At 43.1% G+C, this 56,268-nt stretch carries 60 protein-coding genes and 1 pseudogene (2 of these 61 running past the window's edge); 33 read left to right on the top strand and 28 right to left on the bottom strand.

The window, feature by feature from the left end:
* Positions 1–700: the 3' portion of a 6-phosphofructokinase gene (gene pfkA, locus DUL71_RS26785; protein ID WP_114940916.1), read on the top strand. 281 nt of this gene lie to the left of the window's left edge; only the last 700 of its 981 coding nucleotides appear in the window; its start codon lies beyond the left edge, outside the window; it ends in the stop codon at positions 698–700.
* Between the two features lie 36 nt (positions 701–736).
* Here the strand turns inward: pfkA and DUL71_RS26780 are convergent, their stop codons facing one another.
* Positions 737–2,107 (bottom strand): PAS domain S-box protein, encoded by a 1,371-nt coding sequence (locus DUL71_RS26780; protein WP_114940915.1) that lies wholly within the window; start codon positions 2,105–2,107, stop codon positions 737–739.
* Positions 2,108–2,161: 54 nt separating this feature from the next.
* On the bottom strand, positions 2,162–2,698 hold the full coding sequence (locus DUL71_RS26775) for a 5' nucleotidase, NT5C type (RefSeq protein ID WP_244228844.1): 537 nt from the start codon (positions 2,696–2,698) through the stop codon (positions 2,162–2,164).
* 220 nt (positions 2,699–2,918) lie between these two features.
* On the opposite strand from DUL71_RS26775, the gene DUL71_RS26770 reads away from it, so the two are divergent.
* The 12 genes from DUL71_RS26770 to rplS all read left to right on the top strand — a co-directional run bounded on the left by DUL71_RS26770 (position 2,919) and on the right by rplS (position 9,500).
* Entirely contained in the window at positions 2,919–3,437 is a 519-nt protein-coding gene (locus DUL71_RS26770; RefSeq protein ID WP_112571405.1) for a 30S ribosomal protein S16, read from the top strand.
* Between the two features lie 121 nt (positions 3,438–3,558).
* Positions 3,559–4,086, top strand: a complete 528-nt coding sequence (gene rimM / locus DUL71_RS26765) for a ribosome maturation factor RimM (RefSeq protein ID WP_114940990.1) — start codon at positions 3,559–3,561, stop codon at positions 4,084–4,086.
* A 476-nt stretch (positions 4,087–4,562) separates the two neighbouring features.
* Complete coding sequence (locus DUL71_RS26760) at positions 4,563–5,036, top strand: hypothetical protein (RefSeq protein ID WP_112571407.1); 474 nt, start codon at positions 4,563–4,565, stop codon at positions 5,034–5,036.
* Complete coding sequence (locus tag DUL71_RS26755; protein WP_112571409.1) at positions 5,033–5,470, top strand: hypothetical protein; 438 nt, start codon at positions 5,033–5,035, stop codon at positions 5,468–5,470. The genes DUL71_RS26760 and DUL71_RS26755 overlap by 4 nt, the downstream gene beginning before the upstream one ends.
* A complete protein-coding gene (locus tag DUL71_RS26750; protein WP_114940914.1) occupies positions 5,467–5,667 on the top strand; it encodes a helix-turn-helix transcriptional regulator in 201 nt (66 codons plus the stop codon). The genes DUL71_RS26755 and DUL71_RS26750 overlap by 4 nt, the downstream gene beginning before the upstream one ends.
* Positions 5,668–5,683: 16 nt before the next feature.
* A complete protein-coding gene (locus tag DUL71_RS26745; RefSeq protein WP_114940913.1) occupies positions 5,684–6,073 on the top strand; it encodes a VOC family protein in 390 nt (129 codons plus the stop codon).
* Positions 6,074–6,231: 158 nt separating this feature from the next.
* Positions 6,232–6,603 (top strand): VOC family protein, encoded by a 372-nt coding sequence (locus DUL71_RS26740; protein WP_114940912.1) that lies wholly within the window; start codon positions 6,232–6,234, stop codon positions 6,601–6,603.
* Positions 6,604–6,710: 107 nt separating this feature from the next.
* Positions 6,711–7,394 (top strand): tRNA (guanosine(37)-N1)-methyltransferase TrmD, encoded by a 684-nt coding sequence (gene trmD / locus DUL71_RS26735; RefSeq protein ID WP_112571415.1) that lies wholly within the window; start codon positions 6,711–6,713, stop codon positions 7,392–7,394.
* 212 nt (positions 7,395–7,606) lie between these two features.
* A complete protein-coding gene (locus DUL71_RS26730) occupies positions 7,607–8,173 on the top strand; it encodes an RNA polymerase sigma factor (protein WP_114940911.1) in 567 nt (188 codons plus the stop codon).
* 74 nt (positions 8,174–8,247) lie between these two features.
* The gene (locus DUL71_RS26725; RefSeq protein WP_154402484.1) at positions 8,248–8,709 is read left to right on the top strand and encodes a hypothetical protein; all 462 of its coding nucleotides are present in this window, start codon (positions 8,248–8,250) and stop codon (positions 8,707–8,709) included.
* A gap of 5 nt (positions 8,710–8,714) precedes the next feature.
* The gene (locus DUL71_RS26720) at positions 8,715–8,960 is read left to right on the top strand and encodes a hypothetical protein (RefSeq protein ID WP_114940909.1); all 246 of its coding nucleotides are present in this window, start codon (positions 8,715–8,717) and stop codon (positions 8,958–8,960) included.
* A 192-nt stretch (positions 8,961–9,152) separates the two neighbouring features.
* Positions 9,153–9,500: a 50S ribosomal protein L19 gene (rplS, locus tag DUL71_RS26715; protein WP_090532282.1), complete on the top strand. Its 348-nt coding sequence runs from the start codon at positions 9,153–9,155 to the stop codon at positions 9,498–9,500.
* 790 nt (positions 9,501–10,290) lie between these two features.
* Here rplS and DUL71_RS26710 read toward each other — a convergent pair.
* From DUL71_RS26710 to DUL71_RS26695, 4 genes and pseudogenes are all read right to left on the bottom strand, one after another.
* A pseudogene (locus tag DUL71_RS26710) lies at positions 10,291–10,944 on the bottom strand (phosphatidylserine decarboxylase family protein); the annotation flags it as partial.
* 26 nt (positions 10,945–10,970) lie between these two features.
* Entirely contained in the window at positions 10,971–11,777 is an 807-nt protein-coding gene (locus DUL71_RS26705) for a phosphatidate cytidylyltransferase (RefSeq protein WP_114940908.1), read from the bottom strand.
* Positions 11,774–11,986: a putative signal transducing protein gene (locus DUL71_RS26700; protein ID WP_091210011.1), complete on the bottom strand. Its 213-nt coding sequence runs from the start codon at positions 11,984–11,986 to the stop codon at positions 11,774–11,776. Before DUL71_RS26700 ends, DUL71_RS26705 begins: the two co-directional genes overlap by 4 nt.
* The gene (locus tag DUL71_RS26695) at positions 11,987–12,931 is read right to left on the bottom strand and encodes a CPBP family intramembrane glutamic endopeptidase (protein WP_114940907.1); all 945 of its coding nucleotides are present in this window, start codon (positions 12,929–12,931) and stop codon (positions 11,987–11,989) included.
* 39 nt (positions 12,932–12,970) lie between these two features.
* Here DUL71_RS26695 and dusB point away from each other — a divergent pair, with 39 nt between their 5' ends.
* Complete coding sequence (dusB, locus tag DUL71_RS26690) at positions 12,971–13,963, top strand: tRNA dihydrouridine synthase DusB (RefSeq protein WP_112571426.1); 993 nt, start codon at positions 12,971–12,973, stop codon at positions 13,961–13,963.
* A 45-nt stretch (positions 13,964–14,008) separates the two neighbouring features.
* Positions 14,009–14,395, top strand: a complete 387-nt coding sequence (gene apaG, locus DUL71_RS26685) for a Co2+/Mg2+ efflux protein ApaG (protein ID WP_112571428.1) — start codon at positions 14,009–14,011, stop codon at positions 14,393–14,395.
* A 107-nt stretch (positions 14,396–14,502) separates the two neighbouring features.
* On the opposite strand, the gene DUL71_RS26680 is transcribed toward apaG, so the two are convergent.
* Positions 14,503–15,435 carry a YXWGXW repeat-containing protein gene (locus tag DUL71_RS26680; RefSeq protein WP_114940906.1) on the bottom strand — a complete coding sequence of 311 codons (933 nt, stop codon included), beginning with the start codon at positions 15,433–15,435 and terminating at the stop codon, positions 14,503–14,505.
* 444 nt (positions 15,436–15,879) lie between these two features.
* Complete coding sequence (locus DUL71_RS26675; RefSeq protein ID WP_112571432.1) at positions 15,880–16,611, bottom strand: zinc metallopeptidase; 732 nt, start codon at positions 16,609–16,611, stop codon at positions 15,880–15,882.
* Positions 16,612–16,754: 143 nt separating this feature from the next.
* Here DUL71_RS26675 and DUL71_RS26670 point away from each other — a divergent pair, with 143 nt between their 5' ends.
* Both DUL71_RS26670 and DUL71_RS26665 read left to right on the top strand, forming a co-directional pair.
* Positions 16,755–17,897, top strand: coding sequence for an NAD(P)/FAD-dependent oxidoreductase (locus tag DUL71_RS26670; RefSeq protein ID WP_114940905.1), 1,143 nt, complete (start codon positions 16,755–16,757; stop codon positions 17,895–17,897).
* Positions 17,898–18,003: 106 nt separating this feature from the next.
* Complete coding sequence (locus tag DUL71_RS26665) at positions 18,004–19,662, top strand: glutamine--tRNA ligase/YqeY domain fusion protein (protein WP_114940904.1); 1,659 nt, start codon at positions 18,004–18,006, stop codon at positions 19,660–19,662.
* Positions 19,663–19,759: 97 nt separating this feature from the next.
* On the opposite strand, the gene DUL71_RS26660 is transcribed toward DUL71_RS26665, so the two are convergent.
* The 14 genes from DUL71_RS26660 to DUL71_RS26595 all read right to left on the bottom strand — a co-directional run bounded on the left by DUL71_RS26660 (position 19,760) and on the right by DUL71_RS26595 (position 36,047).
* Positions 19,760–20,320 carry a cysteine hydrolase family protein gene (locus DUL71_RS26660; RefSeq protein WP_114940903.1) on the bottom strand — a complete coding sequence of 187 codons (561 nt, stop codon included), beginning with the start codon at positions 20,318–20,320 and terminating at the stop codon, positions 19,760–19,762.
* Between the two features lie 49 nt (positions 20,321–20,369).
* The gene (locus tag DUL71_RS26655) at positions 20,370–20,678 is read right to left on the bottom strand and encodes a hypothetical protein (protein WP_114940902.1); all 309 of its coding nucleotides are present in this window, start codon (positions 20,676–20,678) and stop codon (positions 20,370–20,372) included.
* Positions 20,679–20,750: 72 nt separating this feature from the next.
* On the bottom strand, positions 20,751–21,320 hold the full coding sequence (locus tag DUL71_RS26650) for a Crp/Fnr family transcriptional regulator (protein ID WP_114940901.1): 570 nt from the start codon (positions 21,318–21,320) through the stop codon (positions 20,751–20,753).
* 107 nt (positions 21,321–21,427) lie between these two features.
* Positions 21,428–23,245, bottom strand: coding sequence for a hypothetical protein (locus DUL71_RS26645; RefSeq protein WP_114940900.1), 1,818 nt, complete (start codon positions 23,243–23,245; stop codon positions 21,428–21,430).
* Between the two features lie 13 nt (positions 23,246–23,258).
* The gene (locus DUL71_RS26640; protein ID WP_114940899.1) at positions 23,259–23,957 is read right to left on the bottom strand and encodes a hypothetical protein; all 699 of its coding nucleotides are present in this window, start codon (positions 23,955–23,957) and stop codon (positions 23,259–23,261) included.
* Positions 23,958–24,085: 128 nt separating this feature from the next.
* Complete coding sequence (pgl, locus tag DUL71_RS26635; RefSeq protein ID WP_112571444.1) at positions 24,086–24,817, bottom strand: 6-phosphogluconolactonase; 732 nt, start codon at positions 24,815–24,817, stop codon at positions 24,086–24,088.
* 6 nt (positions 24,818–24,823) lie between these two features.
* On the bottom strand, positions 24,824–26,338 hold the full coding sequence (gene zwf / locus DUL71_RS26630; RefSeq protein WP_114940898.1) for a glucose-6-phosphate dehydrogenase: 1,515 nt from the start codon (positions 26,336–26,338) through the stop codon (positions 24,824–24,826).
* A 26-nt stretch (positions 26,339–26,364) separates the two neighbouring features.
* On the bottom strand, positions 26,365–27,789 hold the full coding sequence (gene gndA / locus DUL71_RS26625) for an NADP-dependent phosphogluconate dehydrogenase (protein ID WP_114940897.1): 1,425 nt from the start codon (positions 27,787–27,789) through the stop codon (positions 26,365–26,367).
* Positions 27,786–28,412 carry an HAD family hydrolase gene (locus DUL71_RS26620; protein WP_112571450.1) on the bottom strand — a complete coding sequence of 209 codons (627 nt, stop codon included), beginning with the start codon at positions 28,410–28,412 and terminating at the stop codon, positions 27,786–27,788. The genes gndA and DUL71_RS26620 overlap by 4 nt, the downstream gene beginning before the upstream one ends.
* 105 nt (positions 28,413–28,517) lie before the next feature.
* Positions 28,518–29,606, bottom strand: a complete 1,089-nt coding sequence (gene tal / locus DUL71_RS26615; RefSeq protein ID WP_114940896.1) for a transaldolase — start codon at positions 29,604–29,606, stop codon at positions 28,518–28,520.
* Positions 29,607–29,839: 233 nt separating this feature from the next.
* Positions 29,840–30,547 (bottom strand): ribose 5-phosphate isomerase A, encoded by a 708-nt coding sequence (rpiA, locus tag DUL71_RS26610; protein ID WP_112571454.1) that lies wholly within the window; start codon positions 30,545–30,547, stop codon positions 29,840–29,842.
* A gap of 74 nt (positions 30,548–30,621) precedes the next feature.
* On the bottom strand, positions 30,622–32,625 hold the full coding sequence (gene tkt, locus DUL71_RS26605) for a transketolase (protein WP_114940895.1): 2,004 nt from the start codon (positions 32,623–32,625) through the stop codon (positions 30,622–30,624).
* A gap of 39 nt (positions 32,626–32,664) precedes the next feature.
* Complete coding sequence (locus DUL71_RS26600) at positions 32,665–33,420, bottom strand: ROK family protein (RefSeq protein WP_114940894.1); 756 nt, start codon at positions 33,418–33,420, stop codon at positions 32,665–32,667.
* 242 nt (positions 33,421–33,662) lie between these two features.
* On the bottom strand, positions 33,663–36,047 hold the full coding sequence (locus DUL71_RS26595; RefSeq protein ID WP_114940893.1) for an alpha-L-rhamnosidase-related protein: 2,385 nt from the start codon (positions 36,045–36,047) through the stop codon (positions 33,663–33,665).
* A gap of 156 nt (positions 36,048–36,203) precedes the next feature.
* Between DUL71_RS26595 and DUL71_RS26590 the strand changes: the two genes are divergently transcribed.
* Together DUL71_RS26590 and DUL71_RS26585 are read left to right on the top strand one after the other, a co-directional pair.
* Positions 36,204–38,612 carry a DUF2339 domain-containing protein gene (locus DUL71_RS26590; protein WP_114940892.1) on the top strand — a complete coding sequence of 803 codons (2,409 nt, stop codon included), beginning with the start codon at positions 36,204–36,206 and terminating at the stop codon, positions 38,610–38,612.
* Complete coding sequence (locus DUL71_RS26585) at positions 38,590–39,822, top strand: hypothetical protein (protein ID WP_154402483.1); 1,233 nt, start codon at positions 38,590–38,592, stop codon at positions 39,820–39,822. Before DUL71_RS26590 ends, DUL71_RS26585 begins: the two co-directional genes overlap by 23 nt.
* A gap of 74 nt (positions 39,823–39,896) precedes the next feature.
* Here the strand turns inward: DUL71_RS26585 and DUL71_RS26580 are convergent, their stop codons facing one another.
* Positions 39,897–40,907: an amidohydrolase family protein gene (locus tag DUL71_RS26580; RefSeq protein WP_114940890.1), complete on the bottom strand. Its 1,011-nt coding sequence runs from the start codon at positions 40,905–40,907 to the stop codon at positions 39,897–39,899.
* 64 nt (positions 40,908–40,971) lie between these two features.
* Entirely contained in the window at positions 40,972–41,880 is a 909-nt protein-coding gene (locus DUL71_RS26575; protein ID WP_114940889.1) for a LysR substrate-binding domain-containing protein, read from the bottom strand.
* Positions 41,881–42,350: 470 nt separating this feature from the next.
* Between DUL71_RS26575 and DUL71_RS26565 the strand changes: the two genes are divergently transcribed.
* Both DUL71_RS26565 and DUL71_RS26560 read left to right on the top strand, forming a co-directional pair.
* A complete protein-coding gene (locus DUL71_RS26565) occupies positions 42,351–42,902 on the top strand; it encodes a hypothetical protein (protein ID WP_114940887.1) in 552 nt (183 codons plus the stop codon).
* Positions 42,902–43,894: an NADP-dependent oxidoreductase gene (locus DUL71_RS26560; protein ID WP_114940886.1), complete on the top strand. Its 993-nt coding sequence runs from the start codon at positions 42,902–42,904 to the stop codon at positions 43,892–43,894. Before DUL71_RS26565 ends, DUL71_RS26560 begins: the two co-directional genes overlap by 1 nt.
* A gap of 43 nt (positions 43,895–43,937) precedes the next feature.
* Here DUL71_RS26560 and DUL71_RS26555 read toward each other — a convergent pair whose 3' ends face one another.
* On the bottom strand, positions 43,938–44,867 hold the full coding sequence (locus tag DUL71_RS26555) for a TIGR01777 family oxidoreductase (protein WP_114940885.1): 930 nt from the start codon (positions 44,865–44,867) through the stop codon (positions 43,938–43,940).
* A 2-nt stretch (positions 44,868–44,869) separates the two neighbouring features.
* Entirely contained in the window at positions 44,870–45,688 is an 819-nt protein-coding gene (locus DUL71_RS26550; protein ID WP_114940884.1) for a DCC1-like thiol-disulfide oxidoreductase family protein, read from the bottom strand.
* A 140-nt stretch (positions 45,689–45,828) separates the two neighbouring features.
* Between DUL71_RS26550 and DUL71_RS26545 the strand changes: the two genes are divergently transcribed.
* The 3 genes from DUL71_RS26545 to DUL71_RS26535 all read left to right on the top strand — a co-directional run bounded on the left by DUL71_RS26545 (position 45,829) and on the right by DUL71_RS26535 (position 47,754).
* On the top strand, positions 45,829–46,446 hold the full coding sequence (locus DUL71_RS26545; protein WP_114940883.1) for a hypothetical protein: 618 nt from the start codon (positions 45,829–45,831) through the stop codon (positions 46,444–46,446).
* A complete protein-coding gene (locus tag DUL71_RS26540; protein ID WP_112571474.1) occupies positions 46,443–46,745 on the top strand; it encodes a winged helix-turn-helix domain-containing protein in 303 nt (100 codons plus the stop codon). Before DUL71_RS26545 ends, DUL71_RS26540 begins: the two co-directional genes overlap by 4 nt.
* A gap of 226 nt (positions 46,746–46,971) precedes the next feature.
* Positions 46,972–47,754: an enoyl-CoA hydratase/isomerase family protein gene (locus tag DUL71_RS26535; protein ID WP_114940882.1), complete on the top strand. Its 783-nt coding sequence runs from the start codon at positions 46,972–46,974 to the stop codon at positions 47,752–47,754.
* A gap of 355 nt (positions 47,755–48,109) precedes the next feature.
* Here the strand turns inward: DUL71_RS26535 and DUL71_RS26530 are convergent, their stop codons facing one another.
* On the bottom strand, positions 48,110–49,315 hold the full coding sequence (locus tag DUL71_RS26530) for an alkaline phosphatase family protein (protein WP_161964517.1): 1,206 nt from the start codon (positions 49,313–49,315) through the stop codon (positions 48,110–48,112).
* A 400-nt stretch (positions 49,316–49,715) separates the two neighbouring features.
* Here DUL71_RS26530 and DUL71_RS26525 point away from each other — a divergent pair, with 400 nt between their 5' ends.
* The 9 genes from DUL71_RS26525 (at position 49,716) to DUL71_RS26485 (ending at position 55,652) form a co-directional block, all read left to right on the top strand.
* Positions 49,716–50,318 (top strand): hypothetical protein, encoded by a 603-nt coding sequence (locus tag DUL71_RS26525; RefSeq protein WP_223818065.1) that lies wholly within the window; start codon positions 49,716–49,718, stop codon positions 50,316–50,318.
* Between the two features lie 172 nt (positions 50,319–50,490).
* Positions 50,491–51,936 carry a sigma-54-dependent transcriptional regulator gene (locus tag DUL71_RS26520; protein ID WP_114940879.1) on the top strand — a complete coding sequence of 482 codons (1,446 nt, stop codon included), beginning with the start codon at positions 50,491–50,493 and terminating at the stop codon, positions 51,934–51,936.
* Between the two features lie 4 nt (positions 51,937–51,940).
* Complete coding sequence (locus DUL71_RS26515) at positions 51,941–52,144, top strand: hypothetical protein (RefSeq protein ID WP_114940878.1); 204 nt, start codon at positions 51,941–51,943, stop codon at positions 52,142–52,144.
* 81 nt (positions 52,145–52,225) lie between these two features.
* Positions 52,226–53,263, top strand: coding sequence for an AI-2E family transporter (locus DUL71_RS26510; RefSeq protein ID WP_112571486.1), 1,038 nt, complete (start codon positions 52,226–52,228; stop codon positions 53,261–53,263).
* Positions 53,264–53,426: 163 nt separating this feature from the next.
* The gene (locus DUL71_RS26505) at positions 53,427–53,693 is read left to right on the top strand and encodes a YtxH domain-containing protein (RefSeq protein ID WP_090532345.1); all 267 of its coding nucleotides are present in this window, start codon (positions 53,427–53,429) and stop codon (positions 53,691–53,693) included.
* Between the two features lie 61 nt (positions 53,694–53,754).
* Entirely contained in the window at positions 53,755–54,105 is a 351-nt protein-coding gene (locus DUL71_RS26500) for a phage holin family protein (protein ID WP_112571488.1), read from the top strand.
* A gap of 3 nt (positions 54,106–54,108) precedes the next feature.
* Positions 54,109–54,555, top strand: coding sequence for a hypothetical protein (locus tag DUL71_RS26495; RefSeq protein ID WP_114940877.1), 447 nt, complete (start codon positions 54,109–54,111; stop codon positions 54,553–54,555).
* Between the two features lie 105 nt (positions 54,556–54,660).
* A complete protein-coding gene (trmB, locus tag DUL71_RS26490) occupies positions 54,661–55,320 on the top strand; it encodes a tRNA (guanosine(46)-N7)-methyltransferase TrmB (RefSeq protein WP_114940876.1) in 660 nt (219 codons plus the stop codon).
* Positions 55,320–55,652 (top strand): MGMT family protein, encoded by a 333-nt coding sequence (locus DUL71_RS26485; RefSeq protein WP_114940875.1) that lies wholly within the window; start codon positions 55,320–55,322, stop codon positions 55,650–55,652. The genes trmB and DUL71_RS26485 overlap by 1 nt, the downstream gene beginning before the upstream one ends.
* A gap of 12 nt (positions 55,653–55,664) precedes the next feature.
* On the opposite strand, the gene DUL71_RS26480 is transcribed toward DUL71_RS26485, so the two are convergent.
* Positions 55,665–56,268, bottom strand: the final stretch of a protein-coding gene (locus DUL71_RS26480) for a serine hydrolase (protein WP_114940874.1). It continues 803 nt past the right edge of the window; 604 of the gene's 1,407 nt are visible here — the last part of the coding sequence; the start codon falls outside the window, past its right edge; its stop codon occupies positions 55,665–55,667.

Here is a 56,268-nt window from a genome sequence, read left to right as displayed (position 1 = left end):
ACATAAGGTTGATGCATTGGTAGCCATTGGCGGCGACGGTACTTTTACCGGCGCTAAAGTTTTTGGCAGCGAATATGATATTCCGGTAGTTGGTTTACCAGGCACTATTGATAATGACCTTGTAGGTACCGATTTTACCATTGGTTATGATACCGCCATTAACACTGTTGTTGATGCCGTTGATAAGATCAGGGATACTGCCGAATCGCACGACCGCTTATTTATTGTTGAGGTAATGGGCCGCGACTCAGGACTGATTGCTTTACGTACCGGTATTGCTACCGGCGCCGAGGCCATCCTGATCCCCGAAAGCAAAACCGGGCTCGAAGGTTTATTTAACCGCCTTGAGTTTGGCCGCAAAGACAAAACATCACGTATTGTAATTGTAGCCGAAGGTGATGATACCGCAGGTGGCGCGTTTGAAGTTGGTCGCCTGGTTCAGGAAAAATTCCCTAATTACGATACCCGGATCTCTATTTTAGGTCACATACAACGTGGTGGTGCACCAAGCTGTATGGATAGGGTACTGGCAAGCCGTGTTGGTGCTGCTGCCGTTGAAGCTTTAAGAGACGGGCACCGCAACGAAATGATCGGCCTCATTAATGGAGAAGTAGCTTATACGCCGTTTGAACACGCTATTAAACATCACCAGGGTATTGATCCTAACATGATTAAGCTTGTTGAAATGCTTTCTATGTAATTTCAGCTAAAACGATAAATAAAACAGCCCGGGCTATTACTTAGTCCGGGCTGTTTTATTTGGCATGGTACTGTCAACAACAAGCCGGATGGCAGCATCAATTTCGGCGCTCACAGTAAACAGGTGGGCTATGATCTCTTTATTCTCGGGATTATAAAAATCTTCGTGGTCCATTAAACCTATAAGGCCCAGCATACTTGCTACCGGGCGGCGCAATTCATGCGAACTTAACGAGGCGATATTTCTTAAACGGTCGTTTTGGTCAACAAGCTCTTTTTGTATTTTGAGCCTTTCGGTAATATTATGCCCAAAGCATCCCGCGCCTATAATATCGCCGGCAGCCGTGTAGATGGGGTTAAAGCTCACTTCAAAATATAAGCTCTGTCCGTTCAGCGGGTCAACACTTTCACTGATGATTGAATAGCGTTCACCGTTTAAGGCGCGGTTATAATAAACCGTCCAGTCATCAATTATTTGCCGGCTAAAGCCCTCATGCTTATAGGAGTATTGGCCTTTATATGGTTTTACACCGGTTAAATAAGTAACCTGCTCAACATAAGCCTGGTTCATGTAGAGGTAGCGTAGCTCCTTATCAACCGACCAGATATGATCCTGTGTGTTATTGATAAGTGCTTCAAGGCTGTCTTTTATTTGCAAAGCCTCTTCCTGCATCTGCATTTGCGGGGTAATATCCCTGCCAATTCCCTGTACTTCAAATATATTCCCTTGGTTATCGGCTATGGAAACAAACTCCCATTCGGTATCATGAAGTGTGCCGTCCTTAGCAGGCTTTTTATGAACAAGCCTGACAATCTTACCGGGATTGTTAATACAATTAGAAAAAGCGTCCTCGCACAGATGAGCTTCCTCAGGAATGGTTGTTTTTGAAAAGTGATGCCCGATGATCTCATCTACGGCATATCCAAAGGTTTTCAAAAACTGACGGTTAACAAAGCTGAACTTACCATCGATACCTATCCTGACTAAAAAATTGGTTTGCGAATTAATAAGCGAATCTAAAAATCGCTCACGCAGGCCAGCTTTGCCAAAAGGCGCCGGGGTTGAAACCACAGCCAGGGCACTTGTGATATTACTTAATATTACCCTATGGCCGGTAAGCCCGTCAACAGTAAGTGTTCGTTTTTCGGTTAGTCGTTTTTGATCTGCATCCAGGTGATAAGTCATCTGGATCGACTCGCCGGGGGGCAAGTCAGCGGTAAGCCGTTCAATATCGGCCAGCACCTTAGGCTTTACCAACCCATTCAAAAAATTGGTATTTTGATGAAGATGCTCAACTCCTACACCAAAAAGCTCATAAAAGTTTTCGCTTGCAAACAGGTATTTCTGTTCGTCAAGATCAAAAACAATGGTACAATTTCCTTTTGTAGCAGGGTTTGGGTTAAACATGGAAACAAGCCGTAATTATTTAAAGGTATAGCTATTTATATGATAAACAAACAACTACAATAATTTTTCGGCAACCTCTTTCCAGGTATTTACCCTTTCATAATCGGTAAGCAACATATTATGCGGCGAGGTATAAAGTATTTTACGGCCGTTAAATGTGGCGAAGTTCTTAATCCGGTCATCAATCATGATATCTACGTCCAAAATCTTGTGCCCGCAAAAAATAATGTTTGTCCACGAGATAAAAGGGAAATGCTCTTCAAGCCAGGCCTGCTTATCCTCCAGAGAATATTTAAACTCCATAGCTGCGGACGCTATATATACATCATATTTATCATGCAGGGCTTTCACCACTTCCTGCGCATCGGGCATTACCGGAATATCCCTGAAAAAGCCACGCTCATTAATATATACGCGCAAAGTTTCACTTAGGTGAGGCGGCAGGATCTCCCTGAACTCCTTACCTTCCATATTGCCAAGGTTTATTTCTTCATTATGCCTCTCTTTATACATGCTGATGAATTTGCCAATGGTATCGGCAATAACTTCATCCATATCAATTGCTATACGTGTTTTCCGGGTGATGCTCATGGCGGGTAAGTTCCGATTTTTTTGATTTACTGCAATGTTAAGTTTGAAAAAACGACAATTGATCAGCAAAAAACTACCACTCATCAGCCAACCGAATCACACATCTACCTAAAACATAAATAATTAATTATCAACCATTTTTAATTATGATAAAAATTAATACCTTTGCATCCCCGCAGAAAGAACTCCGGGGATAATGTTGAATACATAAAAATTTACAATGGCAACTAAGATCAGACTACAAAGACACGGTAAAAAAGGTAAACCTTTTTATTACATCGTGGTAGCAGACGCACGCGCTCCACGTGATGGACGCTTCATTGAGCGTTTAGGTTCATACAACCCAAACACTAACCCAGCAACTATCGACATCAACTTTGACAAAACTTTAGATTGGGTTAACAACGGTGCCCAGCCTACTGACACTTGTCGTGCTATCCTTTCATACAAAGGTGTGCTTTACAAAAAACACTTACAAGGTGGTGTTAAAAAAGGTGCTTTAACAGAAGAGCAACTTGAAACTAAATTTGCTGAATGGCTTGACCAGAAAGACGGCAAAATCACCGGTAAAAAAACCAGCCTTAACGTTGCTAAAGACGAAGCCCGCAAAGCTGCTTTAGCTGCTGAAGCTAAAAAGAGCGAAGAAAAAGCTGCTGCTATCGCTGCTAAAAACGCTCCTGTTGCTGAAGAAGAAGCTCCTGCAGAAGATGCAGCAGCAGAAGCTGAAAGCGCAGAATAATTATTTGATTAAGCGTACAGAACGCAGGAATAACATTTATCTTGAATCTTTACGTTTGATTTCTTAAATCCGGATAATGGCGAGGCAAACAGCTTCGCCATTATTGTTTAACTCATTTTATATGAAAGCTGAAGATCATTTCAGGATAGGTACAGTTTTAAAAACCAAAGGCCTGAAAGGCGAATTGCAGATCTACGTTGATTTTGATGGTATTGAAGATATTAAGTTCAATGCTGTATTTATTGATATTGCCGGGAAGATGATCCCTTACTTTGTATCATCAATAAAGTATCTGCAAAAAAACAATGCCTACCTTAACCTGGAAGACGTTGACACCATAGAAAAAGCCTCGACACTGGTTAAGCGGGATATTTATCTGCCCAGCAAACTGAAGCCCAAGAAAAAGAAAAGCGAATTTACACTGAATGATGTTGAAGGTTTTATCGCCATCGATGAAACCCATGGCGAACTGGGTGAAATCATAGCCGTACAGGAATATCCTCAGCAATTAATAGCTACCGTTCAGTACAAAAATAAAGAAGTGCTTTTCCCGCTCAACTTAGAGATCATTAAAGGCATTGACGTCGAAGGCGGCGAAATTTATATCGACTTGCCTGAAGGCCTGCTGGATATTTACCTGGAAGGATAGCGTTTTGAGATGCAAGACTTTCAGATTAAAGAATCAAGATATTTAATCTCACCAATGTCCGTACCCCACGGGCATTTTTATTTAGAAGCCATTAATTCATTGCCGTTGGTTTTAACCAACGGCATAAAAGACTGAAGAGTCCTGGCTTTAGCCCAATTATGCAAACGGATTGGGCTAAAGCCTCTCCGTGCAACTCACTACTCCGTTGGTTAAAACCAACGGCAATGAAGTTTTATCTACCGGTAAGCGATTGTTTTTAATTGTAGAGACGCATAATTGCGTCTCCCGCATGTAATTTACGATAGCAAAGAGAGATGCAAAGCTGCTTGTCCTACAGGAGACGCAATTATGCGTCTCTACTTGAAAAAATCTTTAACCGTTTTTAAACAGCGCTGAATGATTTAAAAAATATTTTGTCAAATACATTTGACATTTGTAAAGTTTACTTTACTTTTGGTAAGCCAAACTTTACAATTATGAAATCACGATTCTTATTTCCGTCAAAAGCCCGGTTCCTGGGGTTGTTTTTATTTTTAGCAGGAATCGCTTTTTTTATTTATTCGCAAAACAGCTCAAATCAAATCTTCGTGTGGTATAATCTGCGCCCCACTGCACAGAGCTTTACGGACGCGGCCAGGGATGAATGCTTCGACGATGAGATCCAGCTATTCCTAACCTTATCCGGCTTAATTTTATTAGCCTTTTCAAAGGAGACTGTAGAGGACGAGCACATTGTACAGCTTCGTTCCGACTCGTTACAGTGGGCTGTATATATAAATTATATAGTTTTCGCTGTAGTGATCTTCGCTTCCTACGGGCTCAGTTTTCTTATGTTCACTATGTATAATGTATTAACTCTGCTGGTGTTTTTCATTATCCGTTTCAGGTGGAAGATCTATTTACTCAACAGGGGTTTAACAACAGAGGTTAAGGAGGCCATACAATCATGAAATCACGCTTTTTATTTCCGCACTGGTTCAGGTATCTGGGGCTCGCGCTTTTCCTGATCCATATCCCCATCGTAATGTTTAAAAAAGAGATGGGCTTTAGCATGCATGACGAACCCGATAGTGACAACCTGTTTAACAGCCATCACATCTTTTTCATGACCACCACCTTGCTCATGGCCATCGGCTTATTCTTTATCGCTTTCGCGAAAGAGCGCATCGAGGATGAACAGATCTTTAAGCTCAGGCTCGATTCATTGCAGTGGGCTATTTATGTAAATTATATACTTTTGGTGGTGAGTTTAATTTTAAGCAAAGACACCGAACATATTTTGTTTTTAAATTTATTGGTACCCCTTGTGTTTTTTATTGTGCGTTTCAGGTGGAAGATTTTCCAGAACAATCGCCTCATCAATAAGGAAGAGGGGCAGGCATGAAAAATAGCATCAGGGTTGAACGCGCCATCAAAAATATAACCCAGGCCGAGCTTGCGGAACTTATTGGAGTATCGCGGCAAACCATTAATACCATCGAAAGTAACCGGTATGTACCATCAACAGTGCTGGCTTTAAAAATAGCCCGCGTATTTGGAAAACCAGTTGAAGATATTTTTTCTTTAGACGAAGAGGATTAACCAAACCAATATAACCATGGCAACAAAACCAAGTTTCGCACCGCAGTTAGCCATTCCGCACGGTGTAACCGACATCAGCTTTTATAGTAAAGCCTTAGGGGCAGTCGAGCTCAGGCGTTTCAGCAATGATGATGGCAGCATTCATGTGTCAGAACTATCTATAGACGGCACTATTTTCCATCTGCATGAGGAAACCGAACGAACGACTGTACTTTGCCCTGATACCGTAAAAGCTACCACCGTCACTATCGGTCTTTTTGTTGACGATGTGCATGCGGTAGTAGAGGCCGCCAGACAAGCTGGCGCAAAAGTAGATTCCGAAGTAACGGACTGGGATTATGGCTACCGCCAGGGCGATTTTATTGATCCATTCGGCCATCGATGGATGATTGAGAAGGTTATTTAAACAAAATAAATACATATAAACCATGTCATTGCGAGGAGGAACGACGAAGCAATCTCGTAGCTGTACAGGGCGAATATGGATTGGCGACGAGATTGCCACGCTTCGCTCGCAATGACATAATTTTAGCGTAGATTTCATCACATTAACCCCATTTAACCATGGCAAAGCAACCCACCTACGGCAACGGTAAGATATGTTATGTTGAAATACCTGCCATCGATATAGAAACATCGGCAAAATTTTTCCAAACTGTTTTTGGTTGGCAAATCCGAACCGACAATCATGGCTCCACCTCATTTGATGATGGCGTGGGCGAAGTAAGCGGCATGTGGGTAACCGGTAGGGAGCCAATGGGCAAGGCCGGTTTGCTGATATCTATTATGGTTGATGATGCCGAAGCAACACTTAAACTCATAGTAGCCAATGGCGGTATCATAACCCAACCCATAGGTAAAGATTTTCCGGAAATCACGGCGCATTTTACTGACCCGGCGGGTAATTTATGGGGGATCTATCAGCATAGAGGATAGCCTAAAGAAGCAAGACTCCAAGAGTAAGGGGTCAAGACGATTTCGGAGAGAGGACATTTTTCAGTAATCTTGCATCCTGATTCTTTTATCCTGAGTCTGAAGAAAATATGCGTTTCGATATCATCTCTGTTTTGCCCGGTTTGCTTGAAAGCCCTTTTGCACATTCTATTTTGCAGCGTGCGCAGAAAAAAGGAATTTCTGAAATTGTAGTCCATAACCTGAGAGACTATGCCACCAATAAGCAAAAAAGCGTAGATGATTATCCTTACGGAGGCGGCAGCGGTATGGTAATGACCATCCCTCCATTCGCGGCATGCATCGAAAAATTAAAATCAGAGCGGGAATATGACGAGATCATCTTCATGTCGCCTGATGGCGAAACACTGAACCAGGCTATCGCCAATCAGCTTTCTATCAAAAAAAACATCATTATCCTTTGCGGTCATTATAAAGGCATTGATCAGCGCATCAGGGACATCTATGTCACCCGCGAGATCTCGATAGGTGATTATGTACTTTCGGGCGGAGAACTGCCCGCAGCCGTGCTGGTTGACGCCGTAGTAAGACTTATCCCCGGTGTATTAAGCGATGAAACATCGGCCCTGTCTGATTCATTCCAGGACGACCTGCTGGATGCCCCGGTTTACACCCGCCCAGCCGACTGGAACGGCCACAAGGTGCCCGATATACTTTTGGGAGGTAATACACCCGAAATTGAAAAATGGCGCCACGAACAAGCTATAGAGCGCACCAAGGCCCGCAGGCCGGATCTGTTGAATAGAGGTGAGTAGTTTTTTTGGTGAATGGTTGATTAAGTGAGTGGAGAATGGTTGACTCAACACCTTAGACAATATAAAACAGCCATCCGCAAAGAACTACTCACCTAATCCAACCCAATCAACCACTCACTCGAAAAACAACCACTCACCTGAAACACAAACCAATTTCCTTAAATTAGATTGCAACCAATTAATGCATACTGCATTATAGTAGCGTTGCAGCTATGAACCCTAACCACACCGAAGCCCAGCTTATTGAACAATGCCGTACCAATCCGGCTGCTTTTGGGCAGGTGTTTGACCGTTGGTATAAACCAGTGTTTGGTTACATCATGCGGCGTTGCGGCGATTATGACCTTTCCCGGGATATCGCTGCCGAAACTTTTCTGAAAGCATTTTTAAAAATAGGCTCATTTAAATGGAAGGGCATAAGTGTCTCATCCTGGCTTTATCGCATTGCCACTAACGAGCTCAACCAATATTACCGCAGCAGTAAATACAAACCCGAATCGTTACAGCAACTGCTGGAAAACCCGCAGATGGAAAAACTGCTGCATGACCATGCCAGCGACGAGCGGGAAATGATGGAGCAGGAACTGAAGGCATATCATGACTATAACCGTATCCGCGAAAACCTGCTTAAGCTGGATCTCAAATACCAGGAAGTGATTTCATTACGCTACTTTGAACAGAAAACCAATACCGAGATCAGCGAGATCCTGGATAAAAATGAAGGCACGGTAAAATCACTGCTTTCGCGTGGGTTAGAGAAACTAAGAAATACGCTTTAACCACTGCAACCAAAATCAATTAATGCATTATAAGGGTAATTAACATGAAAGATCAGGACCAATTTTTAAAGCAAATGGAAAATTTAAAAGTACCCGATGTAAACCCATCCCAACACCAGGATGTGGTAAAAATGGCCATTATGAATGCCGGGCGTTCGGCAGCCCTGGGACTATGGTTGGTGATAGTCCCCTGTTATTTTTTGATATGCGTATTCATGTATTATCACTTCCACATCAATGCAAACTGGTTTAGCTCTATGTTTAGCGTGATGGTACAGTTGGAGAAAGTACCTTATATCGATTATATAGGTCCGCTGGTATTATTTATACTGCCTGTTGTTTGTATAGTGATCAACCTGCTGTCTATTATCCACGTGCAGGTTCAGCAAATAGATCCTAACAGGCGCAAGGTAAAAGAGCTCAATATCAGTATCCGGCTAAAACTGTTGAACATTGTGCTGATCCTCGTCAGCCTGGTCATTGTATTAGCTTTCATCAACTTCGCCATGACAGAAAACATATCCATCAAAAACTAATCAACATGAAATTAAACTGGTTTACCCGCAAAGGGATCATCTACCTGCCTGTATCCATTATTGGCTGGGTTATATTGGCCATAGCGCTGGCCTATGCAGTTTTCGCATTCGTTGATATCGATAAACACTCGCATTCGGTAAGCGATACGCTCATCAACTTTGTATTCAATTTGCTATTGACCGGGCTTGTATATACGCTTATTGCGTATTTTACAGAGAAGAAGCCTGTTACTGTGACCATTGAAAAATGAAAACCGATATTGATCTCCATATGCAGCCTTACGAAGTTTTAAAACTTCGTAAGGCTGCATAAACCACAACCGGCTGTGAATAAAAAAACTAAATGTGGAAATTTTTAAATTTGGCTTTCATTTATTGAAAATAATCCCTATACTTGCAATCCGATTTTTACGGGCTAAAAATCGCATTAAGAGCTTAAAATCATGGATTTAGTAAAATTTGTTGAAGAGCAATCAGTAGAAAAAAAGCAGCTTCCATCCTTCAAAGCTGGTGATACTGTAAGTGTTCACTATAAAATCAGAGAAGGAAATAAAGAACGTGTTCAGGTTTACCAAGGTGTGGTAATTCAGCGTAACAGCGTTGGTGTAAGCGAGACTTTTACTGTGCGTAAAGTATCAAATGGCATTGGCGTTGAGCGTATCTTCCCTGTTAACTCTCCTAACATCGATAAAATCGAAGTTAACAGTGTTGGTAAAGTTCGTCGTTCTAAACTGTACTACCTGCGTGCCCTTACCGGTAAAGCAGCTCGTATCAAATCAAAACGCGTTTAATTTAACCACCCTTAGCGGTATATAAAAAATTAAAAGGCCTTTCTGAAAGAAATTTCGGTAAGGCCTTTTGCTATGTGAAGGTTTTTGAAGTAATAGATACCTAATCTATTGATTTTCAAAGACGAAGGCCTTATCCCCCACACACAACCAAACTGCCTCAGGTTTGTAACCCGTGGTTACCACAGTTGAAGCTTTCAGCTTCAACTATGCGTACACTATCGCTAAACCCGCGACAGCCTATTTACCATTCCAATAAGTAAAAAATTGTCATTTCGAGGGAGCAGCGCGGGTCTCCGTCATGGGGCGAAAGAGAAATCTTATACACCTTTTTAAGTCCTCCGTAATCGTTAAAACAAGGCGTATAAGATTTCTCCTCACGCCATCGCTTTATCCCTGCACCCGTTCGTTCGAAATGACAATTGGCTTTATTATAGGTAGGCTGATCGACGCGTGCAAAATACCCAGGCACAAAAAAAGCAGATGAGTTACCCTCATCTGCTTTTATATAAATCGGTTGTGCTAATTATTCGCTATCCGCTTCTTCAGCTGCATCGTCAGCTTTTTTAGCTTTCGGAGCGGATGTTTTCTTCTTAGTAGTTTTCTCTACAGCATCTTCTTCAGCAGACGCGCTTTCAACAGCCTCAGGGTGGTCAACTACTAATGATGGTGCCGGGGTAATGCTATTCATAGTCGGTGTTTCTTCCACCAATACTGCGGGCTCAACTGGTGCAGCAGGCGCTTCAGTAACAGCAGCAGGCTTCTTAGCTGCCTTCACCGGCTCCGGATCAACCAGCTCGGCTAAAACGGTACGGCCACCTTTAACCACATCGCCAATATTCACCAATATTTTAGTACCAAGCGGCAGGAAAACATCCACCCTCGATCCAAATTTAATAAACCCAAACTGCTGACCCTGATCAACAATATCGCCTTCTTTAACATACCATACAATACGACGGGCAAGCGCGCCGGCTATCTGCCTGAACAATACGGTTACACCTTTGCTGTTTTCAATAGCGATGGTAGTACGCTCGTTTTCTGTTGAGGATTTCGGGTGCCAGGCCACCAGGTATTTACCTTTGTGGTATTTAAAATAACTCACCACGCCTGCAATGGGGTTACGGTTTACGTGCACGTTAACCGGCGACATGAAAACCGACAGCTGAATGCGTTTATCTTTTAAAAATTCGGTTTCTTCAGTTTCTTCTATCACTACAACCTTGCCATCGGCAGGGCACAGGATAGTATTTTCGGCTGTTTCGATATCGAAGAACGGACTGCGGAAAAATTGCAGGATGATCAAAAATAAAGCACCCGAAAAAATGTAAACTATCCATTTTAAGGTATGCGCGGTTGGCATGTAAAATTGTATTAGCGCATTTAAAACAAAAATGAACAGGATAGTAATAGCGAGTGAGGTATAGCCTTCTTTATGTATGGTCATTATTTATAGGGTTTAATACAAAACTACTAATTTGAAATTAAGTACAGGTATGCATATACAATTGGCGCGGCCATCAAGAGCCCGTCAAACCTGTCGAGCAAGCCGCCGTGGCCCGGCAATATGCCCCCTGAGTCTTTTACATTAAGGCTACGTTTGAACATGGATTCAACCAGGTCGCCCATGGTGCCAAAGTTTGAGATAATGAGTGACATGATGATCCAATCAAAGCGATTGTACTCTGTATAAAAATTACTCAAAATATATGCCGCGAAAGCGCAGATCAGGATACCGCCGATAAAGCCCTCCCATGACTTTTTGGGTGAATGCCGCTCAAACAGTTTATTACGGCCAAACTTGCTGCCAACCAGGTAAGCTCCGGTATCGTTGCTCCACAGCATAATCAAAAAGCCCAGTGGTACGTGAAAGTTAAATACGCCGTCGCCACGTGTAAAAGCCATAGCATGGAAAAACATAAACGGTACTACGGCCATTAATAAGCCCAGGTAAGTAAACCCGATATTAGTAAATGGCGCCTCAGATTTTTTGTACAACTCGCCTATCGGAATAAAGCTAAGCAGTATCGGCAACAGTATGATATATTTATATGCCGGGAAATAGCAATTAGCCGCAAAAAAGAAAAACATGGTTACGCCTGCAAGGGCACCTGTAAAACGCTCTGGCTGCATGCCGCCCTGTTTAACCAGCTTGTAAAACTCCAGAAGGCAAAACAGACTTAATAACAGGTAAAAAACACTAAATACATAAGAGCCTAACAAATTAGACCCAATCATTACGATAATAAAAAATAAGCCAGTGATGGCGCGTTGTTTCATATATTAATTTGATTGAGGATCATGATCTCAATGGCCTTACTAAAATCCTCCTGGTGAATATAAACCTCAATTTCGCCAAAATTTCGGTGCGATGAATCCTGCTTATTAAGCAAAACGGTGTCAATATGATGCCCGGTAAGCATCTGCTTAACAATTTCTGATTGGTAAAAATTAGTTGAAGTAAAAATTTTAACCCAGTTTTTTTCCATTTAACTCAAGAGCGGGCTTTTTCCTTTAGCAGTATTTCTGTACATAAAAAGCAAAATTAAAATAATTATTACGCTTAACGCATAGCTCTGATAATTAAAAACGTGCTGATCATTAGGATCAAACGTTATACGTTTTTGCGAATACAGGTACAGGATCACTACCTGGGTGGCATTATTTAAAAAATGCGCCCAAACGCTTGTCCAGATGCTGCCGCTCCACATCACAAAATAGCCAAAAAATACGCCCAATGCCACACGCGGCAAAAAGGTAAAAAACTCCATGTGGAAAGCGCTGAAAAGGATAGCCGTGATCCAGATAGCAGCATGCGGGTTTCCTGTCCACCTGATCATGATAGTTTGCAAGCATCCCCTGAATAAAAACTCCTCGGCAATGGCAGTCAACAAACCAACAACCAGAACAGCGAAAAGCATATCTGATACCGTCTTCATCTGCAGCATAGCTTCCGTAGCTTTTTGGGCCTGGGCTTCCATAGCACGTAAAGCATCTTCTAAGCTCTTTAACGGGGCCGGCAGTACCAATTTCTGATTAACATTTACCAGCACTTCCATAACCGGCGATGAGCAGATCATGATAGATAAGATCAGCAGCAACAATACAGGCGGAAATTTGGGGGTGACTTTCAGATAATCTACAGGCTCCTTTACTATAAAACGCGCAAAAATTACAGGGGCCAGGTACAGCGGCAAGGTAGTGCTGATGATCTGCAATGTCCACAAAGCCGCGCCAACATGCGGGTTGTGCAAATTAAAGGTAAAAGTATCGGTAAGCGTTTGTGTTCCGAATATGGCACCAATAATTCCTGCAGCTATTAAACTACACACTATCAGCAGCCCAATAGTTAGGGCAATCAGTATAATAAATTGTAAAGACGGCGTTATTTGACTTCTCTGTGGCTGAGGCACTTGAATTGGGTCTTTTATCATTCGATGTAAAATTCGTATTTTTGCAGGCTAAAGATAAGGATGTCTGTAAAAATAGGAAATATTGATTTAGGAGAGTTCCCGCTGTTGCTGGCGCCGATGGAGGACGTGAGTGATCCGCCGTTCCGTTATGTGTGTAAGCAAAACGGCGCGGATATGATGTATACAGAGTTCATCTCCAGCGAGGGCCTCATCCGCGACGCGGCAAAAAGCAGGCAAAAGCTTGATATTTTTGAATACGAAAGGCCCATCGGTATCCAGATCTTTGGGAGCGATATCGACCACATGCGCGAAGCTACTGAGATTGCTACGCTGGCAGGGCCCGACCTGATGGATATTAACTACGGTTGCCCGGTAAAACAGGTGGCTTGCCGTGGTGCAGGTGCAAGCTTATTGCAGGATATTGATAAAATGGTTGCCATGACCAAAGCGGTTGTTGAGGCAACACATTTACCGGTAACGGTTAAAACCCGCCTTGGCTGGGACGATAACACCAAAAACGTTTACGAGGTTGCCGAACGCCTGCAGGATGTTGGCATCAAGGCGCTTACTATACATGGCCGCACCCGTGCGCAGATGTATAAGGGCGTGGCCGACTGGGCGCTGATCAGAGATATCAAGAAAAACCCGCGTATAAAAATCCCCATTTTCGGCAATGGCGACATCGATTCGCCCGAAAAAGCCGCGGCATGGCGGATGGAATATGAGGTTGATGGCATGATGATCGGTCGCGCGGCTATCGGTTATCCGTGGATTTTTCGCGAAATAAAGCACTATTTTAAAACCGGCGAATACCTGGATAAGCCCACAATTGCCGAGCGCGTTGCTGCATGCAAAGCACATTTATACAAATCAATAGAATGGAAAGGGCCAAAAACAGGCATTTTTGAGATGCGCAGGCACTATTCTAACTACTTTAAAGGGATAGATCATTTCAAAGAGTTCAGGATGCGTTTTGTTACTGCCCCTGATCTTGAATCAGTTGACCAGATCCTGGCCGAGATTGAAGAAAAATATGCCATTGAAATGGCTTAATATTTGCTCCCTTTCTATATATTTGAAATAAACGATACTTGTCACATGGTTACCACTATTACTGAGGGTGTTAAGGTTTCCATAGAAACCATATATCAGCCGGAGTATTCAAACCCGGCAAACGATCATTTTATGTTTGCCTATAAGGTAAGCATCGAGAACATGACCAACTACGCCATCAGGTTGATGAGCCGCCATTGGTATATATTTGACTCAAACGGCGCGAAGCGCGAAGTGGAAGGTGAAGGTGTAGTGGGCCAGCAACCGGTTATTGAACCGGGCCATACGCACGAGTATGTATCAGGCTGCAACCTTAAAACCGATATGGGTAATATGAAAGGCGAATACCACATGGTTCGTATGTTGGATAATGCCAATTTCAATGTGCAGATCCCGGAATTTTATCTGATAGCGCCGTATAGGCTGAATTGAGAGTCAAGACAGCAAGATTCAAGAAACAAGACTTTAAAAATACAAAGCCCTAACTGAATAACCAGTTAGGGCTTCTTTATATAATGTACTTTGGGGCAATTGTTAGCTTAGCGTTGCCTTTCCCGGTGTGGGGCTGCCTGATGCCGCGCGGGCACCTGCCTTTGTGGAGTTCTGGCCCGTTGCTGATTTACCGGCTTTGGCTGATTACCTTCAGGCCTTTGTTGATTATTTACCGGTCTTGGCTGGTTGCTAACCGGATGATCGGTACTTTCTGAAGGACGGGGCCTTGCGGGATTATTGTCGGCATTACTCCTTGAGGATGACCGGGCATTGTTTCCATCAGATGCAAAACGGTTTCCGTTAACCCTGTTCATAGCTGTAGTTACCGGCTGCCCGTTATTTACTTTAGCAAACTGGCTCCGGTCTTTAACCGCAACCTGACGGTGACTAACCTGATCTGACGTTGGTTGCAGATGCGCATCCCTTTCAGCTGCCCGGTCCTGCGGTCTGGGCTGGGCAGTTACACCGCCCGGGCCGTTAAAGCTATTGTTATTAACGGTAACGTTGTTTACAACTGTTTTATTGATATAGGTATTATGCACAACCGTGTTATTAACATTCACAACGGCTGTGTTGTACTGAAATGAATTACCAGCCCAGCGACCGCCCACATAGCCGGTGCCAACATAACCGTAGCCATAGTTTACGCCGCCATAAAAACCAATGTGCGGGCCCCAGTATCCTTCATGAAAAACATATACGGCACCATTGTATCCCCAGTAACCAGGCGTCCACAAATAACCAACCCTTGGCGGGCTTACCCATACGCCGGGCACCCAATAATATCCGCCATCCTGGTCATAAGCCCAATAACCTGGAGTCCATAAATATCCGTCAACGGGACAAGGCGGCTGTGAATATGTTGGTAAAACAGGCGGAGCGATATTAACTGATACACCTACACTAATTTGTGCATAGGTTTTAACAGATACTATTGATACGATCAAAAGCACCATAAATACACTTGCAATCTTTTTCATAATCTCGATTTTACCCAAACCTACCTGTGCGACATGAACATTGCATTAAGTTTTGGACGGTTAAATGAACGGATTATGAAGATTGAATGCCCGCCTATTCTCTAAATCTATAGCGCAGACACGTTTTATCGTGCGCCAATTCCCCATAGGGGATACCTATTTGTAGCAAAACAAAAGTAATAACATTTTGCCTCGTAGAGGCTACCCGCTCAATATTGATTATAAACACATTTTCATCAGGGTAGCACCTACGGCGCAATGGCCGTAGCTACACCTTATTCTACAAACAGGTAGCACCTACGGCGCATATACCAGGATGTGTATACATTCTTACCTCTAAAGAGCATATGTTGCTTTAAGAATGCAAAAAGCCTGTTCCACTCCGGAAACAGGCCTCTATAGTTACCACAATTGTTCCCCCTTTAGGGCGTTAGGAGCATCGGCTTAATTCCTTCTGTTATTAAACAAAAACGAAGCATAATAAACCAGAGTTGCCAAAGCACTCAATGCGGCTACAACATAGGTCATGGCCGCCCACCATAGGGCGTCTTTTGCCATTTCATGCTCTTGCCCTGTTTGTACTACAGCATAATTGTTGTCCAACCATGCTAAGGCACGGCGGCTTGCATCAAACTCAACCGGCAAGGTTATGAAGCTAAAAAATGTAACCAGCGCCAATGCGGCAACACCTACGGCCAAAACATAAGGGCTTCCGGAAAAGAACAACAGCATGATACCGATAAATAAAGTCCATTGGGTAATGGTTGATGCCACATTGATGGCAGGCACCATAGCCGAGCGGAAACTTAGCCAGCCATAAGCTTCGGCATGCTGCACGGCATGACCGCACTCGTGCGCAGCAACAGCGGCGGCAGCGATACTCCTGCTGTAAAAAACATCAGTGCTCAGGTTAACTGTTTTTGTTTCGGGGTTATAATGGTCGGTAAGTTGCCCTTCAACACAAATTACCTGTACATCAAATATGCCATGAGCGCGCAGCATTTTCACGGCTACTTCCTGGCCCGATAAGCCCGACAACAAGCCAATTTCAGAATACTGCTTAAATTTACTCCTGAACCGCCATTGTACAATAAAGCTTACCAGGGCAACAATAATCATCAGGAACCAGGCCGAGTTAGGCGCTATGTATCCCATAATTAATGAAATGTGATTCATATGATTGATAAAAAAATATATTTAAAACTAAGTAGTTTAAAACACTACAAACGTTACAGCTCCTGTTCAAAAATTATTCCGCTTTATTTACCCCCCGGTAAACCATTACCTTTTTGTGTCCCGATTATTTATTTTTGACATTAATGGAGCCATCATTTTCATACTGGGAACGCACCGCATTTACCGATAATGCCGATGTAATTATCATAGGCAGCGGCCTCGTGGGCTTAAGCGCGGCGCTTCACATAAAAAAACAGCAACCGGCGCTAAAAGTTTTGGTATTGGAACGAGGCTTTTTACCATCCGGCGCCAGTACTAAAAACGCAGGTTTCGCATGTTTTGGTACAGTTTCGGAGCAAATTGAAGTAATAAATCACTCATCCGAAGAAGAAGCCATGCGCCTAGTAGCTTACAAATGGAACGGGCTGCAGCGTTTAAGGCAAAATCTGGGCGACGCGCAGATTGACTACCATCAGCATGGCGGCCATGAACTGTTTATGGATCATGAGGAAAACCATGCGCATGATTGTATCGGCCAGATAAATCATCTAAATAAATTATTTCAGCAAGCCGTTGGTCGGGCTGACATTTATGCAGTAGCTGATGAAAAAATTGCAGGATTTGGCTTAAAAAAGGTAAAGCATATCATCTACAACCCGTTTGAAGGACAGATCCACACGGGAAAAATGATGCGTACTTTGTTATATAAAGTTTATGAACTCGGCGTATTGGTGCTTAACAATTGCAGTATCTCCGATATTGAACAGGAGGATGACTATATCAGGTTAAACACCTCGCAAGGAGTTTTTAAAGCAGATAAAGTAATCCTGGCAACTAACGCCTTTGCAAGCCAGCTTTATCCCGAACTTGATGTTGTACCGGGCCGCGGGCAGGTGATGGTTACTAAATCTGTTCCGGGATTGAAGCTAAAAGGTACTTACCATTTCAACCAGGGTTATTATTATTTCCGTAATATCGATAACAGGGTATTGTTTGGAGGAGGCCGAAATCTTAACTACAAAGCCGAAGAAACCTGGGATTTTGGCCATACCGATGAGGTAAAACAACAACTGATAACTTACCTGAATGAGGTGATCCTGCCCGGTCAAAACGTAGAGATAGATTACTGGTGGAGCGGCATCATGGGTTTCGGACAGGAGATCAGCCCGATAGTTAAACAAATACAGCCCGGTATTTTCTGTGCTGTGCGGTGTAATGGCATGGGTGTAGCTATGGGGAGTTTGGTAGGTGAGGAAGTGGCGGATTTGTTGTTGAAATCATTATAATATCCTGCCCGCAAAGGCGCGATTTTTCTTCTCCGGTTAACAGGACACTTCTTAGTGCACACCGCACAAAAATTTGTTACTTTTGCCCTTATTGCTATACTAATTTATGAGCGAAGAAAGATCACTGAACTTTATAGAGGAAATTGTTGAAGAAGACTTGGCTGCCGGTAAAAACGACAACCGTGTACTTACCCGTTTCCCGCCCGAGCCTAATGGTTACCTGCATATTGGCCACGCCAAGTCAATTTGCCTTAACTTTGGTTTGGCAAAAAAATATAATGGCCTTACCAACCTCCGTTTTGACGATACCAACCCCGTTAAGGAGGATATTGAATATGTTGACAGCATTAAAGAAGATGTAAAATGGCTTGGCTTTGATTGGGCCAATGAACTTTACGCTTCCGATTACTTCGACCAGCTATACAACTTTGCTGTCGGGCTGATCAAAAACAACCTGGCATATGTTGACGATAGTACTGCCGAAGAAATTGCTGCTCAAAAAGGAACGCCAACCGAACCGGGTACGCCAAATCAATACCGCAGCCGCTCGGTTGAAGAAAATCTGCAGCTGTTTGCCGATATGAAGGATGGTAAATATCCTGATGGCGCCAAAGTGCTGCGTGCAAAACTCGATCTTGCATCGCCAAACATGCACCTGCGCGACCCATTGATGTACCGTATAAAACACGCACATCACCACCGTACCGGCGATAAATGGTGCATTTACCCAATGTATGATTTCGCGCACGGACAGTCAGATGCTATTGAGGAAATCACACACTCTATCTGTACGCTGGAGTTTGTACCTCACCGTCCGCTATACGATTGGTTTATTGAACAACTGCATATCTTCCCGTCAAAACAATACGAGTTTGCCCGCTTAAACCTTAACTATACGGTGATGAGCAAGCGCAAGCTGCTGCAACTGGTTAACGAAAACTACGTTGATGGCTGGGACGATCCGCGCATGCCTACTATCAGTGGTTTACGCCGTCGTGGTTATACCCCGGCTTCTATCCGTGAGTTTTGCGAGCGCATTGGCGTAGCCAAGCGCGAAAACATGATCGACGTTGGTTTGCTGGAATTCTGTATCCGTGAAGATCTGAACAAAACAGCATGGCGCCGTATGGCTGTGCTTGATCCGGTTAAACTGATCCTGGATAACTATCCTGAGGGCGAAACCGAAGTAATGCACGGCGAAAATAACCCGGAAGTTGAAGGTGGTGATGGTGGCAGGGATATACCATTCGGTCGTGAGCTATGGATAGAGCGCGAGGACTTTATGGAAGTTGCGCCTAAAAAGTTTTTCCGTTTAGGCATTGGTTTGATGGTGCGCCTTAAAAACGCTTATATCATCAAAGGCGAAAGCATTGTTAAAGATGCAGATGGCAATATCACCGAGATTCATTGCAGCTACCTGCCTGAGTCAAAATCAGGCAATGACACCAGCGGTATCAATGTAAAAGGCACCATCCACTGGGTAAGTGTTGAACACGCCAAAACCGCCGAGGTAAGGTTATATGATCGTTTATTCCAGGTTGAAGATCCATCAAACGAGGATGGCGATTTCAAGGATTACATCAATCCTAACAGCCTGCATGTATTGCAGACAGTGTATATCGAACCAGACCTGGTTAATGCCGAGTTAGGCAAACCGGTTCAGTTTATGCGTAAAGGCTATTTTACCTTAGATAAAAACTCAACTCAGGATAAATTGGTATTTAACCGCACGGTTACACTGAAAGACGGTTGGGGTAAGAAATAAGCCCCCCGGGCCCCTAAAGGGGGAGTTTTTGATATTTAAAAGCGATTGAGCCAAAACTCAATCGCTTTTTTATTGATCTCATCACAATGAGTGCATCTTATTTCGCCCAGTTACCTACGGTAACCACTTCTGCCTGACGAGGGAATATCTTAGTGATTAACAACTCATGTACTTCATTATCAGTATCCGCGCAGCAATCTGTAACTATGGTAAGTTCGTAATCCTTATCAGATGCTTCACGAACGGTTGATAGCACCACACCGCTGGTGGCAATACCTGTTAATACGAGATGGTTAATGTTAAAACTTCTCAATACCACTTCCAGGTCGCTGCCTGCAAAGGCGCTTACGCGTCGTTTGATAACGATCAGTTCACCTTCGGCCGGAGCCAGCTCCGGGATCACCTGCATAAACTGTTTCATATCGACACCGGCGAAACGCTGTTTGGCTGCCGAAAAACCTTTGTTCCGGCTGCTAACTTCGGGTGCCCCTTGCCTGAAACCTACTACTATATAAATTACCGGCATGTTTTTGCTACGGGCTGCAGCTATGGCTTTCTTTAAGTTAGCAATGAGTAATTCGGCATCGGGTATTGCACCTATAATCCCCACCTGCATATCCATAACCAGCAGGGCTGTATTTGCTGTATTTTGTTCCATTTATGTTTTTATAGTTTATCAAATTTAAAGCCTACATATATCGGCTTATTTATTCTTTATCCTTATGCTGGAAATGAGCACTCAACCAAAGACTGAGCACAGCAATCCCCAGGAAAAACACGACCTGCGAAAGTAGATTATCCGCGCTTACATGCCCCGTCCGAAACAACAGGAAACCAATAACAAGATTAAACAAAGCCCAGGCCATATTTACCGTAGCGGGAGAAAGCCCCTTCCCTGGCGGTTTAGCAAAAGGCGTAGGAAATTTATTACCGCTGATACCGCTAACAAAATGCGGAACAACGTTAGCGAGGAATGCCCCGGCGAAGAAACAAGCTATATACTGATACCAGATCATACTCAAAATTTTTATGGCAAAATTGAGGATTATGATGCATGTACACCTGTGACAATAATCACAATCGGCTAATCAGTTTTTGGAGCGGATCCGGCTTAAAGTTTCGCGGGTAACGCCGATGTAAGAGGCCAACTGTGAAAGAGATATCCGCTGAAGCAGCCGGGGATTATTCCTTTCAATAAAATGGTATCGTTCGGCAGGGGTGTAGATCTTAAAAAGTTCACTGTGCTCTTCCGAAGCCAGCAGCAGCCTTACCGCTACACGGCGTACAAACAACGCCATAAGCGGCAGATCAATATGCTGAGAAGCGATTTTGTCCCAATCAAAAATATAAACAATCGCTTTTTCACCAGCCTCAATAGTGTACTCGGAAGGGTTACGGGATTTAAAGCTCCTGAGGTTGGAAGTAAACCCTTTTTCAAACGTAAAATTGAGATTAATAACTATGCCATCTTTATTATACCAGGTGCGTAGGTAGCCTTCGTCAACAAAATAAAAATGCCGGCAAACCTGCCCTACTTCTAAAACCGCGTCACCTTTTTTTAATTCGTGCCGGGTAACGCAACTCAACAACATCGCCATATCCTCGTCAGGCATATCAACGACGGCTTTGATAGCATTAATTAACGGTTCGTTATCCATTTGGCGATATTCGATTGCCGTAAAGTTAACAGAAATCCCCCCGCATGTATAACTGCAATTACTTAAATCATGCTGTGTTTAATTGCATACCGACAGACAGAATATCGCTAATAATTACGCACAACCTGCTTGCCGTTAAATTCTCCAAAAAAGGCGCCCCCATATTTATACAAAAATTGAGTTTCGTCGAAACCATCATACTGATACAGGCCGAATGATTTAAGCCTAAGTGTGTTTAAATCCAATTGAGTAAAACCGAGATATTTAGCAAAATCCGGAAGCTTAATATTTTTGTAGTTCCCGGCTAATGGTGAATATAGCACAACATTAAGATAAGAACTTGAAGGGTCTATAAAATCGGCCATATAATAATCAAAAGTTCCCGACCAGGAAGGCTTAAAATTAGCGAGCGATGACGCATCAACGTTAAATGAAGCATTAAACCCGGCGGCATTATCGGGTATTTTGGGACCTCTCGTTACTATACTATATGTTAGGTTACCAATATCATAACTCATCATGGCATCATACTCAGGAAATGTTTCTGTCGGATAATAAATATCCATTTGTTTTGCCTGCGATGATTCATTTAAAAGATAATATAGGTTTGAATAATTTATATCCGTTTTACCCATAACCATAACCCGCAGGTTATCGCCTGGCGCGGTAATGCTTTGTACCTTTGGTGTTTCTGTTAATTTAGTAACATCTATATCAAAGTTTAAAGTGCTGTTAGGAATATCAAAAAACTTATATAGCTGCTGGTTTCCTTTAAGCATCTGTACGAACAACTTTCCACCATCAACATATCTCAAGCTTTGAAAAACGCTGGTATCTGCTAACGACCTTATAGTTGCGCCGGCAAAATCACTACTTACAGTCAGCGCATCAAAGCCGGTTGTATTTTTTACGTGCGGCTTAATAGCAGATGTGGGCTTTTGAGGTAAAAATGGCCAGTTTGTAGTGTAAACACTGCCTTTTTTAATCTGCAGGTAGCCAATTATCTGAGGCATGGTATTCGGATCATTCGAAACCCTGATCTGGAAAAAATTGAACCTGTCTTTTTCGTAAGGCTGCAATGATGAGATTTTAAAAACAGAGGTTCCGTTGATATATTTCACCTCATTTAAAATAACGCCATTTTCGTCTGTCACAACAAAATAAACACTTTTTGATCCTGCAAGGGCATCAGGATTTATATTCATTGTTAATAATGTACTGGTACGAACACCTATTGGATTATATATGAATGGCTCAAAAACAATTTGCATTGAAGCATTAATGTTTTGCAATGCCAGATTATATTGCGTTAAGGAAGATATAGTTAGCTGTTTGCTAAATGTTTGACCGAGTTTTGAATTAAATGAAACAGATCCTTTTATACCTCCTTTTACATACAGGTAGTAAAATCCATTAACAAGCCCAAACTTGTAAATCCGGGTACCGGTATCTGATTTAAAAACAGGAAATGTATTATCCTGAACAAAGCTTTTCCCAATGGTGATCAAACCATCGTCAGATGATGCATTAAAGGATAGAGCCTGCTTACTTTTTACCTGGTAGGATTTAACCTGCGCATTAAAACGGATAAAAGTATCTGCAGCAGCACTTACATTTTTTGATGCAATGTAAATATTGTAAGTCCCCTCACTCAATGTTTTATCAAAGCTACTTACATTGTTGAGGCGAACGCTGTCATTAAGCGTTGAGGTTACTTTGCTGTCCGCACCCAGTAAATCAAATCGCAGGGATGCGGTTCCACCGGTTACGTTAACCCAGGTGCTGTTGGCAATTGCGGGGTAACTTACAGATTGTATGGTAACGCCTGCTATTACTGTTGTTTCTTTACCGTTATTATCATCTTTTTTGCAAGAGTTTAACAGGCAAAATATTGCCATGGTTAAAAATATCAGATATTTATTCATTGTGATAAGGCGTTTATATAGCAGGTTTTATATGAAATTGCGTTGAGCGAACAACAACGCCTGTGGCATTAAGTATAGCTGAGATATCATAATGGAACGTTGCTGTTGCAGTGATATCCTTTAGATACAAGTTACCGGTAGTTACTTCGGTAAATTTTATCCTGCCGCTTGTAGCTCCTTTTACATAAATAAAGTAGTAATCATTTGCCAACCCAAACTCGTACATTTTGTCTGTACCTGCCGGCATAAATACAGGCCTTGCTGAATTATCTATTTGTTTTTTGCTGATAGTAATAACGGCATCATTAGTATTTGCAGTTAAACTAACCTGTTTGTCTTTATTTAATTCGATGTGGGATGCACCAGCGGTAAACCTTATAAAAGTATCGGTAACAGCCTCGCTTTTGGTTTTTAAAGCTATATCATAATTACCCGCGGTAAGCTGTTTTTTGTACCCGGCAATATCTTTTAAATTAACACTATCTTTTATACTCGCGGCCGTTAAGGTATCACTGCCCGCGGCATCAAACTGTATAAAACCTTTACCACCCAATACCTGAATCCAGGTGTCATCAGGAGTTGTAACTACTACAAAAGGCCGCGACAAAGAAATTTCAAACGTGTTTTTGGGGAGAGGCAATGCTCCGTTATTTTTTGAGCAGCCGAAGCAGAACATAGCAACCGCGCAAACAAAGAGTAAAAGCTTTTTCATTTGTGATAAAGTGTAAGGCTTGCAATAATTATAGAAAAATAAAATATATCTTTTATATATCCTATTATCACAACAAAAAAGGGTTTAAACTCAACGCTTAAACCCTTTCTTTATCAACAAATAAAATATTACTCTTTGCTTTCCAGAGCTGCTGCAGCCGGTTCGTCAACAAACCACTCTACCTCGCCAGATATGGAATCGATAAGCTGAGCCGGATACAGTTCAATATCCTCATCATCTTCCAGTATGTGTTTTACAGCTTCGGCTTTACCTGCTCCGTAAACTAAAAACGCTATTTGGGCAGCGTCATTAATAAGCGGTGCATTCAGGGTAATACGCCATACCTGCTGGTCTTCCAGCCATACTTCTTTCACACCGGGTACACGATCATGCAATACAGGTGTATAAGGGAATAATGAAGCGGTGTGCGAATTATCACCCAAGCCTAATAATACCAGGTCAAAACTTGCTTCATCATCGTCAAAAAACGCTGAAATCACTTCCCAGTATTTCGCCGCCGCTTCGGCAGGGCCAAATGATGTTTCAACCGGAAAAATTTGTGCCGGGCTTATCATCAATGGTTCAAATAACGCTTTTTTAGCCATCAGGTAATTACTGTCTTTATGGTCATGAGGAACGTTGCGTTCATCACCAAAAAAGAAGAAAACCTTTTCCCAGTTTACCTGGTCGGCATAGGTTGTTGAAGCCAGCAGTTCATATAGCTTTTTAGGTGAGCTACCGCCCGAAAGCGCCACACTGAACTTGCCGTTTTTGTTGATAGCTTCCGTAGCCAGGGTAACAAAATGATCGGCCAGCCCGGTTAATACTTCATCTTCCGTATTATAGATATTCAGTGTCATTACTTTTTATTTTTTACCGTTTACAGGTAAGGTGAACCAATTATAGCCATCGCGGGCAATTAAAGCTTCAGCAGCTTCAGGGCCCCATGAATCGGCCGAATAATTAGGGAAATTCAGGCTCTTTTTGCTTTGCCATGTATTCAGGATAGGCATTACCAGTTCCCATGCAGCTTCCACCTGGTCGCCACGCATAAACAGCGTCTGATCGCCCATCATGGTATCCAATATCAGCGTTTCGTAAGCTTCAGGAGCCTGGTTGGTATAAGTACCTTTATAGTCAAACACCATATCAACAGCGTTTAATACCATATCAATACCCGGGCGTTTAGCCTGAACCTGTAAACGGATACTCATCTCTGGCTGTATGCTGATGATGAGCCTGTTTTGCTGCCAGCTTTCAGTTGCTTCGGCAGGGAAAATCTGGTGCGGAACATCCTTAAACTGGATGGTAATAACCGATGATGACTGGTGCAGCCTTTTACCTGTACGCAGGTAGAAAGGAACACCTTGCCAGCGCCAGTTATCGATGAAAAACTTAATAGCTGCAAAAGTCTCGGTATTTGATTCTTTGTCAACTTTTGGCTCTTCACGGTATCCGGGTACTTCGCGGCCTTTCATCCATCCGCTGCCATACTGGCCTCTAACGGTCGAATTACGAACATCTTCGGCAGTAAATTTGCGCATGGCTTTCAGCACGTCGACTTTACGGTCGCGTACTTCATCGGCGCTAAAACTTACCGGTGCTTCCATAGCTATGTGGCAAAGCAATTGTAACAGGTGGTTCTGGATCATGTCCCTCATGGCACCAGAGCCATCGTAATAATCACCGCGTTCTTCAACGCCTAATTGCTCAGTAACGGAAATCTGTACGTGCTCAATATAATTACGGTTCCAAAGTGGTTCCATAATGGAGTTGGCAAAACGGAAGGCCATAATATTCTGAACAGTTTCTTTGCCCAGGTAATGGTCAATACGATAGATCTGGCACTCGTCAAAAATGCTCTTTAACAAAGCGTTCAGGTCTTTCGCTGTTTCCAGGTCATGACCAAATGGTTTCTCAATGATGATCCTTACGCGTTTTTTATCTTCAGCCAGTTTAGCTTTTGATATGTTCGACGCGATGATAGGGAAGAAATTAGGTGCTACTGCAAGGTAGAATAACACGTTTGCCTTGGTTTTCCACTCGGCGTTGTGTTTTTCAATGCGTTTGCCAAACTCTTTGTATGTTTCAAAATCGTTAGCGTCAGATACCTGGTAGTAAACGTTTTTTACAAACTCCGCCCATTGCTTATCGTCGGTTTTACCGCTGCGCGAAAACTGGTTGATATCCCTGTGCAGGTTCTCCCTGAATTGCTCGTCGGTAAGTTTGGTACGACCGGTACCTATAATAGAAAATTGCTTTGGCATCCAACCGTCCAAAAACAGGTTGTATAAGGCCGGTGCTATTTTACGTGCATTTAAATCGCCTGTACCACCAAAAATGATAAATATGGTAGGTTCTGATTTAGCTGTTGTGCTCATTGTTGTGTTTTAATTAAAACCGTTAATTAATCGTTTGCCGGAGCCCATTGTGTATGGAAAACGCCCTCTTTACCGATAAGCTCATAAGTATGCGCGCCAAAGTAGTCGCGCTGAGCCTGGGTAAGGTTTGAAGGCATTCTTTCGCTGCGGAAAGCATCGAAGTAACTTAATGCCGAAGCATAACCCGGAGTAGCAACACCGGCAGCGATTGTAGCCGATAATACTTTCCTGATGCCCGGTAAAGTTTCTTTAACAAGTGCTGCTACATCGCTGTCAAGCAACAGGTGCGGCAATGCTTTATCTTTATTATATGCGTTGTAAATATCATTTAGGAATTCTGAACGGATGATACAGCCGCCTCTCCAGATCTTAGCGATTTCGCCAAGGTGCAGATCATAGTTAAATTCTTCTGACGCTTTAGTAAGCAGGTGCATACCCTGGGCATAAGTAAGGATGCTGGTGAAGTAGAAAGCCTGCTCTAAAGCAACCAATAACTCTTCTTTACTGCCGTTAAGCTCAATTGGGTCGTTATAAACGGTTGAAGCTTGTTCACGTAACGATTTATATTTAGAAAGGTCGCGCATTGATACTGAAGTATCGATGGTTGGGATAGGGGTTACCAGGTCCATAGCCACCTGCGATGTCCATTTACCGGTACCTTTAGCCTTAGCTTCGTCCTTAATATCATCTAACAATAAATGATCGGTACCCGGAGCTATGTATTTGAAAATATCTTTAGTGATATCTAACAGGAACGATTGTAAACGACCTTCATTCCATTTAGCAAACAGATCGCCAATTTCTTCGTTGCTTGCTTTCAATCCTTTTTTCAGGATCTCGTAAGTTTCGGCAATTACCTGCATGATACCGTACTCGATACCGTTGTGCACCATTTTAACAAAGTGACCTGACGCGCCAGGGCCAATGTAGGTAACGCAAGGCTCGCCATTAACTTTAGCGGCAATGGCTTCAAAAATAGGTTTCATCACAGCATAAGCATCCTTATCGCCACCCGGCATCATGCTCGGGCCGCGGCGGGCACCTTCTTCACCACCAGATACACCCATACCAAAGAAATGAAGGCCTTTAGCTTCCAATTCTTCAACACGGCGGTTGGTATCGGTAAAGTGCGAGTTGCCGCCATCAATCAGGATATCGCCTTTTTCTAACAACGGGGTTAATTCCTCAATTACGGCGTCAACAATTTTACCGGCAGGTACCAGCATCATGATTGCCCTTGGCGTGGTTAAGCTTTGTATAAACTCTTTAACATCGGAAAAGCCTTTGGCTTCCCTGTCGCCAGCTTCCTGGTTTAATGAATCTACTTTACCGGTATCTTTATCGTGTCCGGCAACCGCGAAGCCATGATCGGCCATGTTCAGCAGCAGGCTGCGACCCATAACACCCAGGCCTATCATACCAAAGGCGTATTTGTTTTCTGTTGCGCTCATTTTGTTTTGAGGTTTTCTTTTTTAAGTGTTTCTAAAATTTTCTTGGTGCCTTCGAGGCTCGTGTGCTGGAATGCACGGATGCCCAGTTTTTGCGCTGTATCAACAAACATTTTCCTGTCGTCAAAATACACGCATTGTTGCGGCGATGCCTGGGCAATACCCATAGCCAATTGCCAGATGCCTGGATCAGGTTTACGCATTTTCACTTCGCATGATGATACAAAAGCATCAAAACACTCATGCAGTTTAAATTTGCGTACCCGGTAATCGTTCAGTTCTTTACCCTCGTTGTTCACCGATATAATACGGAAGCCGCAATCTTTTTTCCAGTCTTTAAGAAATTGCAGCATTGGCAATTCAACAGACGTAGAGTAGATAAAATCCTTAAAATCTTCGCGTACAAAATCCCTTGGGTGGTTAAATATCACCGTATCAAGGTATTCATCAAGCGTGATGCTGCCAATTTCGTATACGTTGAAAATAAAGTTGTGCAGGGCGTTAACCTCGGCGTAGTCGAGTTTAAAACGTTTGGCCGCTTCTTCACGGGCCTCATGTCCCCATCCGTTTGACAGCAGAATGCCGCCCACGTCAAAAAAAAGGATCTTCAGATCAGCAACTTCCATAGATGTAGTTTTTATTGAAGTCGGGAGTCTTTAGTCTTAAGTTCGAAGTCAAAAAATTATTCCGACTTCGAACTCAAAACTTTCGACTTAAGACTCAGAGCTTAATTATTTGTTTTTTTGTGCTTCGATAGCGTTCAACAGCTTTTCAAATGGCTTGTTGAATTTCTCGATACCTTCGTCTTCCAGTTGCTGTGTTACAGCAGCAAGATCGATACCTAAAGAAGGCAGTTTTGCCAAAATCTCGGTAGCTTGATCTAAACCTGCTTCCAAAGTGTTTGCAGCAATACCATGATCACGGAAAGCATCAACAGTTTCCAAAGGAACGGTATCAACAGTATCCGGGCCAATTAATGCTTCAACGTATTTGGTATCTTTAAACGCAGGGTTTTTGCTGCCGGTACTTGCCCAAAGCAAACGCTGTGGCTGCGCACCTTGCTCAGCAAGTTTTTGCCATCTTTCGCTGCTGAATACCCGTTTGTAAATTTCATAGGCTTTTTTAGCCGACGCGATAGCAACTTCACCGTATAATTCTTTTTCGCCTTTAGCTTCGATGATCGGGTCAACAACCACGTCGATACGGCTCAGGAAGAAACTTGCTACTGATGCGATATGCGCGATTTTGTGACCGGCAGCTAAATGCTCTTCCAAACCTGCAATGTATGCTTCAGTTACTTCTTCGTAACGCTCTAAACCAAAAAGCAGGGTAACGTTAATGTTGATACCTTTTGCAATTGATTGCTGAATAGCGGCCAAACCTGGTTTAGTGCCAGGGATCTTGATCATTACGTTTTCACGGTCAACTTTTTTCCAAAGTTCTTCGGCTTGTTTAGCAGTACCTTCGGTATCTAAAGCCAAAAACGGAGAAACTTCAAGGCTCACATAACCGTCAACTTTGTTTGACTCTTCGTAAACACCTTTAAACAGGTCGGCAGCGGCCTGGATATCTTTAACAGCAATTTCAAAAAACAATTTCTCGTTGTCAGTTTCAGATTTAAGTGCAGCGATATCAGCATCGTAATCAGAACTGCTGCTGATAGCTTTTTCAAAAATTGCAGGGTTTGAAGTAACGCCGCGTACGCCGTCAACGTCAATTAATTCTTTAAGTTTTCCTGAAGAGATGATCTCACGGTCAATAAAATCAAGCCAGATACTCTGACCAAAACCATGTATCTGCGCTACATTATTAGTTGCCATAATGGGGTTCGTTTTTGTTTGTTAATTATTTTGTTAAAAGCGCGATGAAGGTAGCAAAAATTACTACCAAATCGGTCTGTTATGTAAAGTTCTTAATAAGAATGCCCTTAATTGTAAGGTTTATATCATACTTTGTTAACATACCATTATTAGCTCGGAAGTTCTAAGTCTTAAGTCAAAAGTCTTGTTTTTTTCGGACTTGCGACTTCAGACTTACGACTCCTGACTTCAGACTAATTATTAGCCGCCATAATGATATTCAGATCAAAGCCGATAAAAAGCCCGCTTTCAATTACTCCTGTTATCGATTTAATATCCCGCTCAAAACTTTTACCGATCTCATTAAACTTAGCATCCAATACCAGGTTGCCGTTTTCAGAAATTATCGGGCCGTCTTTACCTTTTGCCGGGCGAATAGTTAGCTCCGTTGCCCCCAAACTTTTCAGTTCCTTTTCAACATAAGGCAATGCCTGTGGAAAAACCTCGATAGGCACCGGAAATTTCGAGCCTAACTTATCAACCATCTTCGATTCATCGACTATGATATAGCTTACCGCGCTTGAGCTGATCAGCAGTTTTTCTTTAAACATGGCCCCGCCACGTCCTTTAATCAGGCTTTTATCCGGGTCAACCTCGTCGGCGCCATCAAACAGCCAGTCGGGTTTATGCTCATACAGGGTAGTTACAGGCAAACCCAGTTTGGCGCAAAACATGGTAAGTTCAACCGATGTTGGGATAGCTTTTACATTCAGCTTTTCATCTTTTACCCTTTGAGCAATGGCCACCAGTGCCAGGTACGATGTTGAGCCCGAGCCAACACCTATAATATCGCCATCCTTAACTTTTGCCGCTATTTCGGCAGCTACCTTTTGTTTGCCTTCGATATTGATGATCTTATCGGCCCACTCCAGGTTATTTATCAGATTGCTGTTCCAGTTCATTTCTTGGTGAATGGAGAGCGGTGAGTGGTGAGTGGTGAATAGATAACTACTCACCGCTCACCATTCACTACTCACTATAATAATGCTTTTGCTCTTTTTACAACGTTATCAACAGTAAAGCCGAAGTGTTTGTACAGATCTTCAGCAGGGGCCGATTCACCGAAGGTGGTCATGCCCAGCATATCGCCTTCGTCGGTGGTGTATTTATGCCAGCCCATAGGGGATGCCATCTCAACAGCCAAACGTTTTCTGCTTGCTTTAGGGAATACTGATTCTTTGTAAGCCTCATCCTGTTTTTCAAACAACTCCCATGATGGCATACTCACCACGCGGGTTGAAATACCTTCAGCTTCCAGTTTTTCCTGCGCCTGCATGATCAATGATACTTCCGAACCGGTAGCCATCAGGATCAGGTCAGGGCCTTTGCTGCCTTCTGAAAGGATGTAAGCACCTTTTTCCAGGTTTTCGGCTTTACCATATTTATCCTGGTCAAGGATAGGTAAACCCTGACGCGTGAATACCAATACAGTAGGGCCGCCTTTTTTCTCGATGGCAACACGCCATGCATGAGCGCTTTCGTTAGCATCAGCCGGACGGATCACGGTTAAGTTTGGTATAGAGCGAAGAGAAGCCAATTGCTCAACAGGCTGGTGGGTAGTACCATCCTCGCCCAAACCGATACTGTCATGGGTATAAACAAAAATCGGGTTTATTTTCATGATGGCTGCCAAACGGATTGGCGGGCGCATATACTCAGAGAACATCAGGAAGGTAGCACCGAAAGGCAGCAAGCCTTTGGTTAAAGCCATACCATTTAAAGCCGAACCCATGGCATGCTCACGGATACCGAAGTGGAAGTTACGGCCCGCACGGTTTTCTGATGTAAATGAATCGTACTCTTTCAGGTTGGTTTCTGTTGATGGAGCAAGGTCGGCCGCGCCGCCAATCAGGTTTGGCAATGCAGGAGCAATAGCGTTTAACACTTTGCCTGATGCCTGACGGGTTGCCATTTTAGGGTCCGAACCTTTAAACACTGGCAGTTTATCTTTCCAGCCGGCAGGTAATTCGCCTTTAGCAGCAGCTTCATATTCAGCAGCTAATTCAGGGAATTTAGCTTTATAATCAGCAAATAATTTATTCCATTTTTCTTCAACGGCGGCACCACGAGCACCTTTAGTGTGGTAATAATCCAACACCTCATCAGATACGTTGAATGATTTGTCAGGGTCAAAACCAAAGAACTGTTTTACCAGTTTAATTTCGTCGGCACCAAGCGGAGAACCGTGTGAACCTGCAGTACCTGATTTATTAGGGCTACCGTAAGCAATTAGTGAACGAACACGGATAAATGATGGTTTTTGAGTTTCGGCTTTGGCGTTGATGATAGCTAGCTCTAACGCATGGGTATCATTAACATCGGTTAAATCCTGTACATGCCAGCCGTATGCGCGGAAACGGGCGCTTACATCTTCATTAAATGCAATATCGGTACTGCCTTCAATAGAGATGTGATTGTCATCATATAAATAGATCAGGTTACCCAATTGCAGGTGACCAGCTAACGAAGCTGCTTCAGAAGTTACACCTTCCATCAAATCGCCATCGCTGCAAATGGTGTAAATGTTGTAGTTGAACAGCTCAAAACCCGGCTTGTTGTAACGTGCTGCTAAATGTTTCTGCGCTATCGCGAAACCTACAGCATTAGCAAAACCCTGTCCCAGCGGACCGGTAGTTACTTCAACACCCGGAGCCAAACCGTATTCCGGGTGACCGGCAGTTTTGCTGTTCAGCTGGCGGAACTGTTTGATATCATCTAAAGAAAGATCATAGCCGGTTAAATACAAAAAGTTGTATTGTAAAATACAGGCGTGACCGGCTGATAGGATAAACCTGTCGCGGTTTGCCCAATCAGGGTTTTTAGGGTTATAGTTTAAAAACTTTGTCCATAAAACGTGGCCCATCGGCGCAAGCGCCATAGCGGTACCGGGGTGGCCTGAATTTGCTTTTTGCACTGCATCGGCTGCCAATACCCTTACGGTATCTATTGCCAATTTTTCTATGTCTTTTTGGTTTTCCATTTTATTTATCAGGTATTGTAGTTAGTGTTAGTTTTTAAATTATTCGGCAGGGGTTGCTATTTTACGCTTGGTTTTGCTTTCGCTTTCATCGCGCCAAAGCCTTGCTCCCCCTTTTATACCATCGGCATTGGTAACTATCTTCATGTTTTTATCAAGCTTAAAAGTAAGCTCGTCTGAATTGCCGCCGCCGATGTATAAAGTATCGTAATTAAATACGGTTTTCAATATTTTGAAAACCTTCTTCATACGCTTGTTCCATTTTTCTTTGCCTTCTTTTTCCAAAGCCTTCTCGCCTATGTAGTTATCATAGGTAATACCCTCCTTTATCGGGAGGTGGGCAAGTTCAAAATGGGGCAATAAATGACCGTCCATTAACAAAGCGGTACCAAAACCGGTACCCAGGGTTATCACCATTTCAAGTCCCTTACCGGCAACTACGCCAAGACCCTGCATATCGGCATCGTTAACAACCTGCGCAGGTTTACCTAATGCTTTTTCCAGTTTTTTGCTCAGGTCAACATCGGCCCAATAATCAGTACCCAGGTTTGGCGCGGTTTTAACAACCCCGTTTTTTACATAACCCGGAAAGCCAACTGATATTTTATCATATGCAGGAAAATCCTTTACAAGGGTGTTGATAGCTTTTATAACATTATCAGGATTTGCAGGAGCGGGAGTAGGTATCTTATCGTACTCCATTTTTAAATCCCCTTTTTTATTCAGGATAGTGGCTTTAATGTGTGAACCACCGATATCGATTGAGAGAACCCTTAGCTGGGATGGTGTTTTTTTCATTTAGCGTAATTTATTTAGCTGGTTAGCAATTTGGTGAAACCCTTAGTTCCCAGCGCATAAATATCACATTTTAATAATATCAAATTGTTAAATAATCTGATAAAATCAATTTATCGTCCTTAAGCAACACGGTAAAGTTAGCGCTGCTTTTATTTAACAAGCCAATTTTTAAAAGCATTTTTACTTATGCGTGGCAAAATCAGTGTAATTAACGTAAAATGTTAATAACGTTGTAAATTTTTTCAGATAATTAAATTGTTAGTACCTGTTTTAAGCGTAAAAGTTTTCCCTTTCCATACAAAAATGCCGGATGTACCTTTCGGAAGCGTTACGTTTATATTCCATTTTCCATTGTTAAACAAATATTTGGCATAAACCTTTCCGTTTGGATGAGGTACTTCGGCACTGATGCTTTTAATCTGCCCTAAATGTGGCTCAATTTTTATTTTGCTGAAGCCCGGCGCATAGGTATCCACACCTAAGATGGTGCGATAAAACTCGATGTTAGGACTTGCACCCCAGGCATGGCAATCAGAACGATTATGGTCAAGGTCGGAGATCTCGGCCCAGGTGGTTAAGCCCATTTTAATATTATCCCGCCAAATGCTGAGCCAGTTTAAGTAATCATCGCCCAAGCCCCCTTTTACCATGGCCTGGTGCAGGTAGTATTTAAAATAGATGGTGCATTTGGTAAGCGTGGCATCATTCAATAGTTTTAAACTGATATCATGTGCACTTGCACTGTTTACCATGCCAGCCAATACAGCTATTGAATTGGTATGCTGAGAGAATAGCTGTTCATCCTCGGTATCCGCATAAAGCTTTTTGCCGGCATCCCAGTATCTGTTTTGGATAGCGGTTTTCAGTTGCGCCGCTTTGGTTTTGTACATTGCAGCAAAGGCGGGCATCCCCATTTTTGCTTCCATCTCGCCAGCTTGTTGATAAGCCCACATCAACTGTAGATCTAATATGGCCGATGTACCTTTGGCGCTTTTAGGAGCCTGACCAAAATCCCAGCCTTTATCGCTCACCCAGTCAACAAATGTCCAGTAGGGGGTATCTTTCAATGAGCCATCTGCCTGCTGGTATTTGCTGAAAAAGTTAAGCACATCGCGCATGCCAGGCAGCTTGTCTTTGATAAATAAACTATCGGGACGGTACATCCAGTAATCATGCAGCATACCTATATACCATAACGAAAAAGTGGAAATAATTTGAGGCGAGAACGAAGGATGACGACTTAAGGTAATTCCTTCTGCCAGCCGCGAGTGATCCATCTGGTTGATGGCATTGCGTACCAGGCGGTCGTCGCCACTATTATAAAAGGATACCAGTGCCTGGATGCGGGTATCACCAACATATTGCAACTGTTCGTAATAAGGGCAATCTGTATAGGTTTCGCCGGCGCAAAGGCGGGCGGTGCGCCAGCCAATATCCAGCATTTGTTGCATTTCGGGGTTCGGTGTTTCCAATTTGGCGTTCATTTTAAACGGATACCCTGTAAACGTGCCGTAAAGATCATCAATAACCAAGGGCTCATCTTTGGTAGTTATTTTAACCTCGATATACCTGAACGTGCGCCAGGTTAACGTAGTGAATGAATTGCCGGTAGCCCCATTGGCAACAATACTATCCCTGCGGCCAACAAAAATCTTTCCGTCCACATCATTCCGGTTACCCTTAACAGTGCCTTCGGGACCAGTCAGCGTTTTAAATAATGATTCGGTATAGCTGATGCCGATGCCCGCGTTTTTACCCTTACTGAAATTGAGCGTAAAAAAGGCGTTGGTTAAATACGTTTGATCGAGCAGCAAAGTAGCTGAAGTGTTAGCAGGAATAATGACCGCCGTTTTACTTGCTGGGAAAGACGATGGCACACTTACACTATCCGCCTTTCTTAATACCGGGATCCTTTGCAGGGTCATCTCCATGGCGGGTATGGACGAGGGTACCAGCATCCAGCCAAAAGCATTCGTTACCCCTTTAGGGTTTCCTTTATCAATTTGGATGGCGTTTTTCCAGTTACTATCGTCAAGAGTCGTGGCATTCCAATCTTTTATAGATTGATTCAGATCCACCCGTTCACCCGGACCTGCTACATAGTAAGGATGCCAGCCGATACCGGTAATAGGCTGAAATGATTTATCGCGGATGCATTTCCAGGTTTTGTTTGTGTTGATGATCTCTTCATTCGGGGTATCGCCCTGCATAATAAGACCAGTTTGCAGGGAGATTTGCGCCTCGGGCCTGTAATCGCCATCGTTCCAGACTACCGCGGCTATGAGGTTTTTACCCGGCTGAAGATATGGGGCCAGATCAACGGTTTCATAGTTCCAGTAATAGGTATCCCCCCGCGCAGGGCCTAACGAAACCAGCGTTTGGTTCACGTATAACTTATAACGGTTGTCGGCAGATACATGAACTACAAACGACGCAGGCTTAGCGGTAAGCTCAATATCCTTCCTAAAATAATAAACCCCGTATTCCTTTAAAGATTCCTGCGGAACGGTGATCCACGATGCTTTCCACTGGTATTTCAACAGACCCGGATTTACGGTTTGTGCATACGTTGACGCTGTAATTAAAAGAAAAAGTGCAAAAAAGCTGCGCTTAAAGAAACTCCTCATGAAATAGTGTGGTTTATAGGTGATTGGCAATTGCCTGCACAGCTAAATTACAATTAAAGCCGCATTATTTCATATGGAGTTTGCTTATTGATTAACCCCGCAGATAGTGGATTATTTCATAATTCCTTTATCTTTATTTTTTACAAACCTAAAACTATGGATGTATTAGCCGTCTTTTTACTGGTGATTGTCATTATCATGATGCTTAATCACAAGGGCAGTTTAAACAATAAGATCAGGGAACTTGAATTTAGAATATTCGAACTAAAGGAGATTATTGAAAAACTGAAGATAACCCGGCCTCCGGTTACCGAAGACGTAAAAAAAGCAGAAGCATCGGCACCTGTTATCACTCCGCCTCCTCCTGTTGCTCCGGTTATACCTGAGCCCGTTGTTGAAACCCCACAACCACCTGTTGAAGCAGAGATAAAACCAGAACCTGTTACGAGTCCAAAAGTTGAAAGGCAGCCTGAGGTTATTGAAGATAGTTTTTCAATCATCAATCGCCCGGTAAAAACACGCGATTATGAGCCTATAAAACCTATAACGCCAAAACCTTCCTTCTTCGAGCGCCATCCCGATCTGGAGAAATTCATCGGCGAAAACCTGGTCAATAAAATAGGTATAGCCATACTGGTACTGGCCATAGGTTTCTTTGTAAAATACGCTATTGATAACGACTGGATAGGTTTAGTTGGCCGCGTAGGCATAGGCATAGTTTGCGGCGGTATTTTAATAGGCGTTGCCCATATGCTCCGCAACAGCTATAAAGCCTTTAGCTCGGTGCTGGTAGGCGGCGGCCTGGCTGTATTTTACTTTACCATAACGCTGGCCTTTCAGCAGTTTCACTTGTTTGGCCAAACAACTGCATTCATCATTTTAATTATCATCACCATTTTCGCGGTGGTGCTTTCTTTATTATATGACAAGCAGGAACTGGCGGTGATTGCCCTGGTTGGCGGCTTTGCCAGTCCTTTTATGGCAAGTAATGGCAGCGCCAATTATAATGGATTGTTCATTTACCTGCTCATATTAAATACGGGGCTGCTCATTATTGCTTATTACAAAGCTTGGCGGGTGCTTAATATTGTATCATTCGGGTTTACGGTTATTGTTTTTTCGACCGTGCTTTATACCCTTACCGCACCTACTTATCATGTGGGTTTTGTTTTCGCCAGTATATTTTACGCGTTGTACTTTGCCGTAAACGTGGCCAACAACGTACGCGAAAACAAGAAATTCATCGCGTCGGATTTTAGCATCCTGCTGCTCAATACAGGGTTATATTTTGCTACAGGGTTATACCTCTTAACCATGATGCATGATGAGCAATATCGTGGCTTGTTTTGCGTAAGCCTGGCTGTAGTAAACCTGGTGTTATCATACATCTTGTTCCGAAACCGTAAGGTAGATACCAATATCCTTTACTTACTTATCGGTATTACCCTCACATTTATTTCGCTGGCAGCCCCGATACAACTGCATGGGCATAGCATTACGATATTCTGGGCGTCGGAAGCGGTATTGCTATACTGGCTTTACCAAAAGTCAAACATCAATTTAATGAGATACACTTCATTATTGCTGTGGATAGCGATGCTGTTAAGCTTATTGATGGATTGGGAGCAAATTTATGGCAACACCAATGTAACGCTTACCGTTATTGCCAATAAAGGCTTCATTACTACACTTTGCGCAGCAGTCGGCTCATTCCTAATCGCGGTATTAATGTTTAAAGATACAACTGAAGCAACCGGCAGGTTTAAGGTAGATAAACGCGTTTTCAGTATTACCGGGCTTGTCTTGTTATATTTAAGCGGCTTACTGGAGATCAACCATCAATTCATAACCAGGTTCCCGTACACCGATCTGAATATTTTATACATGATGGTTTATACACCTGTATTTGTATTTATTTACTACGTGGTATCATTCAAAATAGCCGTTATCAACTTTACCGATAACCTGAAACTTGGTTTGCTGTTAGCCTGCATTACCGTTTACCTGTTGTTAACACCGCTGTTTTTTAATCTGCAGCATGTTATGCTCGAAACGGGTAAAGTACCGGCTGCCCATTTCATGGTACACTGGGTAGGCGCAATATTTAGCGGGTTACTGTTATACCGCGTTATCGCGTTAACCCGTAAAAATGAAAAAGCTGGCGTCATAACTATATTCACCTGGGTATTGAGTGTTGGTATTGTAGTATTTTTAAGCCTTGAAGTAAGCCTGATGAGCAACCTGTTATTTTACAACAAGGTAAATTCTATTGACAGGATAGAAACGGTTTATATTAAAACCGGTCTACCTATACTTTGGGGCCTGCTTTCCTTCGCGTTGATGTGGCTGGGAATGAAACATAAACAGCGGGCTATGCGCGTGGCTTCATTAACGTTGTTCTCCATTACATTGCTCAAATTATTTTTGTTTGATATCAAGAACATCCCGATATGGGGCAAGATAGCGGCTTTCTTTTGCCTGGGTATTTTGCTGCTTATTGTTTCATTCATCTATCAAAAGGATAAAAAAAACACAGCTACAGATGAAGCTAAAAAACCTGAATAAGCTAACGCTTTTTACACTGCTGCTTTGCGGCATTGTATTACCGGCATCGGCACAAAAAAACTTTAAATATAAGGCCGCGCTGCAAAACATTGACAGCACCGGCTTTTACCGTATTGGCCTGCAACCTGCGCTGGTAGCCAAGGCAAAAGTCGATCTTTCGGATATTCGCATTGCCGATTCTAAAGGCAATTTTGTGCCTTACATACAAGCCGGGAGCCTGCCGCAAAAAAGCCAGAAAAGCTTTGTTGTTTTTCCGGAGATCAGCAACACGCCTAAAACCGATACCAGTACCGTTTTTATCATCGAAAACAAAACCGCCCTGGTGCTCGACCGCCTTTGGATCAGGTTACAAAACACGGCTGTAAAACGCAAAGTGAACCTGCTGGGTAGTGATAATCTTAACCAGTGGTTTGCTATCCAGGAAGACATTCCGCTGCAGGAAGCTATACAAAACAGCGAAGGCACCTACTTACAATTACTATCCTTCCCGGCAAGTAATTACCGCTATTTAAAAATCCAGGTAAACGATAAGAATAAGAACCCTGTTAAATTTTTGCAGGCCGGCATTTATACCGAATACGCCTCGGCAGCGCAAAGTTATACTCCCATCGCGCCTGTAAATGTTATCCGTGCAGATAGCAATAAAGCTACATTTATTGATGTTAAGCTAAATGATAACTACCAGGTAAATAAGCTGCATTTCAATATCATCGCGCCGAGGTATTATAAACGCGTCGTCGCGGTTTACCAGTTTGTGAACAATGGCAAAGAATTGATTAGCGAATCAGAATTATCGTCAGATAAAGATCCCGACCTGCTGATCGCCGCGAAAACAAATCACCTGCTAATTGAAATCAGCAATGGCGATAACCAGCCGCTGAGCATTGGTGAGATTAAAGCTTTTCAATCCGACGAATACCTGATCAGCTATTTGGAAGCCAAACAAAGCTACCAGTTCCTGGTAGGGGACTCATTGGCACAAGCACCCGAATACGACCTGAAATTTTTTGCTGATAGCATCCGTGGCAACACACCCGTTATTAAACATGAAGCTGCTGTTAAAAACACCGGCTACACGGCGGCGGTGAAACCAGCTGGTAAAGATTACACGGTGTTGATCTGGGTTGCCATCATAGTATCATTAGGGTTGCTGTTGTTTTTGACTTTGAAGATGACTAAGGAGGTGAAGAAGAAGGAAGGGGATAATTGAGTGCACGTGAACTCTGCTGTTCGAAGTCAGAGACTTCGGACAGCGAGTAGACCTGGACAGCCTATTAATAATCTTCAGTCAGCAACCACCCGTGTATTCAATATCTGCTGAGTATTCTGCTCTCCTAAGTTTTTGTTCAGCATCTCCATATAAGGGCCGATATCTATTAAAGGCCAATCCGTTCCGAATACGATGTGATCTGTGCCAATTTTTTTGATTTGTTTTTTAAGCGCAATGAGCGGGCGCCAGGTTGTATTCCTTTTGACGGATTTGGTATGGTTATTATTTTCATCGAGCGGAAAAACAGCACTGACATCGAGATATAAATTAGGCCCAGGCTCTTTATTTGAATGTAAATAGGCAGCTATAAGCCTCAGTGATTTATCCGATTGCCTGTCATACCCACCCCAATCTGCCATGTGAGCGATAACCACTTTAGTATTTGTTGCAAAAGGCAGTATTTGCTTTAACAGTATTTCAGTGTTTGCCGCACCGTCCCACTTTTGACTGCTACGGAAATGAACAAGCAAAAGCAGCTTGTATTTATTGGCAACAGCAAAAACCTTTTGCAACCGCTTAACCTGGGCCTTATCAAAAAGGTTAATCTTACTATTGGCAAAGTGAAGCTTGAGACCGGTAAAACGCTTGGTGACCGCGCAACGTTCAATCTCTTTTATGGCGTAGGGTTTTAGCGGGTTAACACTCATAAAAGCTTTCAACCTGTCAGGGTACTGTGCGGCTTGCGCGGCTATCCAGTCGTTCTGCTTTTTTACTTCCTGGTATTCATTTTTCACAGGCGTAGCCGGCGAGCCGAACCAATATGCATTTGATATGATCCAGGCCGAATGAAACTTGGCCTTATCAAGTCGCCCGATGATAGTATCGGCATCAAAGCAAAGCGAATCTGACCTGGTAGCTTTCAGATGAAAAGCCTTTAGCATGCGAAATCCCAATTGTACCGTGGCAGAGTCCTGCAGGTGCACGTGATAATCGGTGTAGTAATTTGGTTTTACCTGCGCCTTTAAATTGCCGGCAAATACAAACAAAAATATCAAGACGGCTACCCGCGACAAATAGTGCTTCATTAAGTCCAATGTAACGATTTATATCGATTTGAATACTTGCTAATCGACCGATCCCCCGTGGCATTTACGCCGGAACACCCTTTTCATTTACATGATAGTCGGTAGCGTAGGCCGCAAGGCTTTTTGCAAGTGCCAGGGCCGAACGCTTGCGGTAAGCATTCCTGGGCCAGGCAATTGTGGCTTCGCGGGTCATTCCTGCGCCGGTGATCTTGACGGCTTGTAAACCGGGATGATTGAAAGCCGATGAGCCCATGAGCACTGTTGCCCACCTACCCGTATCAACTAATTGCAGCAACATATGGATGTCATTAACCTCCATTTTTACGTTAGGCATTACATGATGCTTTTGCAACACGCTATCAAGGTAATTACGGATACTATAACCAGCGGATGGTAATAACAACGGAATCTCGTTAAGCTGCCGGAGGTTTACCTGCTTCATTTGCGCCAGCGGATGACCTGAATGAACAATGAGCGCAAGGCAGGAAGAAAAGATCTTTTCAGATTGAACGGAAGGCGTTTCCTGCTCAGGCATAAAAGACAGCATCATATCCAGCTTGCCTTGTTCTAACTGCGCGATGAGGTCCTGCGTGGTACCAAACCCTATCTGTAGTTTAATATCGGGATATTTAGCACTGAAATCCAACACAGCTTTGGTAAGCAAATTGGTGAGCCCGTACGTAGTGCCAACAGTAAGCGTGCCGCTTTGCAGGTTCATAAGGTCTTTGAGCATATCACGCCCATCCTCGGCCTCCCTAATCGTTTTTTGCGCATACGGCAAAAAGAACTTGCCCGCTTCGGTAAGGCGCACCCGCTTGGCTACACGGTCAAATAATGGTAGCTGCAGTTCATCTTCCAGTTGTTTAATCTGTTGCGAAAGTGTGCTTTGAGTTATAAACACTGCCGCAGCCGCGTCGGTAAAGTTTTGCAGTTCGGCAGCTTTAATAAAGTATTTCAATTGGCGAAGTTCCATAAACTAAGAAACTGTTTAAAAACGGTTAAATAAAACTGCTATATCATGCTCGTCATTGCTTCGTCTCCTATGACGACGAATTGTAAGAATTTGATTATTAGATGTATTTTTTTGATTTTGTTGTCAATTTGGGCGTTACCTGCGGCCCGGGCTTTCCGTTGCAAGTCCTCGCTTTTCCAACCCACATCCCTACACACGCTGTGGGCTTTACACTGCAATCCCTAACGCAGGCCTACGCACCATAACTGCAAAATCAGAACAATACATTCTTATTTGTACGTCATTCCATTTTTTTAAGGGCGCACCTGACGGGTACCCGCAATGACGGCTTCTATATGCTTTTAACAGCTTCTAAAGATAGTGATTCATTTTCATAATCGGTTTTATCAATGAATTACATAGAAAAAATGAGTTTAGACGATTAAGTTTTATCGCTGACCTTTGGTTCAACAAATCAAAACAATAAGATCATGGAAATTCAACAAACTCCCGCAAACGCTTTATCTCACTCTGTAGTAAAAGCCACTATTAACGCTCCAATCGAAAAAGTAAACATTGCCGACTGGCTCTTTAACCTGCCCGATGCTGAATATCAAAAATGCTCGGTTAACCATATCGCGGCCGGCTTTACCCGCACTTATGACGGACAGCCCATGTCTATCAACGTGGAAATGATTGGCGACGCGATGGTGATACAGCATTATGTAGCCACCGAATACCGACCTGATTATTGCCGGATGCTGTCGGTATCTGATGTATTTGGTAAAAGCGGCCACAGCAAAGTGCAAGTACTCTGGGAACTTAAAGCCAAGGCAATTGATGCAAATACTTGCGAATACACCAATGAGATCCATGCTACCGCCACTCCCGAATTTTTAGCTTTCATTGAAGAACACGGTGTTACTTTGGCTCAGGCAGCGACTTCCCGCCAGGCAGCTTCCGATCTGCACAATCATGAGGAAACCCCGCTTTTCGCAAAAAGCATCGAACATAAAGCGCTTACCGGAAAATATGGTATCTGATGAAAAGCAAATTAATCAGGCTGGCCTCCCTGCCGGAAGGAATGCCGAGGGAGGCCAACTTCAACATTGATTTTGAAGAACTGCCCGCCATGAAAACCGGCGAAGTATTGCTCAAAACCCTATACATTTCTGTTGATCCTTATCTTCGGGCTAAAATGGCAGGAGGGCATAAACCGCCCCTCATTACCGGCGATGTAATGTATTCACGCGCGGTAGCGGAAGTAATTGACTCAGCACGTCCAGACTTTAAACCAGGTGATAAAGTGCTTGGCTTCCTGGAATGGCGCGATTACCTGCTTTACGACGGTGAAGGCTTAACTTTAATAAACAATAACAGGCTTCCGTTGAGTAGTTATCTCGGCATCCTGGGCTCAACGGGGCTTTCGGCATACTTCGCGCTAACGGACATCGGCCAACCTAAACCCGGCGAAACGCTGGTAGTTTCGGGAGCGGCCGGGGCAGTGGGAAGCATCGCCGGACAAATAGGTAAGTTGATGGGCTGCCGGGTAATTGGCATTGCAGGCAGTAATGAGAAGGTTGAGTGGATGCGATCTAAATTGGGTTTTGACGGTGGGATCAATTATAAAACTAGTCCCGATATTGGAACCGCCCTGGCCAATCTCTGTCCGGATGGTACAGATGTTTATTTTGATAACGTAGGTGGTATTATTTCAGATGCAGTGATCAGCACCATGAATGATTATGGACGGGTGGTGGTATGTGGTTCAATAGCCAGTTATAATGATACAGCTCCCGAAACAGGTGTGCGGTTATTGCCACTTGTTGTGTACAAAAAACTATTGATCCGCGGCTTTCTTATTGCAGATTATAAAGCCTGCTTTAACGAAGGCATTCATCAACTGCAACAATGGCTAACAGCGGGACGACTACATTACGCCGAAACAATTATGGATGGTTTTGATAAACTTCCTGAAGCCTTTATCGGGTTATTCGAGGGAAAAAACGAAGGGAAAATGATTGTACGGCTGTAAAACTTATCCCCATACAAATACTTGAATCCGGAGTCCCGGATCATTATTCCCTTATACTTAAAATATCATGCACCGCATGTTCCGGTTTTTCATACTGAAATTTAAACCCGCTATCCAATAATCGCTTGGGCACCACCCACCGGCTTTTTAATATCAGTTCAGTTTCAGTTCCGATAAGCAATGCGCCGGCCTCAAGCAGCCATTGGGGAGCAGGTAAACCGAAAGGTGCGCCATAGGCCTCGCGGATGATCTGCATCATGTTCGTGTTCTTTGCAGCTTCGGGAGCGGTACAGTTAAATACACCGTTTAATTCGGGGTGATCAAGCAGCCATTGCGTGCTGCGGGCCACATCATGCTCGTGTACCCAGGCCATATATTGCTGCCCGTCGCCTTGCTTACCGCCCAGTCCAAACCTCACCAGGTTCAGCAATCGTGGAAAAACACTGTCACTATGGCCTAATACGATACCCATGCGAAGGGCAATTTTGCGGGTATGGGGCGTATCTGTTTTAAAGAAAGTGCTTTCCCATATATTGCAAACATCAATAGAAAAGCCATAACCTATTTCGCCGGTCTCTTCGTCCTGCGCATGGTCTTCGGCATGGCGATAAATGGTGGCAGAGGTTACGTTGATCCAAACTTTTGGCGGGTTAGTCATTTTATTGATCACCCGGCCCAACAGCTCAGTTGGTACTACCCTTGAACGGATGATCTCCCGTTTATTTTTTTCAGTATACCGGCAGTTTACATTTTTGCCGCACAGGTTGATCAGCATATCGGCACCGGCAAGGTGTACTGTCCACCCGGCTTCGGTTTCGCCATCCCAAAGTGCGGTATGCACATTGCCGTCGACGGGTTTTTGTTTCCGGGCAAGAATGATCACTTCATCTGCCAGATCACGGTAATATTTAGCCAGCACAGTACCGAGGTAGCCATTGCCACCTGCCAGTACAATTTTTTTATAAGGTTTCATGATCAGTTAAGGTTTAAAATGAGCAATAACAAAACAATACGGTAGGTCACCCAGGTAATGGTAAGCACCCAGCCAAGCCCCAGCAATTTGGTACGGCGCATATGTTCCAGCAACATCAAACCCGCTACTGCCATAAAATACAAGGTATAAACCAGCGGCCCAAATTGAAAAAAGCGACTTACTATCAGGCCAATCAGCAATAATAAACTGCCTGCAAAAGAGATAGTCATCATATTACCGAGATAGGTCCACAGGTTTCGGCGGTCAAAACTACAGATCGCGGCACCCTGGAAAATGATCTGTCCACCGCAGATCAGGTATTCGCGGTAGGGGTTACCTAAAGGCACCACCCCCACAAGCAGATGGGCATAGGCTGTTAGGATAAACCCGGTACAAAACCAGGTAAACAGCAGGTAAAGCAAACGGTAATGCAGCTTAAAGGTAGGCTGGTACTCAAACCCGGTTTCTGCGGCCGGAATAATTACCCGGCGGTTATATGATATAAAAGCATATGCCTTGCTCATGAGCCAGACAAAAGGCTTTAAGGCAAACAAAGGGGCAAATATTGGCCAGGCGTTAGCAATTATTTTAAACAGGCTTTTTACGCCGTAACTCACCTCGCCATTTTCCAGGTTTATCAAAGCTATTTCATTAACGGCCCGTTGCCTGTCATAAACAGGGCAGGTATCCGCATGCGCTTCCTGGTAAGCAGACCGACCGTTTGCGTCAAGCATACCGGTTTTTACAAACGCCCCGGTATAAACACGGCACATAGGGCACTCGGCATCAAACAGGATCATATGATTTTTGAGCGTTTTCATAACTTTCAGTGTTTTCTGAAACAAATATACAATATATTTTAAACTTTCAATAAATACTGAAAATTAAATTTCAATAAAAGTGTTTCGCCCTCTTGCAAAATCCGATCTTATCTATAACTTTGAACAACAAAGTACTTTTGATGAAAGAACAAGATATTCATGCAGAGTTAAGTTCCATCCGCGACCTGATGGAGCGGTCGGCCAAGTTTATTTCGCTTAGTGGCCTTTCTGGCGTAATGGCCGGCATCTACGCGTTCATTGGCGCAGGAGTAGGATACACTTTGCTTCAGGGCCAGTATGCTGCACTCAGAGATGGCCATACTTACATTGACGAATTGCTGATCATTAAGTTATTTGTAGTAGCCATAGCTGTACTTGTGCTTTCCATTGGTACCGGCATCTGGTTATCGATACGTAAAGCCAAAAGAAACGGGCAACCTTTTTGGAATGCGGGCAGCAAGCGCCTGCTTATTAATATGGCTATCCCGCTGGTAAGTGGTGGTTTGTTTACCATTATATTGGTTTACCGCGGTTATTACGGCATTGTAGCACCAGCCACACTGATATTTTACGGCATGTCATTAGTCGCGGGAAGTCATTACACATATTCGGGGATTAGAAGCTTGGGGATATTGGAGATTTTATTAGGTTTGCTTTGTGCCGTGATGCCGGGATACGGCTTAATTTTCTGGAGTGTTGGTTTCGGTCTACTCCACATTATTTATGGTACAGTAATGCATTTTAGATACGATAAGTGAAGATATCATTAGATCAGTTTGATAAAGCCTTTGAAAACCGCATCCGCCTGCAAATCATGAGCGTATTGGTTGCCAACGAAAGCTATGACTTTAACTCGCTTAAAGAATTGCTTGACCTTACCGACGGCAACCTGGCATCGCACCTGAAAGCCCTGGAGAAAGAAGAATACATCCAGGTGGAGAAATCTTTCATAGGCCGCAAACCCAATACCCGTTACCTGGCATCCGAAAAAGGACGCGCCGCATTCAGGCTGCACCTGCTTGCCCTCGAAAATTTGATCAAACAACAGAAACTATAATTTTTTTTATTTATTCACTTTGAAATACAAAGTGAATTTAAAAACAGTCGATTCTACCTAAACCCAATCACTATATCATCCGGTATTCTCAATAACGAGAATGCCGGTTTTTTCTTTCAGATCAACGCATCTGTTTACAGGAAGCGTCAAACAACTTCAATAATTTTCTTACTACTTTTACATGAAGCATCTGGTTATTTCAAGCAATACATAAAGTATATCTCCAATGGAATTTCAAAACTTACTGATAGCAAATAAAGAGCGTATTCAATACATCACCATCAACCGCGAAAGCAAACTGAATGCCCTTAATAAAGATACCCTTGCCGAACTGCATACCGCGTTCGCAGAGGCTTTTCAAAATCCTGAAGTTGGCGGTATCATCATCACCGGAGCCGGACCAAAAGCGTTTGTAGCCGGTGCAGATATCAGTGAGTTTGCGGCGCTGGATGTTGAAGGAGGGGCGCAGCTTTCGCGTAAAGGCCATACCGAGGTTTTTGACCTGATAGCCAATGGCAATAAACCTGTAATTGCAGCAGTGAATGGTTTTGCTTTAGGCGGAGGACTTGAGCTGGCTATGGCCTGTCATATCCGCATAGCATCCGATAACGCTAAAATGGGCCTGCCCGAGGTAACTTTGGGACTGATGCCCGGTTACGGCGGCACACAACGCCTTACCCAGCTGGTTGGCAAAGGCAAAGCCATGGAAATGATCTTAACCGCCGATATGATCACCGCTGCCGATGCCTTGCAATACGGGCTGGTTACCCATGTAACTACTCCCGACGAGCTGTTAATTAAAGCCGAAGAAATCCTGAGCAAAATATTAACACGCGCACCCTTAGCCCTTGCAGCAGCCATCCGCTGTATCAATGCTGCCTATACCGATGGTGTTAACGGCTATGAAACCGAAATAGCTGAGTTTGGCAAAAGCTTCGGCACCAAAGATTTTAAAGAAGGCGTGGCCGCGTTCATGGAAAAACGAAAAGCAGAGTTTAAAGGGGAATAGAAAATTATTCTCGCCCAATCAAGTGCCTATGCCATATCCGTTAACTTGAGGCAAAAAGGGGGGATTGCGCGATTCCCCTCTCACGAGAGTAATAGTTGACAATTCCCTCCCCTGGGAGGGGTGCGTTTGGATCGCGAGTTGGCAGGGAGGGGTTTGTACGTCATTTAGTAAATAAACCTGTCGATGAAACCCCTCCCTACACCCTCCCCAGGGGAGGGAATCGCACAGCCCACTCTCTTAAAATCTTCTGATTGTCTAATGATGGGCTATTACTCTCAAGAGGGGATTTTTCAAAGTATTCTTTAGCTAATCCTTAACTGTACATTTTAGGATCGTCTACGCTACAGCTTTAACCCTACCAATATTTCTTATCCGTAAGCCATGCTGCCAGGTCTTTATTATAATTAAAGTATGAGGCTGGTGGCATTTTAGCAGCGTTAAGAATAATTACCGGCACTTTTATCTCGTAAACAGAACCATGGCTTCGGTAGGTTTCCGGCAGATCCTCTTCCGCGCTGCTTTCCAGGTCGCCAAAAACAGTGGTCGAATCACCAAGCACAACAAGATCGCCAATCCTCACCGGCGGGAGGTGATATTTTTTAGCTGCCTCGGCACGAGTAAGTACCGTTTCAACACCTTTAATTTTATATAGTGCCTTTTTAACCTCCGGCAGATCGCCATCTTTATTCAAATAAACATAAGCCGCGCCGCCAAAACCACGGTGGTGCTTTACATATTTATCTTTCTCGGGGCTCAGCGCCAGTTTAATATCAACGTGCTGCAACTGCAACGCTTTCTTCACATCTACACAACGGCTTTTGTGGTTCACATCATGATCGGCAGTGATGAGTATGGTTGCATCTGGAGCAGCTTCGCTGATCTGGGCTATCAGGTTATCGATATTAGATAAATGTGCGATAGAGTTGCTGTCCGCAGGTGCCCAGGTATGCATCGGGTAATCTGTAGTATGGATATAGATACAACGGATGTCTTTATGGTTTTTAAGCAAATAGATGCCGGCCTTCATTGTCCAGTAGTTTACTTCGGCACTGTAAATACTTGCAGGCGTGCCTATCTTATTTGTCCATGAGGTATCGGCTGTTTCCGGTGATACTACAATATCGGCACCTTCAGGCAGCAGCGTGGTGCTTTTCTTTTTACTGGAAATCAGTGCCGATTTAATCCCATCCGCTTTCAACTTTTGAAAAATGGTAGGGGCAAGCACCAGGTGTTTATCTTCCATATACTCTTCCTCGCCTTGGTCATTTAAAAAGAAGTTTCCGCTGATGCCGTTTACCTCCGGAAAGGTGCCTGTACAAATTGAAGTATTGTTGGCATTGGTAACTGTTGGCATTAAAGCATTAACCTCTTTAAAAAAGCCTTTGGCAATCATAGCTTTTAAATGCGGCATAGGCGCGTTATTAAAATAACTCATGCCAAAACCGTCCATCATAATGATCACTACCCTTTTACCATGGTTAAATTGTTTCTGCTGGGCCTGGCTTATTTGTCCGGTCAACAATAAGATAAAAGCGATTATATAACGGCAGATATTTTTCATGATCATTTTTTAACGAAAATAACCCGCTCAAAACCCATCTATGTTAACAGGAAATAATTTAACCGAATAATGATCTGTCCTTAACACTAAAACATCCTAAACGGCCGATTCTTAAAGTACTTTTTGAAAGACATTTTGCCGTTTTACCCAATTTCACGCAGAATTCATCATTTTCAGGCTCAAAACCCCATGTTAAGACAATGTTAATTTTGACAGAAAAACAGCAATTACAGGGCCATTTGACAATATCCTGACCAAAATACCAATAGGGTCAAAAAATAAATTACTATCAATCAATTGATTAAATACTCATGACTTTTGGATGAAAAATCGAATCTGGATTATGCAGTTAATTTGCTTCGTGTTTCAAACAACATATATCAAAAACACAACAATAGTTATGAAAAATTTATTCAAAGTTTCAGCTTTAGCCCTTGCATTTGCAGGCTTAGCTTTTGGTGCAAAAGCACAAACATCTACACCTACTACCCCATCTACAACATCAACTACAACTAAAAGTGGCATCCGTTATAGCATAGGCGTTGAAGCAGGTTTACCTGTTGGCAATTTCAAAGACAACTACAAATGGAACTTAGGCGGTTCGGTTCAGGCTGATATCCCGGTTGTTTCAAACCAATTATTTGTTACTGTTAACGCAGGTTATAACAATGTATTTGGTAAAAACAACATCGGTGGTGTTCAAGGTCTTGATGCAACTGATTTCCACTTAATCCCGGTTAAAGCTGGTTTGAAATACTTCCCAATCAGCAACTTCTATGTACAAGGTGAAGCTGGTGCAGCATTTTTGCTAAACAAATCTGACGTTAATGCCAACAAATCAACAGCGTTTGTTTATGCTCCACAAATTGGTGTACAATTCCCTGTAAGCGCAAGCAGCTTTATTGATGCAGGTATCCGCTATGAAGCAACTACCAAATATGCAACAGGTATTGATCAAAGCAAAGTGAACTTTATAGGTTTACGTGTAGCGTACGGCTTTTAATATATGGCCCTACAAATACCTTGACATAAAAAAGGGGAGCTCATTCGGGCTCCCCTTTTTTATTGTTTTTTTAATTCATATGAACCTTAATAATTAAATAAATCGTATAAATTAGCACATTGTTTGTATTTTGACACTTAATAAGACATTTACCGCACAATAATTGCTGAATATGAAGAGGATCCTCATCATTGATGATGAAGTTAATGTTGCGTTATTGCTATCGAAGTTTTTAACGCGAAATGGGTTTGACGTTAGTACCGCATCAAGTGGTACGGGGGGTATGGAGGCGTTGAAAAACGGTGAATATCAACTTGTACTTTGCGATTTCAGGCTTGAAGATACCGACGGGCGCGAAATGCTCCGTAACATTAAAATTCAGTATCCTAAAACTGGGGTTATTATCATCACCGGCTATTCAGACATTAAGATGGCTGTTGAGTTGATCAAAATGGGGGCTTATGATTATATCACCAAGCCGCTATATCCTGATGAGATCTTAAATACCATAAATAAGGCTCTTGAAACTCACCACGCGCTGGTTGAGGTTGATGAAGAACCACAAGCCGCCATTGTTTCCGAAAAAGCAAAGACCAATACTGTTAAAAAAACTGTTTTTGCAGCAGAATTTGTTACGGGCACAAGCCGTGCATCAAAAGAGCTTGCCCGGCAGATTGAGCTGGTAGCGCCAACCAATTACAGCGTTATTATTTTAGGCGAAAGTGGTACAGGTAAGGAATCGGTTGCCAAAAGTATTCACCTGAACAGTCCGCGCCATAACCAGCCGTTCATTGCCATGGATTGCGGTTCGTTAACCAAAGAGCTTGCGGCAAGTGAGTTTTTTGGTCACGAAAAAGGCTCATTTACCGGCGCTTTATATACCAAAATAGGCCACTTTGAAATGGCTAACGGCGGTACGCTGTTTTTAGATGAAGTGGGCAACCTTTCATACGAGATCCAGGCCGCATTGCTTCGCACCGTACAAGAGCGTAAGGTTAAAAGGATAGGCAGCACCAAAGAGATTGATCTTGATGTCCGCATTATCATAGCCACCAACGAAAACCTGCAGGAAGGTATCCAGAAGGGCCGTTTCCGCGAGGATCTTTATCACCGCTTTAACGAGTTCAGCATTTACATGCCGCCATTGCGCGAGCGTGGACATGATATCATATTACTGGCCGAGCACTTTCTAAAAATAGCCAACCAGGAACTTGGCCGCAGTGTCGAATCCTTTTCGCAGGAAGTTGTGGATTGCTTTATGAACTACCGCTGGCAGGGTAATATCCGCGAGCTTAAAAATGTGATCCGCCGTGCGGCGCTTTTGGCCGAAGGTAACGAGATTACGCTTAAAGCATTGCCGCTTGAAATGTCGACCTATAAACTATCATACGAGGCACCTAATCATTACGCTCAACAGCAACCGGCTGCCAAACCGTATGAAGCTCCGGAGGTTAAGGAAACCCGTCATGATTTGAAAAACGCCGCGCTTGAAGCCGAATATGAAACTATCATCCGAGTATTAAGGGAGGTTAACTTCAATAAAACCAAAGCCGCCGAGATCCTGAACATCGACCGTAAAACGCTTTATAACAAAATGAAGGCCATTAACCTTAAATAGTAATATGGGGCCTAATGAAGATAAAAACGACGCCGAAGCCTTGCGCAAATTAAGGCATGATATAAAAAATCAACTATCAAACATACACCTTGCGCTTGAGCAGTTGCGGTACGAAATACCTAACCCAACGTCGGATTGTTTGTTTTACATGGATACCATAGAGATAAGCTCAACCCGGATCAATACCCTGCTTAACGATACCAACTAAAAGGCGTTGCAATTAATACTTGAAACGCCAAAACTTTTTGGCGTTTTTTTGTTTTAAGCAAATATCAACACAACAGCCTAAATGTCAGTATTCAACTATAAACAACGCAACAACATCATCCTGGTAAGCATTATTATACTGGGCTGTTTTTTACTTTACGCAATTAGCGGTTTATTTAGTTCGATACTTGGTGCTGTAGTATTGTTTACCATTTTCAGGCCGCTGTTTGTAAACCTGGTCGAAAAACGCAACTGGAACAAAACGCTGGTAGCCCTGCTCATTATTTTCAGCTCACTTATTGTTATCGTTATCCCTTTCCTAACGCTGAGCATCATGATAGTGGGCAAAATTTCAAGCATCAATATCAAAGACCTGCCTATTGACCAATGGACATCAAAAATTGACGCTTTTGCGGCATCTAACTTAAATCAGCCCCACTTTGCCGAAGATACCCTTCAAAAGCTCGGGACTTTTGGCACAGGCCTATTTCCATCAATATTAAGCAGCGCAGCCAACATTATTATTACCCTGTTGGTATTGTATTTTCTTTTGTATTTTATGCTTACCCAAATGCGTGAGTTTGAGGCCGGCTTATTAAAATACGCGCCCTTCCGCGAGCAGCATGCATTAAAATTTGCCGCCGCCCTACGCGATTCTACCTATTCCAACGTTTTAGGACAAGGTATAATTGCTGCCACGCAGGGCTTCTTGCTGGCCCTTGGCTTTTACGCGCTAAGTATTCCGGATGCCGTATTTTGGGGGGTAATAGGAGCATTCATATCTTTTTTACCTGTTGTTGGCGCGCCAACCTTGTGTATTCCGGCAAGTATTATATTATTTGCACAGGGACATAACTGGCAGGGGGTGGCAATACTTGTTTACGGCTTGCTGGTTATTGGCAATATTGATAATGTTTTAAGGATGATCATTAACAAGCGCATAGCCAACACACACCCCATAATTTCAATAATCGGGGTATTTATTGGCTTGCCTTTGTTTGGTATCCTGGGCCTGGTGTTCGGCCCGGTGCTGTTATCATATTTCCTGCTGTTGCTTGAGATCTATGAAACAAACCGTATGGCGGCCGACAGGCTTGAGCGGATAAACAGCAGTGTATAAATTATACCGTACAGCCCTGAACAGTTTTGTGAACACAGGGTAAAATTTATTAATCAGATAAAAGTTAATTTATACTTAAATAAAAATAAATGCGCCAAATACACATATTTGGCAGGATATTTACGAGTAACTAATCAAATGTTCAACTTTAAATTATATTACAATGAATGATAACTCAAAAGTAGTTGTTGCATTGCTTGCCGGTTTAGCAGCAGGGGCAGCGTTAGGCATTTTGTTTGCACCTGATAAAGGAAATGAAACCCGCGACAAGCTTACCGAATCGTTAAAAAACCTTGGCGAGTCAATAAAAGATACTGCAGCTGCTGAAATTGACAACCTGGTTGGTTTAAAAGACAAAGTTGTTGAAAACATTAAGTCGAAAATCAAAGGCGCTGAAGAAGAATATCAGGATGACCTTGAGCACGCATAAGCATGTATAACACCATCCCGGATGTGGATGAACACCATATCCGGGATATATACCTTACCCTATGGAAGAGAAAAAAGATACCCAACCACCATTACCACCCATTATTGACCAGTTAAAAGAGTACGCCGAAACACGGTTTAAGCTTTTAAAATATGAAGCAATTGAAGGCGGATCATCCATACTGGCAAGTGTAATTGCCGATGTGGTAGTTGTGATCAGCATGGTGCTGGCCTTTCTTTTTGCCAGTGTTACATTAGGCTTTTTTCTGGCCGATGTTTTTCACTCCTACTGGGAAGGTTTTGGATGTGTAGCCGTCCTTTACTTTTTGATAGCCATGTTTATCAAGATATTTAAACGACACCTTGAAAGGCCGCTTATTAACATCTTTATTCAAAAAATATTTAAACGATAAACCATGGATCTTCATATCACAAACGTAAGCGATCTGCAGGCCGAAATATTCAGGCTTAAAGCACTCGAAAAACAGCAAAGCGTTGCGCTTAAAGCGCGCTTCAATAGTCCATCGGCTATTTTTTCTACCGCGCTCACACTGTTCCCGCGTTCAAACGATACTGATGGGATAAAGGGTACCAGCTTCTTTCATCCGGATATTCTGAACCTTGTTTCCAGGTTTATTATCCCGCTTGCCTTAAACAAAACTTTATTTAAGCATTCAAATTTTTTGGTAAAAACGTTGGTTGGCCTTGTTTCGCAAAAAGCGTCAAACTATGTTAATGAAGATGCTGTTAGCGGTATTTGGGACAAAGCGAAAGCATTATTTAGCAAATTCACCAAAAAGAAAGAGGATAAGGAATACAAACCGGCACCCTATGTTAAGCCGGTAGGTGGGGCTGCGGTATAAATCCTTATTTCGCCCGGTCTGATAAGCGCCTTGAGCCCCAGTTAGGTTTAAATTCGTAAAATTGGTGCTTATTAGATATTTTTGCGCTTTATTTTAAAAATTAAAGTGGGAAAAGATAAGATAAGACGTTTTGCCGAGATTGAAACCTTTAATAACGTACTGCAATTAGATGCCGGCAAACCTTTTAAAGGCCAATGGAGCCGCGAGTTTTTTAAGAACGATAACCCGGTAGTGCTTGAACTGGCCTGCGGCAAAGGCGAATACACCGTGAACCTTGCCCGCTTGTTTCCCGATAAAAATTTTATAGGTATCGATTATAAGGGTAATCGCATCTGGCGCGGCGCTAAAACCGCTATTGAAGATGGTGTACCCAATGTTGCCTTTTTACGTATTCAGATCGAAAACCTGCTCGATTATTTTGCTCCCGGCGAAGTTGATGAAATCTGGATCACCTTCCCCGATCCACAACCGCAATTGAGCCGCGAGAAAAAGCGCCTTACCTCGCCACGGTTCCTGGATAAATATGTGATCATCCTTAAGCCCGGTGGCTTTGTTAACCTCAAAACTGATAACGATGGTTTGCACGCCTACACCGCCGAAAAGATAGATGAGCTAAAATTGAACCTTCACGTTAAAACCGAAGATCTTTATCATTCGGAGCATGCCGATGAAGTGCTGTCTATCAAAACTTACTACGAGAAAAAATATTTACAGGATAACAAGAACATTAACTACCTTAAGTTTTCATTCCCGGTAAAAGCTTAATGGAAGAGATTAATTTTTTTGAAAAAGTATACCAGGTAGCCCGCCTCATTCCACCGGGACGGGTAACCTCTTATGGCGCTATAGCGGCTTACCTTGGCACCAAAGGTTCATCGCGTATGGTAGGCTGGGCCATGCAGGCAGCCGGAAATGTAAAACCTCCCGTTCCTGCCCACCGCGTAGTGAACCGCCAGGGGTTGCTAACCGCAAAAGCTCATTTCGGCGGTAACAGGATGGCCAAAATGCTGGAAAGCGAAGGGGTAAAAGTTATTAACGATCAGATCCAGGATTTTAAATCGCATTTCTGGGATCCGATGGTAGAACTGGCGTTGTGATGTGACCCGCTTTCAGTTAACTACTTTATCGCACTTAATTACGTTCCCGCCATCTTGAATGGAAACCGAAGTTATTTTCCCATTTTGATCCTTCGTAAAAAACACTTTTGCGTCTAAATCTAACAGATAAAATTTATCTTCAGATTCAGGAACGAGATACAGATCCGGGATTCCTGACATTCTTAGTACTAATTGACTGCCATTCAAAGTAACTGTTACCATTGCCCCATCCGCTCTTTTAAAAGTCCCTGTTCGGGACGTTAATACTTCGTTAGTTAAACTCACACTTTTAGGTTCTTCACTGATTGGAGCGCTCTTATAAGCTTTGTAGATTATTTGCGAACCCTCGGGAAAAGCCGCTCTCACAATATTATTACACATAATGAGGCCATTATCTGCGTTGGTCATTACCACCACTCCCCGTTTCGATTTTGGCAGCAATACAATAATTGACGCTACTCCAGGATCATTCCCTGCATGCTGCAATGCATACTCATTGTTGGGTAATCCGTCAATAATGCGCCAGCCCAAGCCCTGGTTAAGATTAGGGTTAATATAGGCCTGTTTGCTAACCATTTCTTTATACAATTTGCCGGAAAGATGCGCGCCGTTAAGT

The sequence above is a fragment of the Mucilaginibacter endophyticus genome (assembly GCF_003351025.1).
GTDB lineage: Bacteria > Bacteroidota > Bacteroidia > Sphingobacteriales > Sphingobacteriaceae > Mucilaginibacter > Mucilaginibacter endophyticus.
This window is presented reverse-complemented; position numbering and strand designations above follow the sequence as displayed.

What these genes read in the sequence shown, in the direction of transcription:
- DUL71_RS26780 (WP_114940915.1), bottom strand. Translation starts at nt 2,107, where the DNA reads ATGTTTAACCCAAACCCTGCTACAAAAGGAAATTGTACCATTGTTTTT.
- DUL71_RS26775 (WP_244228844.1), bottom strand. Translation starts at nt 2,698, where the DNA reads ATGAGCATCACCCGGAAAACACGTATAGCAATTGATATGGATGAAGTT.
- DUL71_RS26770 (WP_112571405.1), top strand. Translation starts at nt 2,919, where the DNA reads ATGGCAACTAAGATCAGACTACAAAGACACGGTAAAAAAGGTAAACCT.
- rimM (WP_114940990.1), top strand. Translation starts at nt 3,559, where the DNA reads ATGAAAGCTGAAGATCATTTCAGGATAGGTACAGTTTTAAAAACCAAA.
- DUL71_RS26760 (WP_112571407.1), top strand. Translation starts at nt 4,563, where the DNA reads ATGAAATCACGATTCTTATTTCCGTCAAAAGCCCGGTTCCTGGGGTTG.
- DUL71_RS26755 (WP_112571409.1), top strand. Translation starts at nt 5,033, where the DNA reads ATGAAATCACGCTTTTTATTTCCGCACTGGTTCAGGTATCTGGGGCTC.
- DUL71_RS26750 (WP_114940914.1), top strand. Translation starts at nt 5,467, where the DNA reads ATGAAAAATAGCATCAGGGTTGAACGCGCCATCAAAAATATAACCCAG.
- DUL71_RS26745 (WP_114940913.1), top strand. Translation starts at nt 5,684, where the DNA reads ATGGCAACAAAACCAAGTTTCGCACCGCAGTTAGCCATTCCGCACGGT.
- DUL71_RS26740 (WP_114940912.1), top strand. Translation starts at nt 6,232, where the DNA reads ATGGCAAAGCAACCCACCTACGGCAACGGTAAGATATGTTATGTTGAA.
- trmD (WP_112571415.1), top strand. Translation starts at nt 6,711, where the DNA reads ATGCGTTTCGATATCATCTCTGTTTTGCCCGGTTTGCTTGAAAGCCCT.
- DUL71_RS26730 (WP_114940911.1), top strand. Translation starts at nt 7,607, where the DNA reads ATGAACCCTAACCACACCGAAGCCCAGCTTATTGAACAATGCCGTACC.
- DUL71_RS26725 (WP_154402484.1), top strand. Translation starts at nt 8,248, where the DNA reads ATGGAAAATTTAAAAGTACCCGATGTAAACCCATCCCAACACCAGGAT.
- DUL71_RS26720 (WP_114940909.1), top strand. Translation starts at nt 8,715, where the DNA reads ATGAAATTAAACTGGTTTACCCGCAAAGGGATCATCTACCTGCCTGTA.
- rplS (WP_090532282.1), top strand. Translation starts at nt 9,153, where the DNA reads ATGGATTTAGTAAAATTTGTTGAAGAGCAATCAGTAGAAAAAAAGCAG.
- DUL71_RS26705 (WP_114940908.1), bottom strand. Translation starts at nt 11,777, where the DNA reads ATGAAACAACGCGCCATCACTGGCTTATTTTTTATTATCGTAATGATT.
- DUL71_RS26700 (WP_091210011.1), bottom strand. Translation starts at nt 11,986, where the DNA reads ATGGAAAAAAACTGGGTTAAAATTTTTACTTCAACTAATTTTTACCAA.
- DUL71_RS26695 (WP_114940907.1), bottom strand. Translation starts at nt 12,931, where the DNA reads ATGATAAAAGACCCAATTCAAGTGCCTCAGCCACAGAGAAGTCAAATA.
- dusB (WP_112571426.1), top strand. Translation starts at nt 12,971, where the DNA reads ATGTCTGTAAAAATAGGAAATATTGATTTAGGAGAGTTCCCGCTGTTG.
- apaG (WP_112571428.1), top strand. Translation starts at nt 14,009, where the DNA reads ATGGTTACCACTATTACTGAGGGTGTTAAGGTTTCCATAGAAACCATA.
- DUL71_RS26680 (WP_114940906.1), bottom strand. Translation starts at nt 15,435, where the DNA reads ATGAAAAAGATTGCAAGTGTATTTATGGTGCTTTTGATCGTATCAATA.
- DUL71_RS26675 (WP_112571432.1), bottom strand. Translation starts at nt 16,611, where the DNA reads ATGAATCACATTTCATTAATTATGGGATACATAGCGCCTAACTCGGCC.
- DUL71_RS26670 (WP_114940905.1), top strand. Translation starts at nt 16,755, where the DNA reads ATGGAGCCATCATTTTCATACTGGGAACGCACCGCATTTACCGATAAT.
- DUL71_RS26665 (WP_114940904.1), top strand. Translation starts at nt 18,004, where the DNA reads ATGAGCGAAGAAAGATCACTGAACTTTATAGAGGAAATTGTTGAAGAA.
- DUL71_RS26660 (WP_114940903.1), bottom strand. Translation starts at nt 20,320, where the DNA reads ATGGAACAAAATACAGCAAATACAGCCCTGCTGGTTATGGATATGCAG.
- DUL71_RS26655 (WP_114940902.1), bottom strand. Translation starts at nt 20,678, where the DNA reads ATGATCTGGTATCAGTATATAGCTTGTTTCTTCGCCGGGGCATTCCTC.
- DUL71_RS26650 (WP_114940901.1), bottom strand. Translation starts at nt 21,320, where the DNA reads ATGGATAACGAACCGTTAATTAATGCTATCAAAGCCGTCGTTGATATG.
- DUL71_RS26645 (WP_114940900.1), bottom strand. Translation starts at nt 23,245, where the DNA reads ATGAATAAATATCTGATATTTTTAACCATGGCAATATTTTGCCTGTTA.
- DUL71_RS26640 (WP_114940899.1), bottom strand. Translation starts at nt 23,957, where the DNA reads ATGAAAAAGCTTTTACTCTTTGTTTGCGCGGTTGCTATGTTCTGCTTC.
- pgl (WP_112571444.1), bottom strand. Translation starts at nt 24,817, where the DNA reads ATGACACTGAATATCTATAATACGGAAGATGAAGTATTAACCGGGCTG.
- zwf (WP_114940898.1), bottom strand. Translation starts at nt 26,338, where the DNA reads ATGAGCACAACAGCTAAATCAGAACCTACCATATTTATCATTTTTGGT.
- gndA (WP_114940897.1), bottom strand. Translation starts at nt 27,789, where the DNA reads ATGAGCGCAACAGAAAACAAATACGCCTTTGGTATGATAGGCCTGGGT.
- DUL71_RS26620 (WP_112571450.1), bottom strand. Translation starts at nt 28,412, where the DNA reads ATGGAAGTTGCTGATCTGAAGATCCTTTTTTTTGACGTGGGCGGCATT.
- tal (WP_114940896.1), bottom strand. Translation starts at nt 29,606, where the DNA reads ATGGCAACTAATAATGTAGCGCAGATACATGGTTTTGGTCAGAGTATC.
- rpiA (WP_112571454.1), bottom strand. Translation starts at nt 30,547, where the DNA reads ATGAACTGGAACAGCAATCTGATAAATAACCTGGAGTGGGCCGATAAG.
- tkt (WP_114940895.1), bottom strand. Translation starts at nt 32,625, where the DNA reads ATGGAAAACCAAAAAGACATAGAAAAATTGGCAATAGATACCGTAAGG.
- DUL71_RS26600 (WP_114940894.1), bottom strand. Translation starts at nt 33,420, where the DNA reads ATGAAAAAAACACCATCCCAGCTAAGGGTTCTCTCAATCGATATCGGT.
- DUL71_RS26595 (WP_114940893.1), bottom strand. Translation starts at nt 36,047, where the DNA reads ATGAGGAGTTTCTTTAAGCGCAGCTTTTTTGCACTTTTTCTTTTAATT.
- DUL71_RS26590 (WP_114940892.1), top strand. Translation starts at nt 36,204, where the DNA reads ATGGATGTATTAGCCGTCTTTTTACTGGTGATTGTCATTATCATGATG.
- DUL71_RS26585 (WP_154402483.1), top strand. Translation starts at nt 38,590, where the DNA reads ATGAAGCTAAAAAACCTGAATAAGCTAACGCTTTTTACACTGCTGCTT.
- DUL71_RS26580 (WP_114940890.1), bottom strand. Translation starts at nt 40,907, where the DNA reads ATGAAGCACTATTTGTCGCGGGTAGCCGTCTTGATATTTTTGTTTGTA.
- DUL71_RS26575 (WP_114940889.1), bottom strand. Translation starts at nt 41,880, where the DNA reads ATGGAACTTCGCCAATTGAAATACTTTATTAAAGCTGCCGAACTGCAA.
- DUL71_RS26565 (WP_114940887.1), top strand. Translation starts at nt 42,351, where the DNA reads ATGGAAATTCAACAAACTCCCGCAAACGCTTTATCTCACTCTGTAGTA.
- DUL71_RS26560 (WP_114940886.1), top strand. Translation starts at nt 42,902, where the DNA reads ATGAAAAGCAAATTAATCAGGCTGGCCTCCCTGCCGGAAGGAATGCCG.
- DUL71_RS26555 (WP_114940885.1), bottom strand. Translation starts at nt 44,867, where the DNA reads ATGAAACCTTATAAAAAAATTGTACTGGCAGGTGGCAATGGCTACCTC.
- DUL71_RS26550 (WP_114940884.1), bottom strand. Translation starts at nt 45,688, where the DNA reads ATGAAAACGCTCAAAAATCATATGATCCTGTTTGATGCCGAGTGCCCT.
- DUL71_RS26545 (WP_114940883.1), top strand. Translation starts at nt 45,829, where the DNA reads ATGAAAGAACAAGATATTCATGCAGAGTTAAGTTCCATCCGCGACCTG.
- DUL71_RS26535 (WP_114940882.1), top strand. Translation starts at nt 46,972, where the DNA reads ATGGAATTTCAAAACTTACTGATAGCAAATAAAGAGCGTATTCAATAC.
- DUL71_RS26530 (WP_161964517.1), bottom strand. Translation starts at nt 49,315, where the DNA reads ATGAAAAATATCTGCCGTTATATAATCGCTTTTATCTTATTGTTGACC.
- DUL71_RS26525 (WP_223818065.1), top strand. Translation starts at nt 49,716, where the DNA reads ATGAAAAATTTATTCAAAGTTTCAGCTTTAGCCCTTGCATTTGCAGGC.
- DUL71_RS26520 (WP_114940879.1), top strand. Translation starts at nt 50,491, where the DNA reads ATGAAGAGGATCCTCATCATTGATGATGAAGTTAATGTTGCGTTATTG.
- DUL71_RS26515 (WP_114940878.1), top strand. Translation starts at nt 51,941, where the DNA reads ATGGGGCCTAATGAAGATAAAAACGACGCCGAAGCCTTGCGCAAATTA.
- DUL71_RS26510 (WP_112571486.1), top strand. Translation starts at nt 52,226, where the DNA reads ATGTCAGTATTCAACTATAAACAACGCAACAACATCATCCTGGTAAGC.
- DUL71_RS26505 (WP_090532345.1), top strand. Translation starts at nt 53,427, where the DNA reads ATGAATGATAACTCAAAAGTAGTTGTTGCATTGCTTGCCGGTTTAGCA.
- DUL71_RS26500 (WP_112571488.1), top strand. Translation starts at nt 53,755, where the DNA reads ATGGAAGAGAAAAAAGATACCCAACCACCATTACCACCCATTATTGAC.
- DUL71_RS26495 (WP_114940877.1), top strand. Translation starts at nt 54,109, where the DNA reads ATGGATCTTCATATCACAAACGTAAGCGATCTGCAGGCCGAAATATTC.
- DUL71_RS26485 (WP_114940875.1), top strand. Translation starts at nt 55,320, where the DNA reads ATGGAAGAGATTAATTTTTTTGAAAAAGTATACCAGGTAGCCCGCCTC.